Genomic DNA, 54969 nt, shown 5'->3' with positions numbered 1-54969 from the left:
CGCCAGCAGCAGCACGACCGGGAAGAGAACCAGCAGGATGATGCCGAGAGCCACACCCATGGCGTCACCGACCTTTCTCCGCAGCGCCCCGAAAACGACCCCCCGTGGGCGCCTCGCTCGCTGCGTGAGCTGGAGATGCCCTTCGGCGTCACGGGCCAAAGCAGAGTTGAGGAACTCCAGAGCTTGGGCGCAGGATGACCGGCATGACCTCCAGCGCGCGCCCCCTGCTCAACCGCCGTCTCGCCGAGTTCGGGACGACGATCTTCGCCGAGATGTCCGCCCTGGCCCTGAGCACCGGCTCGATCAACCTGGGGCAGGGCTTCCCCGACACGGACGGCCCCGAGGAGGTCAGGGAGGCCGCGGTGCGGGCGCTGCGCGAGGGGCGCGGCAACCAGTACCCGCCGGGCCCGGGCGTGCCGGAGCTGCGCACCGCGATCGCCGCGCACCAGGAGCGCCGCTACGGCCTGGTCCACGACCCCGACACCGAGGTCCTGGTCACCGCCGGCGCCACGGAGGCCATCGCCGCCGCCCTGCTCGCGCTGGTCGAGCCGGGGGACGAGGTCGTCGCGTTCGAGCCGTACTACGACTCCTACGCGGCCTGTATCGCGATGGCGGGCGGCACCCGGGTCCCGGTCACCCTGCGGCCGCACGAGGGCAGCTTCCGCCTGGACCTGGACGAGCTGCGGGCCGCGGTCACCGACCGGACCCGCCTCCTGCTGATCAACACCCCGCACAACCCCACCGGCACCGTCCTCACCCGCGAGGAGCTGACGGCGATCGCCGAGCTGGCGGTGGAGCGGGACCTGCTGGTGGTCACGGACGAGGTCTACGAGCACCTGGTCTTCGACGCGGCCGAGCACATCCCCCTCGCGACCTTCCCGGGGATGCGGGAACGCACGGTCACGATCGGTTCCGCCGGCAAGACCTTCTCCTTCACCGGATGGAAGGTCGGCTGGATCACGGCGACACCCGCCCTGGTCTCGGCGGTCCGCTCGGCCAAGCAGTACCTCACGTACGTGTCCTCCGGCCCCTTCCAGTACGCGGTCGCCGAGGCGCTGGCCCTCCCCGACAGCTACTTCGCCGCCTTCCGCGAGGACATGCTGGCCAAGCGGGACCTGCTGTCGGCGGGCCTCACGGAGGCGGGCTTCAAGGTGTTCCGGCCCGCCGGCACGTACTTCGTCACCACCGACATCCGCCCCCTCGGCGCTGCGTTGTCCAAGGAGGGCGACGGCTTCGCGTTCTGCCGCGCCCTGCCGGAGCGCGCGGGCGTGGTCGCCATCCCGAACGCCGTGTTCTACGACCACCGCGAGGCGGGCGCCCCCTTCGTGCGGTTCGCGTTCTGCAAGCGGACGGCGGTGCTGGAGGAGGCCGTCCAGCGGCTGAAGGCGCTCGCGGGCTGACCTGGGGTGCGGAGACCCCGGGGCGCAAGGACCAGGCGCCGGGGCTCCGGGGTGTCCCCGCGCCCCCACGCCCCCGCGCCGTCGAGCCGTCGAGCCGTCGAGCCGTCGAGCCGGAGAAGTTACCCACAGGCTGTGGACGGACTCGGCGCCCCCGGGGCTCGGCCTCGCCCGGGCACAACGGACAGAGCCCGGCCCCGGCACGCGGCCGTGGTGGCCGGTGCCCTGGCCGGGCTCTCGGTGGCGCGAGGACGCCTACTCGTCGTCCTCGGGCTTCTCCGCGTCGTTGACCTCCTGCTCGAGGCCGAGCTGCTCGACGAGCCACTTGTCGAACTCGATGGCGGCACGCACCCAGCTGACGGTCGAGGAGACGAAGTGCTCCAGGCTGACGCCGGTGCCGATGAGCATCTGCGCCTCGCCGATCAGACGGACGGTGCCGTCGTCATGGGTGTGGCTGTAGACCTTGGGCCACAGGGTGCGCCGGTTCCAGTCGTCGATGGACTCCAGCAGCGTGGGCTTCTCGTCGATCTGGTGGGGCCGGTCGTAGAACGTCCGCACCGAGAAGACCTGCTGGTCGCCCTCGCCGCGGAACATGAAATACGTACGGAACTGCTCCCACGGCGCCGCGAGGTCACCCTCGTCGTCGACGACATACTTCAGCTCCATCTGGTCGAGGAGCTGCTTCACGAGATCCTGATCCGGGACTACGGGGCCCGCCGGTCCTTGCGGCTGCGGCTCGGGCTGGCCCCCGAAGTTCGGAATCGAGGACGGGTCGATGGTCACCGTGAATTTCCCTTCGTACGGATCCTGCCATCCTCCCCCATGCGGGGAGGGGGGTGGCAAGCCCGGACGGGCCCTGTCCTCCCAGGGCTGACATGATCCGGTCAGCCCGATAGAACGGGGGTCGACCATTGGGGGAACACATGACACAGACGGACACCGAGACGGTGACGGAACAGGACGGGCCGGGCAGGACCAGATGGGGGATCTTCCTGGCGATCCTGGCCGTGCCGACGCTGGTGGTGGCGGGCCTGATCGCGCTGCTGGTCGCCTGGCTGTTCACGGACGACTCGGTCGCCCCGGAGGTGAAGAAGACCTCGTGCGCCGAAGCGTTCGCCTTCGGCGGGGCGAAGGTGCCGGAGGGCATGCGCGACAGCTGGTGCGGGCTCCAGGCCGGGTCCGAACCCCGCTACGAGGCCCGCTTCCGGATGCCGCGCGCCGAGATCGACGCCTGGGTGGCGGCCAGCTTCCCGGAGGGGCCGGAACTGCGGACCACGCAGTGCGGTACCGCCCAGGTCGACGTCTGCCTGAACGCGGGCCCGGTCGCGAACGAGCGGGCATCCGTGCAGATCGACATCACCCACGACAGCCGCAACTGGTCCGAGGTGCGGTTCGTGGCGTTCACGCTGTGACGAGGGGGCGGCGCCCCCTCGTCACCACGCCCCTCAGAGCGTCTTGCCGGTCGCCGGTCCCACGATCAGGCCCTCGCCGAAGGCGTCCACCCGGACCGTGTCGCCGTCCTTGACCTCGCCGGACAGGATCTCCTTGGCGAGCCGGTCGCCGATGGCGGTCTGGACGAGGCGGCGCAGCGGGCGGGCGCCGTAGGCCGGGTCCATGCCCTCGACGGCGAGCCAGTCCAGGGCCGCGTCGGTGACCTCCAGGGTGAGCCGGCGCTCGGCGAGGCGCTGCGCGAGCCGGTCGATCTGGAGCCGCGCGATCCGGCCGAGCTCGTCCTTGGTGAGGGCGGAGAAGACGACCAGGTCGTCGAGCCGGTTGAGGAACTCCGGCTTGAAGGAGGCCCGCACCACCTCCAGGACCTGTTCCTTCTTCTCGGTCTCGCTGGTGATCGGGTCGACCAGGAACTGGCTGCCCAGGTTGGACGTCAGCACCAGGATCGTGTTGCGGAAGTCGACCGTGCGGCCCTGACCGTCCGTCAGGCGGCCGTCGTCGAGCACCTGGAGCAGGATGTCGAAGACCTCCGGGTGAGCCTTCTCCACCTCGTCGAGGAGCACCACGCTGTACGGCCGCCTGCGCACCGCCTCGGTCAGCTGGCCACCCTCCTCGTAGCCGACGTAGCCGGGAGGCGCGCCGACCAGCCGGGCGACGGTGTGCTTCTCGCCGTACTCGCTCATGTCGATGCGGACCATCGCCCGCTCGTCGTCGAAGAGGAAGTCGGCGAGGGCCTTGGCGAGTTCGGTCTTGCCGACGCCGGTGGGGCCGAGGAAGAGGAAGGAGCCGGTGGGCCGGTCCGGGTCGGCGATCCCGGCGCGGGTGCGCCGTACGGCGTCGGACACGGCCTGCACGGCCTCCGTCTGCCCGATGAGGCGGCGCCCCAACTCCTCCTCCATGCGCAGGAGTTTCTGGGTCTCGCCCTCCATGAGGCGGCCCGCCGGGATGCCGGTCCAGGCGGCGACGGTGTCGGCGATGTCGTCGGCGCCGACCTCCTCCTTGACCATGGTGTCCTTGGCGGCCTCCTCCTCGGCCTCGGAGGCGGCCTCCAGGTCACGCTCCAGAGTGGGGATCTCGCCGTAGAGCAGCTTGCTTGCGGTGTCGAAGTCGCCGTCGCGCTGGGCGCGTTCGGCCTGGCCGCGCAAGTCGTCCAGCTTCTCCTTGAGTTCACCCACCCGGTTGAGGGACTGCTTCTCCTTCTCCCAGCGGGCGGTCAGGCCCCGCAGCTCCTCCTCCTTGTCGGCGAGGTCGCGGCGCAGCCGCTCCAGGCGCTCGCGGGAGGCCGGGTCGGTCTCCTTGACCAGCGCGAGCTCCTCCATCTTCAACCGGTCGACCCCGCGCTGGAGTTCGTCGATCTCGACGGGCGAGGAGTCGATCTCCATGCGCAGCCGTGAGGCCGCCTCGTCGACGAGGTCGATGGCCTTGTCGGGCAGGAAGCGGGAGGTGATGTACCGGTCGGACAGGGTGGCCGCCGCGACCAGCGCGCTGTCGGCGATCTGGACCTTGTGGTGGGCCTCGTAGCGCCCCTTGAGGCCGCGCAGGATGGCGATGGTGTCCTCGACGGTCGGCTCGGCGACCAGCACCTGCTGGAAGCGGCGCTCCAGGGCGGGGTCCTTCTCGATCCGCTCCCGGTACTCGTCGAGGGTGGTGGCACCCACCATCCGCAGCTCGCCGCGGGCCAGCATCGGCTTCAGCATGTTGCCGGCGTCCATGGAGGAGTCACCGCCGGCGCCCGCGCCCACGACGGTGTGCAGCTCGTCGATGAAGGTGATGATCTGCCCGTCGGAGTCCTTGATCTCCGCGAGGACGGTCTTGAGCCGCTCCTCGAACTCACCGCGGTACTTGGCCCCGGCGACCATGGCCCCGAGGTCGAGCGCGACGAGCCGCTTGTCCTTGAGCGACTCGGGCACGTCCCCCTTGACGATCCGCTGGGCGAGCCCTTCGACGACTGCGGTCTTGCCGACGCCGGGCTCGCCGATGAGGACGGGGTTGTTCTTGGTACGACGCGACAGCACCTGGACGACCCGGCGGATCTCCTGGTCGCGGCCGATGACGGGGTCGAGCTTGCCGTCCCGTGCGGCGGCGGTGAAGTCGGTTCCGAACTTCTCCAGGGCCTTGTACTGCCCCTCGGGGTCGGCGGTGGTCACCCTGCGCCCTCCTCTGGCCTTCTGGAAGGCGTCGACAAGCTTGTTGGGGGTTGCGCCCTGGCGGGTCAGCACCTCGGCGGCCGGCCCGCCCTTGGCGGCGATGCCGATGAGCAGGTGCTCGGTGGAGAGGTACTCGTCACCGAGGTCCTTGGCGCGGGCCTGCGCGTCGGCGATCACGGTGAGCAGGTCGCGGTTGGGCTGCGGGGGCGCGACGGTGGACCCGGCCACGCTGGGCAGCGAGCCGAGCACCTTCTCGGCGCCTGCCCGCACGGCGGCCTGGTCGGCGTCGACGGCCGCGAGCAGATCGACGATGTTCTCGTTGTCCTGCCCCTGGAGCAGAGCGAGGAGCAGGTGGGCTGGGGTGAGGTCCGGGTGTCCCTCGGTCACGGCCCGGTTGCTGGCCGCGTTGATCGCGTCCCGGCTCCGGTTGGTCAGCTCGGCATCCACGTGTCCGCACTCCTCCTGGTGTCGCTCCGGTACCGACTCCTGCACTGACTCAGTCAGCGTACATAAAGTTGAGTCTATTCCACTCAAGGCGGTGCACGGGAGGGATGAGGGGACTAGCTTTCCCGGCATGACCTCCTACGCCCAGGATCCGGGTGCCCCGGACCCGTCGTTCCTCAGCTTCTGGCGCGAACGGCATCTGTGCACACTGACGACCCCGCGCCCGGACGGGACCCCGCACGTGGTGCCCGTCGGCGTGACCTACGACCCCGAGGCCGGGCTCGCCCGGGTGATCACGAGCCGGACCAGCACGAAGGCGCGGAACGTCCTGGCGGCCGGCGAGGACGGGGCGGCGGTGGCGGTGTGCCAGGTGGCGGGGCGGCACTGGGCGACGCTGGAAGGGCGGGCGCACGTGCGCACCGAGCCGGACCGGGTGGCGGAGGCGGTGCGGCGCTACGCCGAGCGCTACGAGCGCACCCCGGCGCCGAACCCGCTGCGGGTGGTCATCGAGATCTCGCTCACGCGAGCGATGGGGCATTTCTGAGCCAGAGTCCGATCGGCCCATACCCCGAAATGTCGCCCAAAACTGCAGCGGCGTCACCGTGTTCAGGTCACGGTGACGCCGCTGCGGGGGGAAGCACCTGCGCGATCTGTTACGACGGGGGAATCGCGTCAGGCACTGCGGGGGGTGGCTGTGATGGTCCGCGGGGTGGGGGTTTCCGCTTCCACCAGCCGATGGTCTCGTTGGTCCAGGTTCACAAAGATCATTCCGTACCGGATGGCACACCGAACCGGCTGCGGCGCCCCCCGAGGCCGCCGCAGACACCGGTACGCCCGTACGTCCTCGTCCTCGTCCCGCGTGACGACCACCGGTTCGCCGAAGACGGTCACCATCAACGAGTCACCGGGGTGGGGGATCGCGGTGACGAGATCGATGAAGTGCCATCCGGAGCGGTAGGCGGTGGCCATTTCCCTGCGGAAGGAGCGGTCGTCGGGTGGAGTAGTCATGTCAAGACCAGATGCTGTCGGCGGGGAAGAGCTGAGCACTCTCGTCGGCAGGCGCGGTCGACGTCACCACCACCGAGTCGGCGTCGCCGGCTTGCGCATCACCCTTCGCAGCTGACAGGCCACTCAGTGTTCCGAAGGCCATAACGGCGGAGAAGGCGGCGACAAGCACCGAGCGAAGCATTCTCTTCCTCATAGTCGGCTTCGTCCTCACTTGAAGGTCCCCTCTTCCCCCGTCGGATAAGACGATGGCTCATTCAGGCACTTCATGGCCACACAATCAGTGCATCATGTTCCTGCATGTTCAGGACCCTGGGGGGTGGAGATTTGACAACAAATCGGACCAACGCGACACATCCCCATGCGATCACTGAACTGTGTGCAGAGGGGGAGCGCCTCTACGCCAACGCACTGCGCACCGGACGCATCACCCGTGCGGACGTGGAACCCGCGCCCTGCCTCATGGAATACGCCCTCCTGCACCCCGATCCCGACGACGCGAACTGGCTGCGTCCGGTTCCGCCCTCCGTCGCACTGGCCCAGCGCCTGAACCCCATCGAACGCGAGATCTCCGAGCGCCGGCGGACCTCGATCGAACTGGCCGAGGTCTTCGAACCGTTCATGGCCCTCAGCGCCCAGGACACGGCACCGACGCACGCGATCACGGTGCTGGAGGGCCTGGACCGGATAAACGCGGCTCTCGACCTGGCCACCGACCAGTGCCGCAACGAGATGCTCACGATCCAGCCCAGCGCCAACCACCCCGAGCAGCGGGTCATCGAGGGACTGGAACGCGACCGGACCCTCACCGAGCGAGGGGTTCGCATCCGCACCCTGTACCAGCACACCGCCCGGTACAGCCCCGCCCGGATCGCCTACATGGAGCGCTTCGCCGACGGCAAGGTGGAGTACCGGACCATCGACGAGCTGGTGGAGCGGCTCATCATCTGCGACGAGTCCGTGGCCTTCCTGCCCGTCCGCGACGACCGGCAGGTCGCCCTGGAACTGCGGCACCCGGGCCTCGTCGGCTATCTGATCAAGGTGTTCGAGTTCATGTGGAACCGCGCCGTGCCGCTGAGCGCCGGCGCCCCGTACGAGACGGCCCCCGACGGCATCACCGAAATCCAGCACTCCATCGCCAAGCTCCTGGTCGAGGGCCACGTCGACGAGGCGATAGCCCGCCGCCTGGGCATGAACGTGCGCACCTGCCGGGCCCACATCGCCAAGCTGGCGACCGCCCTCGGCAGCGGCAGCCGCGCCCAGCTCGGCTTCCTCATCGCGCAGTCGGGCATCCTCAAGCCCGACCAGCCGATAACCGGGGGAGACGGCCACCCGTGACCGGGTCGCACACGCACGGAACGGAGGAGCTGTGCGAGGCGGGCCTCGACCTGTACACCCGTGCGCTGCGGGAGGGACGGATACGGGCCGCGGAAGCGGACCGGGCGCCCTGTCTGATCGACCTCGGGCTGTTGCAGCCGGACCTCGGGGACCTGCGGTGGCTGCGCCCCGTCACCCCGGCCTTCGCCCTGCACCGCCTGCTGCGCGCCGCCGAGGACCGCATCGCCGACGAGCGGCGCCGTGAGGAGCGGCTGACGGCGGTGTTCGCATCGCTGGTGGAGATCGAGGGACCGCACGCGGCGGCCGCGGGGGCTCCGGCGATCAGCGTCCTCAGCGGTCTCGACCGCATCGGGCAGGCCATCGACCGGACGCTGGCGAACGCCTCGGGCGAGGTCCTCACCATCCAGCCGCACACCAGTCACACCCACTCCCCCGCCGAGATCCATGCCGAGGCGCTGGTCCGCGACCAGGCCCTGCTCGACCGGGGCGGCCGCATCCGCGTCCTCTACCAGCACACGCTCCGCCACGCCCCCAGCATCCTGGCCCGCTACGAGCGCCTGAGCGGCGACGTCGAGGCCCGCACCCTGGACGAGGTCACCCAGCGCCTGATCGTCGTCGAGCGCGAGGTCGCGTTCATCCCCGCCAACAAGGACCGCACGCTCGCCCTGGAGATCCGCCACCCCGCCATCGTCGAGTTCCTCGCCACCGCCTTCGACCGCCTGTGGCGCCTGGCCACCCCGATGCACCCCCGAGCCGTCCAGCAACCGACCGTCAACGGCATCACCCCCCGGCAGCGGGCCATCGCCGCCCTGCTCGTCGAGGGGCACACCGACGCCGTCATCGCCGACCGGCTCGGCATGAACATCCGCACCGCCCGCGTCCACATCGCCAAGCTCGCCGCCACCCTCGGCAGCGAGAGCCGCGCCCAACTCGGCTATCTCATCGGGCAGTCGGGCATTCTCGGGCAGGAGGACACGGACGCGTGAGCACGGCGGCAGCCCATCCGGAACACGGCCCGGAAGACCCGTGCCCCGAAGGCATCGAGCTCTACGCACGCGCCCTGCGCGAGGGCGGGATCGACAGCCGGGACGCCTCGCCGCTGCCCTGCCTCCTCGACAGCGGTCTGCTGCGGCCCGACGCCCGGGACGCCGCCCGGCTGGAACCCGTGCCCCCCGCCCTCGTCCTGCACCGCATGCTGCGCACCACCACCGACCGGGTGGCGCACGAACGGCGGCGGGAACAGCGGCTCGCGGAGGCGTTCGCGCCGCTCCTGCGGACGGACGTACGCGGCACGGAGGCCGCGGAGAACCCGGCGATCCGAGTCGTCAGCGGTACCGGTCCCATCAACGAGGCCATCAGCAAGGCCATGACGGGGGTCGTGGACGAACTCCTGTGCGTGCAGCCCAACGTCCACTACAACGACAGCAGGGGCGCCGCCGCCCAGGTCGTGGCGATGGACCGGGACCAGGCCCTGCTCGACCGCGGCGCCCGTATCCGCACCCTGTACCAGCACACCCAGCGCCACATGCCGCTGGTCCTCGCCCGTTACGAGCAACTGCGCGGCGACGCCGAGGCACGCTCCCTGGACGAGGTCACCGACCGGCTCATCGTCGCCGACCGGGACGTGGCGTTCATCCCCCCGCCGGCAGGGACGGCACGGTCGCGCTGGAGATCCGGCACCCGGCCCTGGTCGAGTTCTTCGCCGCCACCTTCTACCGCCTGTGGTGGCAGGCCACGCCCATGTACCCGCAGACCGTCCACCGGCCGAGCCTGAACGGCGTCACCCCGCGCCAACGGGCCATCGCCGGGCTGCTGGTGGAAGGCCACACCGACGCCGTCATCGCGGACCGGCTCGGCATGAACATCCGCACCGCCCGCGTCCACATCGCCAAACTCGCCGCCACCCTCGGCAGCGAGAGCCGCGCCCAGCTGGGCTACCTCATCGGACGGTCCGGGATTCTTGACCGGGGAGCGTGACCGGGGGTACGGCCGCCGGGCCGTCCAGGCCCACCTGCGCTATCCGGACGCCCAGTTGCGTACGGCTGGCCGCCCCGAGCGTCTCCGACAGCCGCGCGATGTGGGCCCGGCAGGTGCGCACGCTGATCCCCAGCCGTTCCGCGATCACCGCGTCCTGGTGGCCCTCGGCCAGCAGCGCGGCGATGGACTGCTCGCGGTGGGAGATGCCCTCGATGCCGGTGTCGGGCAGGGGGGCGGTGAGGGGGATGGCCAGGCGCCACAGCCGCTCGAAGACCGTCACCAGGTACTCCACCAGCGCCGGGTGCCGCAGCTCCAGGGCGAGGGTGCGATCGGCGTTGGCGGGGATGAAGGCCACCGTGCGGTCGAAGAGGATCAGCCGGTCGATCACCTCGTCCAGGGTCCGCGCCTGGACGGTGCCGCCCATCAACTCCAGGTAGTTCAGCAGCCCTTGGCCGTGCCGGGCCACATGGGTGTACAGGTCCCGCATCCGCACGCCCCGGCCGCGCAGCGCCAGCGCCCGGTGCAGACCCTCCGTCAGCTCGTGCTCGGGGCGGATACCGCCGGGCTGGACCGTGAGGACCTCCGTCGTGCACGCCTCGGTGGCCTCGTCCATCGCGGCCTGGATCCGGGAGAGACCGTCGAGGACCCGGATCGCGGTCCCCTCGCCGGCGCCCGGCACGACACTGGGCCCGAGGCCCGCGTACCGCTCCACCGCGGCGACCGCCTCACCGACCCGCCGCTGGCTCGCGCTGACCTCGTCGTGGACCCCGCGCAGCAGCCGGGTCATGACCTCCTGGGGTGCCGTCGGCACCAGCCAGTCCATGTCGTCGGGATCCGGGTGCAGCAGGGCCAGTTCCAGCAGACAGGGCACCGGTCCGGCGTCGGCGCGCGGCACGCGGCCGCGTCGTACGGCCCGGGAGTACACCCGGTCCCCGGCCTCGCACAGCCGGTCAGCACCGTGTGGATGGTCGTCCGTCCCGAGCCCGGCCATTGCCCATCCCACCCCCGGTTCCAGCGTCTACCGCCCTCTTGTCCTGTTCCCCACCGGGGCGTCGAAGCCCCCTCGGCTCCGCAACTATGCGCGGCCCGGACCGGCTCCGCAACACGGCTCTTCGCGCCGGGGGCGGAGAAAACAGCCGGTATGCCCCGTTACCTACGGGCCTCCGCCCGCCGGTCTGCAACAAGCTGATGGCGGTACGGCCACCCTCACGGGTGCATCGCCCAGCGGCGGAACTCCCGGCTCCGCGTGTCGACTTCCGGAAACCCGGCAGTGATCACCCTGTTACGTACCGCACTTAACGTCAGGTCATGGCGGACATATTTGACGCGTACGCGCTGGCCGACGCGTGGGACGAGATGTTCGAGCGGCCGGGCGAGGTCAGGACCGCCTATGAGCCGGTGCTGGCGGCGCTTCAGGCGATCGAACCGGGCGAACTCGGTTTCCGGGCCGACCAGATGGCCCGCGCGTTCACCGACCGGGGCGTGACCTACGCCTTCGCGGGCGAGGAGCGGCCCTGGCCGCTGGACCTCGTGCCCAGGATCCTCGACGCCCCCGCATGGGATCTCGTACAACGCGGGGTCAGCCAGCGGGTCAGGGCCCTGGAGGCGTACCTCGCCGACGCCTACGGACCCGCCCGCGCCTTCGAGGACGGCGTGGTGCCCTGGCGGCTGCTGCTGAACTCCCCGCACTTCCACCGGGCCGCGCACGGTCTCGAACCCGTGGGCGGCGTGCGCATCCATGTCGCCGGCATCGACCTGGTCCGGGACGAACAGGGCGACTTCCGGGTCCTCGAGGACAACGTGCGGGTTCCCAGCGGCGTGTCGTACGTCATCGAGAACCGGCGCGCCATGACCCGCGTCTTCCCCTCCCTCTTCGCCGAGCAGCACGTGCTCCCCGTCGACGGGTACGCGCAGAAGCTGCTCGCCGCCCTGCGCGCCGCCGCGCCCGACGGCGTCCAGGACCCCCGGGTCGTGGTCCTCACCCCCGGGCCCAGCAACGCGGCCTACTTCGAACACGCCCTGCTCGCCCGGCTGATGGGCGTGCAGCTGGTCGAGGGGCACGACCTGGTGTGCCGGGGCAACCGGGTGTGGATGCGCACGACCCGCGGGGAGGTGCCCGTCCATGTCGTATACCGGCGCCTGGACGACGACTTCCTCGACCCGCTGCACTTCCGCCCCGACTCGGTGATCGGCTGTCCGGGCATCCTCGGCGCGGCCATGGCGGGTCACGTCACCCTGGCCAACGCGGTCGGCAACGGCATCGCCGACGACAAGCTGCTCTACACCTACGTGCCGGACCTGATCCGCTACTACCTCTGCGAGGAACCGATTCTGCCCAACGTGGAGTCGTACCGCCCGGACGAGCCCGGGCAGCTGGAGGCCGTCCTCGACCAGATCGACCGGCTCGTCGTGAAGCCGGTCGACGGGGCCGGCGGCCAGGGCATCGTCATCGGTCCCAAGGCCGACCGCAAGACCCTGGAGAGAACCCGCGAGGCCGTCCGCCGGGACCCTCGGGGCTTCATCGCCCAGCGCCCCGTCGCCCTGTCCACCTCTCCCACCCTCGCGGGCGAACGCATGGCGCCCCGCCACATAGACCTGCGCCCCTTCGCCGTCAACGACGGCAGCGACATCTGGGTCCTGCCCGGCGGCCTGACCCGGGTCGCCCTCCAGGAGGGCAACCTGATCGTCAACTCCAGCCAGGGCGGCGGCTCCAAGGACACCTGGGTGCTCGCCGAGGGCCCCGCGGAGCCGCCCAGACCCGCGGACCACGGTGCCCACCTGGACATCGCCCCACGACAGCTCGGTCCCGACGGCACCCCCGCCGTCGTACAGGAAGGGGCGCAGCAGCAGTGAACGACGTGATCCTCTCCCGGATAGCCGAGGCACTGACCTGGACCGGCCGTTACGTCGAGCGGGCGGACACCACCGGACGGATCCTCGACGCCTACCTCCACCGGATGCTGGAGGACCCGTGGCGCGACGAGGACGTGGCCTGCCGGTCGCTCTACGCGATCCTCGGCGTCGACGCGGGCGGCACCCGGGTCGACATGCAGCAGGTCCTCGACCAGCTCGCCTTCGACGCCCGCTCGACCTGCTCCATCGAGGGCGCGCTCGGCGCGGCCCGGCTGAACGCCCGCAGCGCCCGTGAGGTCGTCTCCTCGGAGATGTGGGAGTGCCTGAACTCCACCTGGCACGCCCTGGCCGACCAGCGCCTCGCGGCCCGCCGCACCGGCCCCTACGCGTATCTGGAGCTCGTACGGCGGCGCGCGGCCCTCTTCTTCGGGCTCGCCGACTCCACCATGAGCCGGGACGACAGCTGGCGTTTCGTCGTGCTGGGCCGGAGTCTGGAGCGGGTGGACATGACCGTGCGGCTGCTGTCGGTGCGGGTCCTGGACGCGGCCCACGCGCCCGACTGGCCGACCCTGCTGAGCGCCTCGGGCGCCGACGAGGCGTACGCGCGCCTGTACGGCGGCTTCGGCGACACCCCGCGGGTGGCCGAGTTCCTGCTCCTGGACCGGGACTTCCCGCGTTCGGCCCTGCACGCCCTGACGACGGCCGAGGAGTGCCTGACCGCGCTCGGCCGCCCCCGCCAGGACCCCGCGCGCCGCCCGATCGGCCGGATGCGCACCCGCCTCGAATACCTCGACCTGCACGCCCTGGAGGAACAACTCCCGCTGCTGCTGAGGGACTTGCAGACCGCCTGCATGGCCTCGGCGGAGGCGGTGGCGGAGCGGTTCTTCCCGTACCAGGGGCCCGTCGAGTGGGCCCAGGAAGGAGCGTGAGGTGACTCGCCGGCTCCGCATCGAGCACGTCACACACGTGGCGTACGCCCAGCCCGCGGCCTCGTCCCACAACGAGGTCCGCATGACCCCGCTGACCCTGCCCGGCCAGACCACCCTGGACGCCCGGGTCACCGTCAACCCGGCGACGCCCACCTGGTCGTACTGGGACTACTGGGGCACCCAGGTCACCGGCTTCGACCTGATGGACCCGCACGGCCATCTCACCATCACGGCCTCCAGCCTGGTCGAGACCCACCCGGCAGGGCCGCTCCCCGAACCGCCCGGCTGGGCCGAGCTCGCCGAACGGAGCGCGAACTCACGCCTGCTGGAGTTCCTCGACCCCACGGTCCGTACGACCGTCCCCGCCGAACTGGTCGAGCGGGCGCGGGAGGCCGCGGCCGGCCTCGACGTCCACGCGACCGCGGTCGCCGTGTCCGCCCTCGTCGCCGACCGGGTCTCCTACCTGCCCGGCACCACGGGCGTGAACACCTCCGCCGCCGAGGCCTGGCAGCAGGGCGCCGGTGTCTGCCAGGACATCGCCCACGTCACCCTCGCGCTGCTGCGGGGCCTCGGCCTGCCGACCCGGTACGTCTCCGGCTATCTGCACCCCGAGCGGGAGGCGGAGCTGCACCGGCCGGTCGCGGGGCAGAGCCACGCCTGGGTCGAGTACTGGGCGGGCGAGTGGTGCGGCTACGACCCCACCAACCGGGTCCGGGCCGACGAGTCCCACGTGGTGGTCGGCCGGGGCCGGGACTACGACGACGTGACCCCGCACAAGGGGATCTACCGGGGTGTCCCGGGAGGGCCGCCGGAGGTGACGGTGGACTTCACGCGGGTGGCGTGAGCGGCGGGAGGGGCCGCGCGGCTACTTCAGGCCCGCGGCCTGGCAGTCGCTCGCGTACGCCGAGGTGCAGATGTCCTTGACGGAGTAGATGCCGTCCTTGACGACGGTGCTCTTGATGTTGTCCCGCGTCAGGGCGACGACCTGGACGAGCTGGGCCGGGATGTTCTTGTTCGTGGGGCTGTCCACGCTGTCCTTGGCGAGGGCGTCGAACTGGATTCCCTTGCCCTGGATCTTCGTCACGGCCATCTCGGCGGCGGCCTCGGCCTCGTCCGGGTACGGCTTGTAGACGCTCATGTACTGCTCGCCCGCGACGATCCGCTGCACCGCGGCCAGCTCGGCGTCCTGGCCCGTGATGGGCGGCAGCTTGGTCATGCCCGCGTCCTCCATCGCCTGGATGGCGGCGCCGGCCATGGCGTCGTTGGCGGAGTACACGGCCTTGATGTTGCCCTTGCCGATCGCGCTGACCGCCTCGGCCATGTTCTTCTGCGCGGTCTCCGGCTTCCAGCCGTCGACGTCGTAGGTCTTGGCGATCGTCACCTTGCCGTTGAGCTCCGACATCGCGCCCGCCTTGAACTGGCCGGCGTTCGGGTCGGACGGCGAGCCGTTGATCATCACGATCTTGTCGGAGGTGTCGATGTCCGAGCCGAGCGCCTCCAGGAGGGAGCGGCCCTGCACCTCGCCGACGAGTTCGTTGTCGAAGGAGACGTACCCGTCGATCGGGCCCTCGGCGAGCCGGTCGTAGGCGATGACCGGGATGCCCGCCTCCTTGGCCTTCTCCACCATGCCCGCGATGGCGTGCGAGTCCACGGCGTCCAGCAGGATGACGTCGACCTTCTGGTCGATCATCTGCTGCATCTGCCCGGCCTGCTTGGTGGCGTTGGCCTCGCCGTTGGCGTAGACGGTCTTGCCCTGCTTGTTCGTGAGCTCGGCGACCTTCTTCTGGATGATCGGGTAGTCGAACTCCTCGTAGCGGGTGTTCGTCTTCTCCGGCATCAGCACACCCACGGTGATGTCGTTGCCCTTGGTCGGGCTCGCCTCGCTCCCGCTCGCGGCGCCGAGCGCGCCGCAGGCGGCCAGCGAGAGGGTCATCGTGGACGCGGCCACGGCTATGGCGATACGACGCATGGGGCTGCTCACTTCTGATGCTTTCCGGACGCGGGCGCGGCATTGCGGCCCATGTGACTGAAAAGCCAACGCGGCGCCGCCCACCGGCGTCAAGCGGAATCACTTAACGAGTGCGCAACGCCACTCTCCGCCGATGGTGTGAAGACTTGGCGCGAACACTAGTACAACCAACTTCACACCTCATGAGTCGTGATCACAGCAGCCCCACAACTGCTGTTCCGTGTCCGACCAGAGGATCGAATGAAGTCAGCCAGACGGACGACCGCCACCGCCGTCGTCCTCACCATCGCCGGCACCCTGTTCACGGTGACGGCGGCCCCCGCCTCGGCCGCCGTCACCTGCGCCTCCCCCATGTTCAAGCGCCAGTTCTACGCGAACACGAGCCTGTCCGGCACCCCGAAGAAGACGGACTGCGACACCGCGATCGACCAGACCTGGACCGGCGCCCCCGTCTCCGGCCTCCCCAAGGACAACTTCGGCGTCCGCTGGACCGTGACCCGCGACTTCGGCTCCGGCGGCCCCTTCGCCCTCAACGCCACCGGCCTCGACGGCATGCGGGTCCACCTCGACGGCGTCCGCAAGATCGACCTCTGGAAGAACGTCTCCACGACGGTCACCAAGACCGCCAACGTCACCATCCCCTCCGGCAGACACACCCTGCGCATCGACTACGCCCACTGGACCGGCACCGCCAAGGTCAAGGTCACCTACACACCCCGCACCTCGCCCGACATCGACAAGGTCAAGCCGCTCACGCCGACGGGCACTTCGGTGACCTACGACAAGACCACCGGCAACGCCAAGGTCAGCTGGGCGAGGAACAAGGAGATGGACCTCGCGGGATACCGGGTCTACCGACGGCTCAAGGGCACCTCCTTCCCGACCGCCTCGCTCACGACGACCACCTCGACCTCGTACACCGACAGCACCCTGCCGGTGACCGGCGACACGTACTACTACGAGGTCCGCGCCCGCGACAAGGCGGGCAACGAGTCGGGCGGCACCGCCGACCAGGCCGTGGTCACCGTCGACCGGACCGCGCCGGCCGCGGCCACAGGGCTGACGGCGGTGGGCACCACGATGGGCAACTCCATGACCTGGCAGGCGTCCCCGTCCAAGGACGTCGACCACTACGAGGTCTGGGGCGCCCCGGTGGGACAGTCCGACCCCGACGGGCCGCACCCGGTCTGGGGCACCTCCTGGACGGACGTGACCGCAGACGAGGGAACGGCGTACGCGTACAAGGTGCAGGCCGTCGACACGGCCGGGAACTTCGCGCCGGTATCAGACCCGGCCACGGTCACCCGCCCGGTCCCCTCGGCGGTGCCTGCCCCGACCGGGGTCACCGGCACCCCCGCCGACGCGGCCACCGCCCTCGCGTGGACCGCGGCCCCCGACGCCAGCGGATACCACGTCTACCGGCGTACCCGCGTCAACGGCGCCTGGATCCTGCTCGGCACCGCGTCCGGCACGTCGTACGAGGACACCTCGGCGCCGAAGGGCGCGGCCTCCTACTACGTGGCCGCCGTCGACGCGAGTGGCGCCGACTCGGTGCCCTCCTCGCAGGTGACCGTCGACCGGCTCACCCCGGCCACCGCGACCGGCCCGGCCGCGCCGAAGCTGACCCTGGTCACCAACGGGGTGCCCGGACGCTCCCCGATCGAGGTGACAGCCGCGCCCGGCGCGGGTGACGAGGCACGCGTCCTGAAGGGCTACGCGTGGGAGATCACGGGCGCCTGCGGCGACAGCGGCACGCAGTTCTCCACCACCGGCACTCTCTCCTGGACGGCCCCCTGGAACGGCCCCTGCGTCGCCACGGCGTACGCCGTGGACGCCTACGGCCGCCAGGGCACGCAGGGCGCCTCCGTGGAGTTCTTCAGCGGACGCTGACGGCATGTGAGCAGGGGCCCGGAGAGATCTCCGGGCCCCTACTCGTGCACTGCTCGCGCGCCGCCTAGTCCTTGGCCTTCTTCGGTCGCCACACCACCAGCGCGCTGGTCTGCTGGACCTCCTGGTACGGGACCAGGTCGCGGCGGTACGACGCGTGCACCGCTGCCTCGCGCTGCTGCATGGCCGCCGCGGCGCCCTCGACGGCCGCCTGGAGCTCGGCCACCCGGGACTGCAGCGCCGCGACCTGGTTCTCCAGCTCGATGATGCGCTTGATGCCCGCGAGGTTGATGCCCTCGTCCTGCGACAACTGCTGGACGGTGCGCAGCAGTTCGATGTCCCGGGCCGAGTAGCGCCGGCCCCGGCCCGCGGTGCGGTCCGGGGACACCAGGCCCAGGCGGTCGTACTGGCGCAGCGTCTGCGGGTGCAGGCCGGACAGCTGGGCCGCCACCGAGATGACGTAGACCGGGGTCTCCTCGGTCAGTTCATACGGGTTGCGTCGACGGCCGTCCATCTCGATCAAGCTCCCTTCGCGGCCTGGAACAGCTCCGCCCGTGGATCCTCACCCACGGTCGCCTCGCGATACGCCTCGAGTGCGTCACGAGCCTTCCCCGACAGCTCGGTCGGGACACTCACCTCGACGGTGACCAGCAGATCGCCCCGGGTGCCGTCCTTGCGGACCGCGCCCTTGCCCCGCGCCCGCATGGTGCGGCCGTTGGGTGTGCCCGGGGGCAGTTTCAGCGTCACGACGGGTCCGCCCAGGGTGGGGACCCTGACCTCGCCGCCGAGCGCCGCCTCGGTGAAGGTCACCGGGACCGTCACCGTGAGGTTGTCGCCCTTGCGGCCGAAGACGGGGTGCGGGGCGACGTGCACGGTGACGTACAGGTCGCCCGCAGGGCCGCCGCGTTCACCGGGCGCCCCCTTCCCGCGCAGCCGGATCCGCTGCCCGTCGGAGACGCCCGCCGGGATGCGGACCTGCATGGTGCGGGAGGACTTGGCCCGCCCGGAGCCCTTGCAGATCTCGCAGGGGTTCTCCGCGATCAGGCCGCGGCCCTTGCAGTCCGGGCACGGGTCCGTGAGGGAGAAGCCTCCCCCGGAGCCCCGGGCCACCTGTCCGGTGCCCACGCAGGTCGGGCACACGCGCGGGTTGCCGTTGGCGTCGCCGGTGCCCGAACAGGCCTTGCAGGGGGCCTGCGAGGACATCCTGAGCGGGACCGTCGCGCCTTCGATGGCCTCGGTGAAGCTGAGGCTGACCTCGGTGTCGATGTCCTGGCCGCGCCGCGGCTGGACACGTGTGCTCCCGGAGCTGCCCCGGTTGAACAGGCCGCCGAAGACGTCTCCGAGTCCGCCGCCGAAGCCGCCGGCCTGGCCCCCGCCCTGGGCGCCTCCGAAGAGGTCGCCCAGGTCGAAGTTGAAGGAGCCGCCCGCGCCGCCCGGCCCCGGGCGGAAGCCGCCGTTGCCGAACAGGGCGCGGGCCTCGTCGTACTCCTTGCGCTTCTTGGGGTCACCGAGGACGTCGTTCGCCTCGGAGATCTCCTTGAAGCGCTCCTCGGCCTTGGTGTTGCCCTTGTTGGCGTCCGGGTGGAACTCGCGGGCGAGCTTCCGGTACGCCTTCTTGATCTCGGCCTCGGTGGCGTCCTTGGGGACACCGAGGACCTTGTAGTAGTCCTTCTCGATGAAGTCCTTGGTGCTCATCCCCGACGCCCCTCCTTCCGGTCACCGACCACTTCAGCCCTCTTCAGAGCTGTTGTCCTTCTCCTCGCCGGCCTCGGACTCGTCCTTGACCGTCTGCGCACCCGGCTGCGGCTCGGCCACGGCCACCCGCGCGGGGCGGATGGTGCGCTCGCCGATGCGATACCCGGGCTGCAGAATCGCCACGCAGGTCGTCTCGGTGACGTCCGGCGCGTAACTGTGCATCAGGGCCTCGTGGATCGTCGGGTCGAAGGGCTCGCCCTCCTTGCCGAACTGCTGCAGGCCCATCTTGGCCGCGACGGTCTCCAGGGACTCCGCGACGGACTTGAACCCGCCGAGGAGCTCCCCGTGTTCCCGCGCGCGGCCGATGTCGTCGAGCACGGGCAGGAGCTCGGTCAGGAGGTTCGCGACGGCGATCTCCTTGACCGTGATCCGGTCCCGCTCCACCCGGCGGCGGTAGTTCTGGAACTCGGCCTGGAGCCGCTGGAGGTCCGCGGTGCGCTCGTCGAGCGCCTTGCGCGACTGGTCCAGCTGCGCCGTCAGACCGGCGATCTGCGCTGTAGCGTCCCCGGCCGGGGCCGCCCCCGCCTCCGAAGAGGGAGCGGCGGCCTTCGGCTCGGCGTCGTCGGGGGTGGCGCCGGAGGGGACGTCGGGCTTCTCGTCGAAGCCCGGGGTCTCCTCCGTCACGCGGCACCGTCCTTGCGCTCGTCGTCCACGATCTCGGCGTCCACGACGTCGTCGTCGGCCTTGGGGGCCTCGGCGCCGGCCTCGCCGCCCGCGGCCTGCGCGGCCTGGGCGTCGGCGTACATGGCCTGGCCGACCTTCTGGGAGACCGCGGCGACCTTCTCGGTCGCGGTGCGGATCTCCGCGGTGTCCTCGCCCTTGAGCGCGGCCTTCAGCTCCTCGACGGCGGACTCGACCTCGGTCTTGACCTCACCGGGGACCTTGTCCTCGTTGTCCTTGAGGAACTTCTCCGTCTGGTAGACGAGCTGCTCGCCCTGGTTGCGGGTCTCGGCGGCCTCGCGGCGGCGGTGGTCCTCCTCCGCGTACTGCTCGGCCTCCTGGCGCATCCGGTCGACCTCGTCCTTCGGCAGCGAGGAGCCGCCGGTGACGGTCATCTTCTGCTCCTTGCCCGTGCCGAGGTCCTTCGCGGTCACGTGCATGATGCCGTTGGCGTCGATGTCGAAGGCGACCTCGATCTGCGGGACACCGCGCGGGGCCGGCGGCAGACCGGTCAGCTCGAACATCCCGAGCTTCTTGTTGTACGCCGCGATCTCGCGCTCGCCCTGGTAGACCTGGATCTGCACGGAGGGCTGGTTGTCCTCGGCGGTGGTGAAGATCTCGGACCGCTTGGTCGGGATCGTCGTGTTCCGCTCGATGAGCTTGGTCATGATGCCGCCCTTGGTCTCGATGCCGAGGGACAGCGGGGTCACGTCGAGGAGCAGGACGTCCTTGACCTCACCCTTGAGGACACCGGCCTGGAGGGCGGCGCCGATGGCGACGACCTCGTCCGGGTTGACGCCCTTGTTGGCGTCCTTGCCGCCGGTGAGCTCCTTGACGAGCTCGGCCACGGCGGGCATACGGGTGGAGCCACCGACGAGGACGACGTGGTCGATCTCGTTGATGGAGACGCCGGCGTCCTTCATGACGTTGAAGAACGGGGTCTTGCAGCGCTCCAGGAGGTCCGCGGTCAGCTGCTGGAACTGGGCCCGGGTGAGCTTCTCGTCCAGGTGCAGCGGACCCTCGGCGGAGGCCGTGATGTAGGGCAGGTTGATCGAGGTCTCGGTGGAGCTGGACAGCTCGATCTTGGCCTTCTCGGCGGCCTCGCGGAGGCGCTGGAGGGCCATCTTGTCCTTGGCGAGGTCCACGCCGTGACCGGACTTGAACTGCTGCACCAGGTAGTCGACGACACGCTGGTCCCAGTCGTCACCACCGAGGTGGTTGTCACCGTTGGTGGCCTTCACCTCGACGACGCCGTCGCCGATCTCCAGGAGGGACACGTCGAAGGTGCCGCCACCGAGGTCGAAGACGAGGATCGTCTGGTCGTCCTTGTCGAGGCCGTACGCGAGCGCGGCCGCGGTGGGCTCGTTGACGATGCGCAGGACGTTCAGGCCCGCGATCTCGCCGGCCTCCTTGGTCGCCTGACGCTCGGAGTCGTTGAAGTACGCCGGGACGGTGATGACCGCGTCGGTCACCTTCTCGCCCAGGTAGGACTCGGCGTCCCGCTTCAGCTTCTGAAGGATGAAGGCGGAGATCTGCTGCGGGTTGAAGGGCTTCCCGTCCAGCTCCATCTTCCAGTCGGTGCCCATGTGCCGCTTCACCGAACGGATGGTCCGGTCCACGTTGGTGACCGCCTGGCGCTTGGCCACCTCGCCGACCAGCACTTCGCCGTTCTTCGCGAAGGCGACGACGGACGGCGTGGTCCTGGCACCCTCGGCGTTGGTGATGACGGTGGGCTCGCCGCCTTCGAGAACGCTGACGACGGAGTTAGTCGTGCCCAGGTCGATGCCGACCGCACGTGCCATGGTTGATTCCTCCAGCTGACTTGAGTGGAACAGGCTCAAGTGTGCACGACAGCTCCGGCTCGGTCAACAGACCTGAGTCGTACGGACTCAACTCTTATCCGTTCCTTACACGCAACTGCCCTCTGACCTGCGTCGACACCGGACGCGGGGAGCTGCTGAGCCTGACACGAAGGAGTGCCAGGACGACCAGCAAGGCACCCCCGGCGACCCAGAGAGCACCGGTCGGGGCGATCCACCCGAGGTGCACCAGGACCCCGACGAGTACCCCGCCGAAGGCCGCGACACCGAGGACGACACACGCCCCCTGCGGAGTGAGCCCGAGCCGCCGCAGCCGGTGGGCGAGATGGTCGGGGGCGGCGCGCAGCAACGGCCGCCCGGACAGCCCCCGGGCCAGGACGACGAGCACGACGTCGGCGCTCACCACCGCGGTCAGCGCGAACAACACCCCCGCGCCGGAGCCGAGTTCCTGTCCCGCGCGGGTCGTCACGGCCGCGGCCGCCAGCACGAACCCGGTGAACAGCGCCCCGCACGCGCCGAGTCCCGCGCGCGCGGGATGCCAGTTGTGCATCAGGAACCCGGTCAGCGCGGCCGCCAGCACACTCAGCAGGACGGCGAGCCCGTCCATCACCTCGGCCGCCGCACAGGCCCCGGCCCCGAAAGCGGTGACGACCCCGACGGTCCCGGCGAGCCCGTCGGTGTGGTCCAGCGCCTTGAACCCGAGGGCGACGAAGACGATCCAGCCGACCGCGAGGAGCCCGGCGGGCACGCCCGTCTCCTCGTACGGCACGACGCACGCCGCCGCCACGGCCGTACCGCCCACCAGGAACCGCGCCTTGACCCGCCGTACGTCGGCGACGAGCCCGAGCAGGGCCACACAGGCGCCCGCGACCAGCAGGCGTCCGACGTCGGGGCCGAGCGGGGTGACGCCCCGCCAGTCCCCGACGAAGGCGACACCACAGGTGGCCACCACCACCGCCACCCCGCCGGACAGCGGCACCGGCCGTCGCCATCGCCGGTCGACGATGCCGAGGCGCAGGGCGGCCACTCGCAGCACGGCACTGAGCACGGCGGCGAGGAGCAGGGCGGAGGTGGCGGCGAGGATCCCGTAGAGCACAAGCCTAAATTAGCGCCGTATGTACCAATTCATCACGAATAACACGATCGGGTTTTAAGGTAACCCTCAGCGATTCAGATCACCCCGTGCCCGGCTACAGTGCGGCGGAGGATGGGGGTAGTCTCAGACGGACTGCATAAGTTACCGCTTAGTAATGACGAGATCCCTTCTCACGGATCTCGCGTAGACCCCTCGCAGGCCCGAGGAGCCCCGAAATGCAACTCGCCGCGATCATCGTGTCGCTGGTACTGATCGTGGTCGGCGTGGCCCTGTTCGCCCGCGCCCTCCTCCAGATCTACACCTTCATGCGGCTCGGTCAGGACGTGCCCGCGGGCACCCGAACCGACGAACCCGGCCGGCGCACCGTCACCGTGGCCAAGGAGTTCCTCGGCCACACCCGGATGAACCGCTGGGGCGTCGTCGGTGTCGCGCACTGGTTCGTGGCGGTGGGCTTCTTCACCCTGCTGCTGACGATCGTCAACGCCATCGGCCAGCTGTTCCAGGCCGACTGGATCCTGCCGGTCATCGGCGACTGGGCGCCGTACAACGTCTTCGTCGAGTTCATCGGCACGATGACCGTCCTCGGCATCCTGGCCCTGATCGTCATCCGTCAGCTGAGCCACCCGCGCAACCCGGGCCGCAAGTCCCGCTTCGCCGGCTCCAACTTCGGCCAGGCGTACTTCGTCGAGACCGTCATCCTCGTCGTGGGCGTCTGCATCTTCATGCTGCACGCGCTGGAGGGCGCCCAGCACCACGTGGACGGCTACGAGGCCTCGTTCTTCATCTCGTACCCGGTGGTCCACTGGCTGGAGGGCATGGACGTCTCGACGCTCCAGAACCTCACGTACTTCTTCGCCGGCCTGAAGATCGCCACCTCGTTCATCTGGATGATCGTGGTCGCCCTGAAGACCGACATGGGTGTGGCCTGGCACCGCTTCCTCGCGTTCCCGAACATCTGGTTCAAGCGGAACGCGGGCGGCGAGACCTCGCTCGGTGCCCTGCTCCCGATGACCTCCGGCGGCAAGCCGATCGACTTCACCGACCCAGGTGACGACGACGTCTTCGGTGTCTCCCAGGTCGAGCAGTTCTCCTGGAAGGGCCTGCTCGACTTCTCCACCTGCACCGAGTGCGGCCGCTGCCAGTCGCAGTGCCCCGCCTGGAACACCGGCAAGCCGCTGTCCCCCAAGCTCCTGATCATGTCGCTGCGCGACCACGCGCACGCCAAGGCGCCCTACCTGCTCGCGGGCGGCGGCAAGAGCATGGAGGGCGAGGAGAAGGCGTCGGAGGAGCAGCTGAAGGACGTCCCGGCCGCGGCTCTCGCCGAGGCCGAGCGCCCGCTGATCGGCACGCTGGAGGAGAACGGCGTCATCGACCCGGACGTCCTGTGGTCCTGCACCACCTGCGGCGCTTGTGTCGAGCAGTGCCCGGTGGACATCGAGCACGTCGACCACATCGTCGACATGCGCCGCTACCAGGTGATGATCGAGAGCGCGTTCCCGTCCGAGGCGGGCACGATGCTCAAGAACCTGGAGAAGAAGGGCAACCCCTGGGGCCTGGCGAAGAAGCAGCGCCTGGAGTGGCTCAAGGAGGTCGAGTTCGAGGTCCCGGTCGTCGGCCAGGACATCGAGGACCTCACCGAGGTCGAGTACCTGTACTGGGTCGGCTGCGCGGGCGCCCTGGAGGACCGGGCCAAGAAGACCACCAAGGCCTTCGCCGAGCTGCTGCACATCGCGGGCGTCAAGTTCGCGATCATGGGCGGCGACGAGAAGTGCACCGGTGACTCCGCCCGGCGCCTCGGCAACGAGCCCCTGTTCCAGGAGCTCGGCATGGAGAACGTCATGGCGCTGAACATGGCGTTCGGCGAGGAGCTGGACGACGACGGCAAGGTGGTCCCGGAGTCCGCCAAGCCGAAGTCCGCGAAGAAGATCGTCGCGACCTGCCCGCACTGCCTCAACACGATCGGCAACGAGTACCCGCAGCTCGGCGGCGACTACGAGGTCATCCACCACACCCAGCTGCTCCAGCACCTCGTCGACGAGGGCAAGCTGATCCCGGTCACGCCGGTCGAGGGCATCATCACCTACCACGACCCGTGCTACCTGGGCCGCCACAACAAGATCTACACGCCGCCGCGCGAGATCATCGCGGGCGTCCCGGGCCTGCGCAACGAGGAGATGCACCGCCACAAGGAGCGCGGCTTCTGCTGCGGTGCCGGTGGCGCGCGGATGTGGATGGAGGAGCGGATCGGCAAGCGCATCAACAACGAGCGCGTGGACGAGGCTCTCTCCCTCAACCCGGACATCGTCTCCACCGCCTGCCCGTTCTGCCTGGTCATGCTGACCGACTCGGTCAACGGCAAGAAGAACGACGGCAAGGCGAAGGAGTCGATCCAGGTCGTCGACGTCGCCCAGCTGCTGCTGCAGTCCGTGAAGACGCCGGTCGACCCGGCCGGCGAGGAAGCGGCGGAGAGCGAGCCGGAGCCGGAGCCGGTGAAGTAGCACTCGGCTGTGCCGTTCGGAGCCCCCAGGTCCTGCCGGGCCTGGGGGCTCCGGCGCGTCGGCGCTCAGAAGTGGGTGGCGATCCCGAAGACGCGCCGCAGCAGGGCCATGTCGTGCCGGTCGCGCTCCGCCGGCTCGTACCCCTGGTGGAAGAAGACCTGCTGCTCGGCCGAGAGACACGGGACGGTCCTCCCGCCGACGGTCCCGGTCACGAAGGCGGAGGCCGGGTACACGAAGGGCCGCTCCGGCACCCCGGACGCCTGAACGGCGGAACCGTCCCCGGCGAAGACCAGCGGGTGCAGATCGACCTCCCGGCCGCCGGGAGCGGTGACCACGAACCGCACCGGCCGCAGATCGAGGCTCTCCACGAAACCGGCACCCGCCAGGGCCGCCAGCACGGCGGGCTCCTGCTCCTGCCGGTGCATCAGATCCAGGTCGCGATGGACCCGGCTCTGCTCGCCGACGAGGGCGTCGATCCCCCACCCGCCCCCGACCCAGACCTCCGTCCCGGCCCGCCGCAGCAGGTCCAGGATCCGCACCACCTCGTCCGCGTCCACCACTCGACTCCAGAGCTGTACGGGGCTGTCGCCGCCTGTCGAACACGTGCATCATTACCGGGTCGTTGTCGATGATGCTGACGAGGTGAGCGGTGCGTGTGCGGATCGCGCGAAGAGACGTGACGGGGCCGACCGGGGGTGCCGTACGGGAGTTCGGCCCGCTGCTCACCGCCCTCGCCGCAGCCCTCCTCCTCGCCGCCTGCGGCCCCGCCCAGCACACCGGCTCCGCGGACCGCAGCCCGGACCGGATCGCCGACGCCCCGGCCCGGTTGCCCGTCCCCCAGGGCGACGGCAGCGGCACCCCGGACGACTTCAACGGCGACGGCCACCGCGACCTGGTCCTGGGCGAGCTGGTCAAGGAGCAGGCGCACGCCGACGACCCCGGCATCGGCATCGTCTACGGCAGCGCGCGCGGACTCGTCCCGGGCACCCGGCAGTTGATCGCCCCGGGCCGGCAGGGCGCGGCCACCGACGGCCAACTTCCCGCCCTGTTCGACGCGGAGGCCACCTGCGACCTGGACAAGGACGGCTTCACGGACCTCGTCGTCTCCACCGACCCGCCCTACGACGGCCAGGGCAGGCCCCCGGTCCCGCTCCAGATCCTCTTCGGCTCCCCGGACGGCCTGACCGGCAGGGCCGTTCACCTCACCGTCCCGCCCGCCGCGCGCGTCGGCAACGACTGGCCCGACCAGCCGGTCTGCGGCGACTTCGACGGCGACGGCGCGAAGGACCTCGTCCTGCACGCCACCGGCGGTCATCTCACCTATCTGCGCGGCCCGTTCACCCGCAAGGGCGCCCCGCGGGAGGCCGGCGCCCCGATCGCGGCGCCCGGCGAGGTCCCCACGGGCCCGACCACCGACGTCGACCGCGACGGCTACGACGACCTCGTCGTCCGTACGGCACCGGGCGCCGGCCCCTCCGCCGTGGTCCTCGGCGGTCCGTCGGGCCCGACCCGCACCGGAGCCGTCCTGCCGTCCGGCATCGATGTGGCCCTCGGCTCCTTCGGCCGCGGAAAGGCCCTGGACGCGGCGGTCGGCGCCATGGGCGGAACGTCTCTGCGCTACGACCTCCCGACCGCAGGGAAGGGCGCCCTGGCCTCCCCCGGATCGGTCCTGGACGCCGCCGACTTCGACGGCGACGGCCTGAGCGAACTGGTCTCCAGCGGCTCACGCCTGCGCGTCCTCCAGGGCCGTACGACAGGCCCGTCCACCGAGGCGACGGTCACCGTCGAACCCCCCGCGACCGGCACCACCCGGGTCGTCGCGATCGGCGACTTCGACGACGACGGCCGGGCGGACCTGGCGGTACGGACGTACCGGAGCGAGACGAAGGACACCGTCGCGGTCTTCTCCGGCACGAAGAAGGGGCTGGTCGCCGCCGAGCCGTCCGTCACCTTCTCCACCTCGACTTTCCTGACCGATTCATGACATCCGTACAACCCTGACGCACCGGCGAGGGTCTTCCGGGTCACCGAACGATCGGCACCCGAGCAGGAGGACCCGCATGCTCCAGCCCCACCCCAGACGGATGCGACTCACTCTCGCCACGGCCACCGCCGCCGCACTGACCGGCGGTCTGCTCACCTTCGCCGCCGCACCGGCGACGGCCGCGGAAACCCCCCGCCACCAGGCGGACTTCAACGGCGACGGCTACGGCGACGCCGCGTTAGCAGCCCCGTACGCGAAACTCGGCGACAAGGGATTCGCCGGTTACGTGGCCGTGGTGTACGGCGGCCCCACCGGCCTCGACCCCGCCCACCACACCACGGTCAGCCAGGACAGCGCGGGCGTGCCCGACACGGTGGAGACCGACGACACCTTCGGTTCCGCCCTCGCCGTGGCCGACTTCAACGACGACGGTTACACCGACCTCGCGGTGGGAGCATCCGGAGAGGACGGCGGCAAGGGCTCGGTGACGGTCCTGTGGGGCTCGGCGGGCGGCCTCGCGAACGGCACCACGGTCGCGGATCCGGCGCCCACCGCACACGGCGCATGGGGCAGGACACTGACCGCCGGGGACTTCGACGGCGACGGCCACGCCGACCTCGCCGTCGGCAGCGACTCCCCCCACGCGTACGTCATCAGCGGCGGCGACTCCGGTCCCGCTCAGCGGATCGACGTGCCCGAGCAGGCCTTCGCGCTCGACGCGATGGACGCGGGCGACACGAACGGTGACGGCAAGGCCGACCTGGTCCTCACCTATCGCACGGACCGGACGACGGACCCGTCGGGCAGCTGGTCGAAGGGGCTCGCGTACCTGGGCTCGTCCTCCGGCCTGGACACGTCGCTGCCGCGCCCGCTGAACGGCGGCACCTCCATCGCCCTGGGCGACATCGACGGCGACGGCTACGACGAGATCGCCCTCGGCAACGTCTTCAGCGAGGAGGACGACCACAGCGGCAGCCTGGGCGGCCGGGTCGTCGTCATCCGCGGCTCGGAGGGCGGCCCGGTCAACGGCGACGCCCCCATGGCCGAACTCACCCAGTCCTCCACGGGAGTTCCGGGCGCCGACGAAGCCGGCGACGGCTTCGGGGGCGCGGTGTCCATCGCCGACGTCGACGGCGACGGACACAGCGAGCTGGCGATCGGTGTCCCCCTCGAGGACCTCGGCACGACCGAGGACGCCGGCGCGACGATCGTCATGAACGGCGCGGCGTCCGGCGTCTCCCGCGAGGGTGCCCGCACGTTCACCCAGAACACGTCCGGCATACCCGGCGCCGCGGAGGCGACGGACTACTTCGGCTCGGACGTGCTCCTGTCGGACGTCACCGGCGACGGCCACGCCGACCTCGCGGCCGCGGCCGCGTTCGAGGACGAGGGCATCGGCGCGGTGACCGCCCTGACGGGGCTGACCACGAAGGGAGCACGGACCTTCGGGCCGGGAAGCGTGGGCCGACCGCGGGTGTACGGCGGCTTCGGCACGGGGCTCATCGGTTGAGGTGACGTGACCGGGGGGAGCCGTACGCCTCCGCACACCCCTGCACGTCCCGTACGGCACTACCCCGAGCGGCCCCCCGGCTCTGCTCCGACCGCCCCTTAGGGGATGTCACAGCTCGGCAGCAAAGCCGTCCCCGGAACGCCCGGCCGCGCCCGTCACTCTCCAGGACCAGGTACGTTCGAAGACGTGGCTGGATTCAGGATCGGACGCGGCCGGGACAACGGCGCTCCTCACGCGCGACCGCAACAACCTCCGTACGGGCAGCAGGCGCCCCAGGGACAGCCGTACGGCTATCCCCCCGCGCCGCAGCCCCACCCGGGCCAGTGGACCCAGGGCGGTGGCGGGGCCTACGACGAGCCGGAGTACTTCGGCGACGGCGGCGCCCCGCACCCGCAGGGCGGCCACGACCCGTACGCGGCGAACAACCCGGGCCACACCCAGGCGTTCTCGGTCGGTGAGGACCCCTACAACCCGGGCGGCACCTATCGCGCGGGCTCGGCCCCGGCCGGACCCGTGGGCCCCCGTCTGCACTGGAAGGAACTCCTGAAGGGCATCCTGCTCTCCCCCAAGCAGACCTTCCTCCAGATGCGGGACTACACGATGTGGGGCCCGGCCCTCGTCGTGACGTTCCTCTACGGCCTGCTCGCGGTGTTCGGCTTCGAGGGCGCCCGCGAGGACGCGATCAACGCCACCCTGTCGAACGCGATCCCGATCGTCCTGATCACCGCCGTCGCCATGGTCCTGTCGGCCTTCGTCCTCGGCGTCGTCACCCACGCCCTGGCCCGCCAGCTCGGCGGCGACGGCGCCTGGCAGCCCACGGTCGGCCTCTCCATGCTGATCATGTCCCTGACCGACGCCCCGCGTCTGATCGTGGCCATGTTCTTCGGCGGCGACGCCTCCTTCGTCCAGCTCCTGGGCTGGGCGACCTGGGTGGCGGCCGGCGCCCTGCTCACCCTCATGGTGTCCAGGTCGCACGACCTCCCCTGGCCGAAGGCGCTCGGCGCGTCGGCGATCCAGCTGATCGCGCTGCTGTCGATCGTGAAGCTGGGCACGTTCTAGCCCTCGCGGCGCTACGACGACGAAGGGCTCCCGGCGCGCGCCGGGAGCCCTTTTCTCCGTCCCGCGCCCCCTCAGCTCCTCCGGTACGGTCCGGCCCATGACGAGTGGCAGCGGTGTGCCGGAGAAGGTGGCGTGGATCCTGGTCCGGGACGGCCGGGTGCTGGTGACGCGCAGTCACGGCAGGGACCGCTTCTACCTGCCGGGCGGTCACCGCGAGCCGGGCGAGTCCGACAGCGAGACCCTGGTGCGGGAGATCGACGAGGAACTGCGGGCGGCGATCCGCCCCGCTTCCATGGCGCACTTCGGCACGTTCGAGATCGGCGAGGGCCATCCGGAGCACGGCCCCTTCCGGATGATCTGCTACACCGCCGACCACCACGGCGAGCTGACCCCCTCGCGCGAGATCGCCGAGAAGGCGTGGTTCCGCCACGCCGACCGGGCCCGCGTCTCGGCCGTCGACGGACTGGCCTTCGACGCGCTGCACGAGGCCGGGTGGCTCACCTGACGGCAGGACCGCGGCACCGCGGCACCGCGATCAGCGGTTCAGAGCGCTTCCCTGGACGGGGTGATCGGCTCCCCCGCCTTGCGCACCACCGGCAGGACACTCCACGGAAAGTTGATCCACCGGTCCGTGCGCTTCCACACGTACTCGCACTTCACCAGGGACTGCGACTTCTCGTAGATGACCGCGGAGCGGACCTCGGCGACGGCGTCGAGGCAGAAGTCCCGCACCAGTTTGAGCGTCTTGCCGGTGTCGGCGACGTCGTCGGTGATGAGGACCTTCTTGTCGGAGAAGTCGATGGCGTTGGGCACCGGGGCCAGCATGACCGGCATCTCCAGGGTGGTCCCGACACCGGTGTAGAACTCCACGTTCACCAGGTGGATGTTCTTGCAGTCGAGGGCGTAGGCGAGGCCGCCGGCGACGAAGACCCCGCCGCGGGCGATCGAGAGCACGATGTCGGGCTCGTAGCCGTCGTCGGCGATGGTCTGCGCGAGTTCGCGCACGGCGGTGCCGAACGCCTCGTAGGTGAGGTTCTCCCGCCCCTCCGCGCCGCTCATACCCGGGTCCGGTGGAAGTTGAGGAAGGACCGGGAGGCGGTGGGCCCGCGCTGGCCCTGGTAGCGGGAGCCGTAGCGCTCGCTGCCGTAGGGGAACTCGGCCGGCGAGGAGAGCCGGAACATGCACAGCTGGCCGATCTTCATACCGGGCCACAGCTTGATGGGGAGCGTGGCGAGGTTGGACAGCTCGAGGGTCACGTGCCCGGAGAAGCCCGGGTCGATGAACCCGGCGGTGGAGTGGGTGACGAGCCCGAGCCGCCCCAGCGAGCTCTTGCCCTCCAGGCGCGAGGCGAGATCGTCCGGCAGCGTGATGACCTCGTAGGTGGAGGCGAGCACGAACTCCCCGGGGTGCAGGATGAACGGCTCGTCGCCCTCCGGCTCCACCAGCCGCGTGAGGTCGCTCTGCTCGATGGAGGGGTCGATGTGGGGGTACCGGTGGTTCTCGAACACCCGGAAGAACCGGTCGAGTCGTACGTCGATGCTGGACGGCTGCACCATGGATGCGTCGTAGGGATCGATGCGTACCCGCCCGGCGTCGATCTCGGCCCGGATGTCCTTGTCTGAGAGAAGCACGCCCCGAGGATACGCAAGACGCGCGGGCCGACCACCATCGGACGGACCCGCGCGCCTGGTACCGCTCTGCTGCCGCTTACTCCCCTACTCCGCTAGTGCTTCTCCAAGGCCACCTGGACGACGCTGCGAAGCCGGGCACAGCGAGGACAGCGGACAAGCCGTCCGGGGCCGAGGCGCTCGGCCTGCTGCATCGGGAACGAAGCGGTGCTGAACACGTGCCCATCGGCACAACGGACGACGGTGCGCTCCATCAAGTCCTAGAGTCCCTTCCCCAAGAGCCGCGTCCGGCTGCTACTTGCCTGACGACAAAAGCCACATTACGGGATGGACAGGACGGCCCTCCAGGCGGCACTCCGGTCCCGCCCGGACCCTCTCCCACCCCTCCACCGTACGCCCCAACTCCCGCGCCCCGCAGCCCCGTCCCACCCCCCAGACGCACTCAGGCCCCACGGCTTCAGCGCCGGGGGCCTGGCATGAGGTAAGGTAACGTTGCGTTCGACACCGGTTCCGTCCGGCGTCTCACGCGGGTGTAGTTTAATGGTAGAACATCAGCTTCCCAAGCTGAGAGCGCGAGTTCGATTCTCGTCACCCGCTCCATGTAGCAGGCCCAGGTCAGAGACCTGGGCCGTTTTGCTGTCCGATCAGCGCGGCCTTCTCGGACAGCTGTCCGGCGCGGACCATCGTGTCCTTCAAAGTGGTGCCGGACCGAGTCGAGAGCGTGTGCCCGGAGGAAGGCGGGAAGGATCACAGTCCGGGTGCCTGCCTGGGACTTGGTGTCGCCCTGCCGTCATCGCCCGCTGCACCGTCGACCCGGCGTACGTCGCGTCGCCGGCGCGGAAGACGTGATGCTGCGAGTCGGTGATGCCGTTGGCGGGTTCGGCGTGGAGCAGCGGCCACGAGACCGTGACGGGGAGTCCGGTGAGCGGCTCGGCGGACTGAGGAGCGTGAGCCGGGTAGCGACGGTCACCCGCACGCGGTCGACGGCGTGGTCGAGGGAGTCGTCGAGGCAGTGGTCGTGTCCGTGACTCGGCATGGACGGGACCGGCGCCACGACAGTCGACGCCGGGGCACCTCACCGCGGCAGATGCGATTCCGTAGCATGAGGAACGTGACAGCCCGTACACAGCCGCGTCGAGCGCGACCGCCCGTCAAGGGGCGGCGCGTTTTGCTGCTGCTCGGGCTGCTGGCCGGGTTGCTCGCCATGCACGCCCTCGCTCCTGCCGGAGCGGTCGCGGCAGGCGGCCATGCTTCCCCTCACTCCTCTCACTCCTCCGCCGCCTCGGCAGGCGCGAGCATGGGGCGGGACATCGAGTTCCTCTGTCACGGCGACGACAGCGGTACCGGTGGGCACACGCAGCACGCCGATTCGGTGTGTGCCTCCGCCGCTCTCGGCACGGGGCCGGTTCTGCACGCGCCGCTGCCCGATCCGGTCGGCCCGGCCTCTCCCGCCGATCGTCCGAACGGCGCCTTCACCGCCGCGTCCGAAGGCGGCCGCGCCCCGCCCACCCTGGCCGAACTGCAACTCCTGCGGATCTAGGACAAGACCGAGCCGTGCCTGCCCCCGTCGTCGAGGGCGGATACGGCACTCAGTCATGTCCCGCGCCGATCGGCGCCCCCTCCCCCCGCACATCGCAGGAGAAGACCCATGAACAGCACCCGTTCCCTCATCCGCCGTGTCGCGCTGGGCACCACGGCCGTGGCCGCCGCCCTCGTTCTCGCCGCGTGCGGCAGCGACGACGGCTCCTCCGGCACCGGCTCCGGTACGCAGACGTCGGCCTCGGCGAGCGCCGAGGACACCGCCGGCGCCCACAACGACCAGGACGTCGACTTCGCCCAGGGCATGATCCCGCATCACCAGCAGGCCCTGCAGATGGCGAAGATGGCCAAGAGCCAGGCGTCCTCCGCCGAGGTCAAGGACCTCGCCGCCCGAATCGAGAAGGCCCAGGACCCGGAGATCGAGACGATGTCCGGGTGGCTGGAGGCGTGGGGCGAGGACGTGCCCTCCGCGATGCCCGGCATGGACCACGGCGACGACAGCTCCTCCGACATGCCCGGAATGATGGGCACCGAGGACATGGACAAGCTCATGGACGCGTCCGGCAAGGACTTCGACACCATGTTCCTGACCATGATGGTCGAGCACCACGAGGGCGCCGTGAAGATGGCGACCACGGAGAAGGACAACGGTCAGTACGGTCCGGCCAAGGAGCTGGCCGGCGACATCATCACCGCGCAGACCGCCGAGATCGCGGAGATGAACAAGCTCCTCGGCAAGAGCTGACCCGTCCGGTTCCACCGGCGACGGGGTGTGTCCTCACATCCCGTCGCCCGCTCGCCCGCTCGCCCGTTCTCCTCCCGTCCTCCTCGCGCCCTCCGAAAGACCTCGGTATGAAGATCCGTTCCCGCGCGGCCACCGTCGCACCGGTGGCCCTTCTCGCCGCCGTACTGGCCGCATGCTCCTCCGCAGCCGACTCGCAGTCCGGCACGGGCTCGGCGGACAGCTCCGGCGGCCGAGCCGTCAGCCACGTCCACGGCCTGGGTGCCGACCCGGCCGACGGACGCCTGTACGTCGCCACTCACGAAGGCGTCATCGCCGTGGCCGACGACGGCACCGCACGAAGGGTGGGTGACAGAGCCGACTACATGGGCTTCACCGTCATCCGCCCGAAGACCTTCCTCGGCAGCGGCCACCCGGCCGAGGGCAGCGGCGGCCACGGCAACCGCGGACTGATCCGGTCCACCGATTCCGGCAGGACCTGGAAGCCCCTCTCCCTCGACGGGTCCCCGTCTCCTCGATGATGTCGTTGCGGAACACCTTGGCGTAGAGGGAAACCCGTGGGCGATCCGGTCTGGGCCGACGTCATCGAGCCGACTGCAGGCCACGGTGCTTACGTGCGCCCTGGCCGTGAGGTGGATGCCGTGGCGGAGGACCTCGGCCTCGTGATGCGGAGGTACGCGTCGTCCTGGAGCGGCTCAGTGACCGTCGTCCTGGAGCGGCTCAGTGACCGTCGTCCTGGACTCGGTCGCCGGGCCGGCGCCTGCGCTGCCCGGGTCCGGTCGCGGGCGGGGCGCGGAGGTGCTCTTCTGGAAGGGGCCGCAGGAGAACACGCCGATGCGTCACAGCCGGAGTTCCGTTTCCGCACTCGGCCGGTCGGTCGCCCCGACCGGGACGGGTGGGACCTTGCTGTCCACGAGGGATCTCGCGGCCGCCTGGTTCCTCGTGGTCGTGATCGCCGTCCCCGCCTGGGTGCTGACGATCGGCCAGGCCCGGGACATGGGGGTCGAACCCGGCACGATGGGGATGGCGCTGCCGCTGTTCCTGCTGCTCTGGGTGACGATGATGGCGGCCATGATGCTGCCGTCCATGGCACCGGTGGCGATCACCTGGGTCCGGGGTATCGGCCGGCAGTCGTCCGGCTGGGCCCGGACCGCCCGCACCGCCGAGTTCGTCGCCGGATACCTGCTGGTGTGGACGGCGTTCGGGCTGCTCGCCTACGCGGCGCTGGCCTTCACAGGCGGTCTCGTGGACGACCGCCCGACGGCCGGGCGCTGGATCGGCTCGGTCGCCTTCCTGCTCGCCGGCCTCTACCAGCTGGGCCCGCTGAAGACGGTCTGCCTACGGCACTGCCGGGATCCCCTGGGCCACCTGGTGCACTACTCCGGCTTCCGGGGGCCGGCCCGCGACCTGCGGGTGGGCCTCCACCACGGCGCGTACTGCGTCGGCTGCTGCGCCGGACTGATGGTCGTCCTCGTCCCCCTGGGCGTGATGAACGTGGCGGCGATGGCCGGGCTGGCCGTGGTGATCTTCGTGGAGAAGCTGTGGTCCCGGGGCCCGGTGCTCGCGCGTGCCGTGGGCGTCGCGTTCCTCGTCCTGGCCGTGCTCGCGCCCTTCCAGGACTGGCTGCTGCCCGGGCTGCGGGACTCCCTGCCGTCGATGGACGACATGTGACCCCGGCGCACGGCCAGGTGCTGATCCTTTGCCCGTGACCGGGTTCTCCCCCGGGGACGGGAGGTGCAAGCTGGAAGGGAGACCGTCCCCGATCCCGGGACCGGGCTCGGCACGTGCGGTCTCGCCACTCCGAGTGGGCCCCTGGGGGCTCGGCAGGAGGGAAGCGAGATGACGGAACAGACGACCACTGCGACGCGCTGGCATCTGACCGGCGACTGGTTCGATGTGTGCAAGTGCGCCATCCCCTGCCCGTGCACGTTCGCCCAGCCCCCGACCTACGGCGACTGCGAGGGCGTCCTGGCCTGGCACATCCGGGAGGGCAGCTACGGCGACGTCCGCCTCGACGGCCTCAACGTCCTGATGGTCGCCTCCTTCACCGGCAACGTCTGGGCCGGCGAGCACAGCGACCCGTACGCCGCCGTCTTCCTCGACGAACGCGCCGACGAACAGCAGCGGGGTGCGCTCGGTGCCATTTTCGGCGGTGAGGCGGGCGGCTGGCCGGCGCAGTTCGGGGCGATGTTCCACCCCGAGATGCGCGGGATGGACGTCGTGCCGATCCATGTGGAGATCGACGAGGACCTCGGCGGCTGGCGGGCCGAGGTCCCCGGCCGGGTCACCGCGGTCGCCGAGGCGCTCACCGGACCCACGACTCCCGACGGCGGGCGGGTGCAGGTGCACAACGCCCCGGGTGCCGAGGTCGGGCCGGGCCAGGTCGCCACGTGGGGCCGGGCCACCGTCGACCGCGCGGACGCGTTCGGCTTCACCTGGGACCGCTCCGGCAAGTCGAGCAAGCACTTCTCCTTCGACTGGAGCGGCCCCGACTGATCGACCCCCTTTCGTGCGGACCGTACGAGTCCGGTGCTGCCTGACCGTCATGCCGCCCTGTGCAGCAGGTCGGCCAGGACGTCCGGGCGTTCCAGGGCGATGAAGTGGCCGGCCTCGGGGACCTGGGTGAAGTCGGCGGCCGGGAGCAGTTTCCTGTTGGCTTCCCGGTCGGAGGGGCGGGACCAGTCCTTCTCGCCGTAGACGAGGTGGACGGGGGCCTTGACCTCGGGGTAGCGGGAGCGGGCCGCGATGAGGCTGGGCAGGGCCTGGTAGACGGCGCGGGCGACGGTGGGGTAGCCGGGGCGTGCGCCCACCCGGAGGAGTTCGTCGACGTAGTCCTCGCGCAGCGCGCTCTTGTCGCCGAGTCCGCCTTGCAGGATCGTGCGGAGGGCGGACCTGGGCTCCACCCGGGCGATCGCCGGGCCCACTCCGGGCAGGAGGACTCCGCCGACCACGAGGCGGGCGAGGAGGCTGGAGCGGGCGATTCCGCCGCGGAAGTCGTAGGTGTTGACCGCCACCACGCGCCGGACGCGTTCCGGGAGGTCGGCGGCGGTGGTCAGGGCGAGTACCGCGCCCATGGACTCCCCGACCAGGGTGACGTCGTGGAGGTCGAGTTCGGTCAGGAGCCGTTCGACACCCGCGCGCAGGGCCTGTTCGTCGTACGAGGCACCGGGCACGATCTCGGAGTGGCCCATGCCCGGCAGGTCCAGGGCGTGGACGGTGTAGTGGTCCGCGATCAGCGGGACGAGCCGGTGGAAGTGCTCGGCCTGGGTGCGCACGGTGTGCAGCAGGACCAAGGGGGCGCCGGTGCCCGCCTTGAGGTAGCGCAGGGTCCCCTCGCGGGCGTCGGCTCTCGTGCGCGGGGCGATGGTGTGGCTGGTGGTTGCCGGGATGTGGATCGTGGGACGTGGTTCGTCGCTGGGCATCTCGCCGGACTCCTGGGTGGGGATCAGTTCGTCAGCTGGGGGTACAGCCCGGCCAGGTCGCCGGCGAGGCCTGCCTTGACCTGGCGGGAGATGTCGTCGGCGAGTACTTCGTGGGCGCCGGTCTCGATGCCGTCGAGGGCGAGGGCGGCCACGTGGCGGGGGTCGGACTTGGGTGCGTCGACGCCTGTGGTCAGGTCGGTGTCGACGTAACCGACGTGCAGTCCGGTCACGGTGATGCCGCGCGGCTGGAGTTCCAGGCGCAGGGAGTTGGTCTGTGACCACAGGGCGGCCTTGGAGGCGCTGTAGGAGCCGGCGAGGGCGATCCAGGAGAGCACGGAGTGCACGTTGAGGAGGTGACCGCCGCCGTTGGCCTCGATGAGGGGCGCGAAGGCGCGGGTGACCAGGAGCGGACCGTAGAAGTTGGTCTCGAACTCGCGGCGGACGTCGTCGACGGGTGAGTCGAGGAAGGACGCGCCGACCGAGGCACCGGCGTTGTTGATCAGCACGGTCACATCGGGTGCCTGTGCGGCGGCCGCCGCCACGGAGGCGGGGTCGGTGACCTCCAGCGCGACCGGGACCGCGTCGGGGTGTGTCACGGTGCGCGGGTCACGGGCGGTGGCGTAGACCTTGCCGGCGCCGCGTGCGTACAGCTCCTCCACCAGCGCCTTGCCGATGCCCCGGCTGCCTCCGGTGACGAAGACGTGTGCGCCCTTCAAAGCAGTCATGACTCTCTCCACAGGGATTGAAAACCGATCGGTTTCCACCACGGTAAACCGATCGGTTTCCGTACGCAAGGCCGGTCGGCTGGCTAAGAGGAAAAGTGAGGGTCGGTGCTGCGGGAGCGGTTCGGCGACGTGGTCCGCCACCGGACCCGCGAAGAGCTGATGCGCGCGCTCGCCGCCAACGACGACGCGGCCCTCGGCGTCCTGCGCCCCCGTCTCACCGCCCTGCGCCCGGACGCGCGCGTGGTGGAGGACGAGCTCGCGGGCGGGGCTGTTGAGGTGCCCGGCGCGTAGCGACGGCCCACGCGAAAACCGATCAGTTTTCAACGGGGTGGAATCGAGTTAACCTCCTCGTATGACCACCGAGGCGAAGTCCAACTCCCGAGAGCGGCTGCTGGAGGCCGTGGCCACGCTCACGTACCGGGACGGCGTCAACATCGGCGTCGACGCGCTGTGCAAGGCGGCGGGGGTGTCGAAGCGCTCGATGTACCAGTTGTTCGAGAGCAAGGACGAACTGCTGGCCGCGAGCCTGGAGGAGCAGGCCGCGTCCTACGCGGCGACACTCCTGCCCGCGGCGGACGACCGCTCCCCCCGCGAGCGGATCCTGCACGTCTTCCAGCAGGTGGAGGCGCAGGCGGACGCGCCCGACTTCCAGGGCTGCCGCTATCTCGCCGTGCAGATCGAGCTCAAGGACCCGGACCACCCCGCGAGCCGAGTCGCCCATCAGGTCAAGGCGAGCCTGACCGCCTTCTTCCGCGCCGAGGCCGAGCAGGGCGGCGCGAGCGACCCCGACCTGCTGGCCCGTCAGCTCAGCCTGGTCTTCGACGGGATCAGCGCCCGCGCGGGCATCAGGGCCGACACAGCCGCGGGGCTCGTCACCCCCACGGTGAGCACCCTGCTCGACGCCTCGGGCGTGCGCTGACCTGTCGCCGGCCCGGCCGGAAACCCGCTCACCACACCCCGGCGGCGCCTCCGTCGTATCCGCGCGGCCGCTCACCGGAAGGACACCGCTCCCGACCGCACGGCTCAGGACGTCAGCTGGGCGATGCTTCTGCTCACGAGGAACAGGCCCGCCACCAGGGCCACGGTCACCAGTGCCTGCTCCTGGTGGGTCTCGATCCAGGTGCGCAGCCTGCCCAGACGCACTCTGGCCGAGTCGGGGGCGAACGTCGTGTAGACCTCCATCGTCAGCAGACTGCTCGTGGCGAGGAGACAGTAGGCGAACAGGGCCAGGTAGGAGGACGTGTGGGACAGGTCGGCGTCGACCACCGTCGCCGCGCCGGCCGCCACCAGCCCCCACGGCTGGAGCAGCGGGGCCAGCCCCGCCGCGGTCCACAGGGAGATACGGTCGAGTCGCCCCATCAGTCCGCCGGGGGACTTGGGCCGGCGGCCGGCCGGGGAGCCGGTCCGCTCGCGACCCCCGGGCCCGGACCGGTGCCGGTGCCAGCCGTATCCGAGGAGCCCCACGCCGATGGCGAGCTTGGCGGCGGACGCGGCGGTGGAGGGCGGGGAGCGGGGAGCCGGCGGTTCGCCTCCGGTGGTGAGCAGGACGACGGCCAGGACGGCCACGAAGCAGGCGAGCCAGGCGAGGATGAAGACCAGGCCCTTCCAGACTCCGCCACGCGTCGACAGCACCAGGACGAACGCCGTCACCGACAGGGGGAACACGGCGATCGCGAGGCCGATGAGCACCAGGTCAAGCACCATCGCGGCCCCCGCGCGACGCCGTGCCGCCGGCCGTGTGGCGACTCTCGCTCATGGCCCCAGTCTCAGCGCCGGATCCGCACCTCACAAACGGACGGCGACGGGGCCCGCCCGCACCGGAGGCCGCGCGACCCCATCCCGCCACCGTCCCCTCCGCACCTTTTCGTGCCGGTTTGTTGACCCATCCGGCTCTGCGGCACCCGCCTGCCAGGGCCACGCGGTCGCGGTGGCGGCACCCTGGCAGCATGCAGTCAGGGACAGGGACCGGAGACCAGCACCCGGGCCGTCCGTCACGCCGGGCAGCGCTGCGGGGGCGGGTCGCCTCGACACGGTCCCGGCTGATGGGGCTGCGGGCCCGGGCCGAGGACCGGTTTCCGGTGATCACCCATCTGCTGTCGCATCTGATCACGGTGAACGTGTTCGACTCGGCGACCCGGCTCGCCGCCCAGACCTTCCTCACGGCGGTGCCGCTGCTGTTCGTGGTGGCCTCCGTCGCCCCGCAGTGGCTGCGCGACCAGTTCGTCGCGTCCCTGCACGACGCGTTCGGACTGACCGGAAGCGCGGACGCCGAACTGAACAAGGTCCTCCAGGGCACCGATGATCCGTCCGACGAGCTGCGGCAGACCACGGGCGTCGTCGGCGGGCTGATGGTGCTCGTCTCGGCCACCGCGTGCAGCCGCGCCATGCAGCGGCTGTGCCAGCGGGCATGGAGCCTGCCCAAGGCGAGCGCGCGGGTGGCCGCCTGGCGCTGGGTGGCCTGGCTCGCGACCTGGCTGGCCATGTTCGCCGTGCAGGGGACCCTGCGCAACGGCTTCGGCCTCGGCCTGTGGCTCGGCGTACCGCTGCTGCTGATCGCGGAGGTCGGCATCTGGTGGTGGACGCAGCATCTGCTGCTGGTCGCCCGCGTGCCCTGGCGGCCCCTGCTGCCGGGAGCCCTGCTGACCGGAACGGCCCTGGCCGTCCTCACGTCCACCGCGTCGCTGTACGTCCCCAGGGCCCTCAACCACAGCCTGGCGAAGTACGGTTCACTGGGCGCCGTCTTCACCGTGCTGTCCTGGCTCATCACGCTCTGTGTGGTCGCGACCCTCTGCATCACCGCCGGCGCGGTCATCGCCCGTGAACCCGCGGTCGCCCGGGCTCTGGGCGCCCCCGTGCCGCCGGACCCGCCCCAGGCACCGCCACCGGGATGACCCCGCCCTTACGCGAGTACGGGAGCACGGGAGGTGGGGAGGGGACGGGGTCGGCTCAGTGGGTCGCCCGACCGGGTGTCCGCTCGGCCGGTCCCTCGCCGAACGCCGGGACGTTCGGGCCCTGCGGCAGCCACTGGACGAGCACGAAGGACACCACCGCCGCCAGCACCACCAGCGCGACGGTGTCCACGTTGCCCAGCAGGAGCACGACCAGGACGACGCTGCTCACCGGCAGCCTCAGGGCCGCGGTCACCGAGGCCGCCATCCCGACCGCCATCGCCGGGACCAGCCCCAGGCCGGGCAGCGGCGCCAGCAGCGCTCCCGCCGCACCGCCGAGGAACAGGGCGGGGAAGACGGGGCCACCGCGCAGACTGCCCAGGCACAGCGCGTACGCCAGGCCCTTGAACGCCAGCACCGCGATCAGGGCGCCCACCGGCCAGGCGTGCGGGTTTCGCGCCAGCTCGGAGAGGGCGGACTCGCCCGACAGGGCCGCCTCGGCGGGCGAGCGGCCCGTGGCGACGGCGTAGAGGGTGATGCAGACCGCCGCGGCCAGGGCGCAGAGGGTGGTGTTGCGTACCGTCCGGGTGGCCACGAAGCGCGCCGCGAAGCGTCCGCCCACGAAGGCCCAGTGGACGAAGAACGCGAGGGCGGGCGCCAGCACCGGCGCCCACAGCACGTCCGCCCAGCCGAGCGGTGGCGGTGCGGGCAGGCCGATGTCCAGGCTCCCCGTCTCGAAGCCGGTCCAGCGGACGAAACCGGTGAAGATCAGGTCCCCCACCCCGCTGGCCAGCAGAGCCGGCAGCATCACCGCGAACAGCTGCGGGCCGCCCACCCCGGCCACCTCGATCAGCAGCACCGCGCCCACGATGGGATTCCCGAAGAGCGCGGAGACGGCGGCCGCCGCCCCTGCCGCACCGAGCAGTGCCGTGCTCGCCTCGGTCTGCGGAGCCCGGGCCAGGCTCGCGAAGAGCAGAGCCAGTCCGCCGCCCATCGCGATGAGCGGTGCCTCGGGCCCCAGCACGGCGCCGAGCGGCAGACCGACCAGGGCGGCGATCACCACGCCCGGCAGGGCCTTTCTCGTGATGCCGCCCGAGTGCAGGCCGCCCGCGGGCACGTGTCCGCCCCGGCCCGGGAAGCGCGCGGCCACCACGCCGACCACGAGACCGGCCGGCGCGAGCAGGGGCAGCGCCCACCACCAGGGAGCCTGTTTCCAGCCGAGGTCCCTCGGCCAGTCCGTCCAGATCAGCTGCTCCAGCTGGTGGACCGCCACCAGGAACCAGAAGGCGATCAGCGCCACCGGAACACCGATCAGGCCGCAGAAGACCAGGGCCCTGCGGTACTCCGGCCGGCCCAGCATGGTGCGCAGCAGGTCGGCTTCCGGAGGCTGCCTCCGCGCCGCGGCCTCCGGCTCGCTCTCCGACGTCGTTCCGGTGATGAGTCCTCCCGGGTTCGCACGGCCAGCTGTCCCATATCGGGACGAAAATACCCGTAGAGGACGGTAGGCGCCCGCCCCGGCACGGAAACCCTGGGGAAGGGCGGCCGGTCAGGATCTGGAGAGAGGACTCGTCATGGGTGAGAAGACGATCAGGACAGACGGCGCCGGGGCCCCCGGCGCGACGGACAGCCCCGTGTTCGACGCACTGGTCGAGATGACGCTCAACGCGTTCGAACGATCCCGGCTGGACCCCGAGACGTACCTGCTGACCCGGATCGCGGCGCTGGTGGCCACGGGGGCCTCCCCGGCCTCCTACCTGCTCAACCTCGGCGCCGCGGACGAGATCGGCGTACCGCTGGAGAAGATCCAGGGCACGCTCGTGGCCATCGCCCCCGTGGTCGGCAGCGCCCGCGTGGTGACCGCCGCCCGGGGTATCGGCGAGGTCCTCGGGGTGTCGCTGCTGCCCGGCGGGGGCGACGAGGAAGGAGTTCGCTGAACCCGGAGGTGCTCTCTCACCCGGCCTGCGCCCGCAGCCGTCCGGCGGCGACGGCGTCGACCAGTGCCTGGTGGTCGCGTTCGTTCTGGTCGGCGTAGCGCTCCGCGAACGTCACCAGCGCCCGGTCGAAGGAGTCGCCGCCGCCCAGGTACGCGGCGATGGCGATGCGGTCGCCCGACCTCGCGTGGGCGCGGGCCAGCGTCACCCCGCACAGGGCGCCGAAGGTGCGCATGCCCCGGGGCACCATGTCCTCGGCCACGGCGACCCACTTCCAGTCCCGCAACTGCCGTACGTAGAAGTCCCGGCGCCGGCCGTCGAGCCCCTCGACCCGCTCCCAGCCCAGGAAGATGTCGCTGGTGGCCTGCATCAGCCGCTGCCCGGACACGACCCGCTCGCCCTGGGTCGGGTACGCGGTGGCCCCGACGTGCGGCGCCAGCACCGACTCGTCGGCCTCCTTGGCCTGGAGGAACAGGGGGTCCTCGTCGTCCCGCCCGAGCAGGAGCACGATCCAGCAGCGGGTGCCGACGCTGCCGACCCCGACGACCTTGCGCGCCATGTCGGCCACCCGGTACTGCTCCAGCAGGAACCGCCGGTCCGACTGCAGGGTCTTGCCGTAGCGCTCGATCAGCCGGCTGATCTGCTGCTCGATCTGGCCGCGCCGGTCGTCCGGGAGCAGTTCCTCGAGGCGGGTGACGAGAGGCGGGTCGGGCGCGATGCGGCGCTTGCCGTCGATGACGACGGTGAGTTTGCCGAAGACCTGGAGGGTGTCGTGGGAGCGCGCCTTGGCCAGGGCCCGTGTCCAGCGGTCGCGGCCACGCGCGGAGAGGTCCGCACCGAACCGCTCCTCGACCCACTTCTCGTCGAACTGGGCGTACCAGACGGCCAGGTTGCCGAATCCGGCGAAGGCGCGCATGTTCTCCCGGTAGGAGCGCACGGTGGCCCGTACGATCGCGGCCCGCTCCTTGGTGCTGAAGCCGTTCGCGCGGCCGGCGATGACGAGGCTGGCGGCCAGGCGTTTGACGTCCCACTCCCAGGGGCCGGGGAGCGTCTCGTCGAAGTCGTTGATGTCGAACATGAGGCGGCGCTCGGGTGAGGCCAGCAGCCGGAAGTTCAACATGTGGGCGTCGCCGCACAGCTGGGTCCTGAATCCCGTCCTCGGCGTCTCCGCGAGATCCGACGCCATGATGGCGGCCGCTCCCCGGTAGAAGCGGAAGGGGGACTCGGACATCCTCCCGTAGCGGACCGGTACGAGCTCGGGCAGCCGTGCCGCCGACTGCTTCTCGATGATCTCCAGGGGGTCCGGCCGTTTCGGTCCGGGCGTGAACTCGGCGTGGCTGGAGCGCGGGACGGCGGCCCGCGCGGCCTTGCCCAGCGCGGCCCGCTCCCGCGGGGTGCGGTGCCGCAGCTCGCGGCCGTCCAGATGGTTCTCGGTCATGGCAGCGACTCCCGGGGGGTGGCCGCCTCCGCGCACACGGGGAGACGGGCCGTCAGCCGGGGAATGCCCGCTCCGAGTTGCCTGCGGGTCGCGGCCGGTGCCGCGGCCCGTGCGGGCGGACGGTGATCTCGGAGCGCGCTCCGTCCTCGCCGTGGCCGCGGTTCTGCGCCTGCGGGACGGCCGGCTCACGGGCTTCCGCATTCAACGTAGCCCCGCGGGAGACACCCGGCGAGCCGAGTCAGTGCGCGGCTGCGGCCCCGGCGTCCGCGCCGGAGGACGGGGCGGGCGCGTCGTGGTCGAGGAACTCGCGGATCGCGAAGGCCACCAGGGTGATCACGGCCGTCCACACCACGACCGCGGTGGTGGGGTAGGTCCAGGTGAACAGGACGATCGCCGCGACCACCAGGATGAGCACCCCGATCCAGCGCTTGAAGCGGTGGACGAACCGCCCGACCGGCCCGAGCCGAAGGCCCGCCGAGGTCGTCACGTCGCGCAGCGCGCCGATGCTCCTGCGACAGCCCGTGCGCGTCACGACGGCGATCCGGGACGGGCCGGCGAGGAAGGCTCCGGCGGCGGTGAACAGGGCGACCGCGGCGAGGGCACGGATCCCGGCCCGCAGGAACCTGACCAGGGCGTCGTACACGGATCCGGCGGCGGCCTCGGAGACGCCGGACGGCAGATGGTTGAGGTAGACGTCGCGGAATACGGTGAGACCGATGCCCAGGACCAGCATCGCGGCGAACACCGCCAGGGCGGCCCCGATCAGCGCGTGCCGGCGGTTGAAGGCCACGTAGACACCCGCGGCCGCGACCAGCAGCGCGATGAGGGGCAGCCAGCCGCCGAGGATCTCCAGCACCCGCACATACGATCTGATCTTGCCGACGTCCTCCGACGCGAACACCACGAAGTTCGTGTGGACGTCCGGGATCTTCGCGGCCGGCGCGAAGCCCGCGGCGACGAGCTGGTCCTTGACCTGGGCGACAATCGGGCCGAGGTCCACGACGACCTGGTTGTTCTCCACCTTGACCGTGCCGTCGGCCTGGCCGGTCAGGGCCTTGTCCAGCGCCGAGTGCGCCCTGCGGTTGCCGTTCACCCAGACCTTCTCGAAGGCGCTGCTGGTGACGACCCTCTCCACCGTGCCGCTGACCAGCTGCTTCAGTCCGCTCTCGATGGGGCCGTCCAGGTTGCCGATCAGCTTGGCCGCCTGGGGTGGCACGCCCTTCGCCGAGGCCGCGTCCGTGAGCTGCTGGACCAGCGCGTCCACGTCGACCTGGGCCAGTACGGCGGCGGTGATCCGGTTGGTGGCCGCCTTCTGCACATCCGGGTCGCTCGCCAGCGGGCCGACGGTGTCGACGTAGCGGTCCGTGTCCTGCACGATGCTGTTCGCCCACACCGCGACGACCGACAGCATCGCCAGCAGTGCGGCGAGGAGGATCAGCAGGACCGAGCCGAGCGAGCGCAATGGGTGGTGCCGCGCGGCGCGGGGCGGCCCCGCGCTCTCCAGGGCGTGGACCCGCTGCCGCAGTTCGGCCAGTTCACCGCGCTCGTCGACCGAGAGCTGTTCGTCACCGCCAGAGCTCATGGTGACCAGCACAGTTGCCCGTCGCGGAGCGCGCGACCCGGGAGAACCGGGCGGGTGAACGGCGCACCGAGGTGCGAGGGCCTCACTCCGGTGATGCAATGGGTTCGGGAGCTCCGGGGGGCGAGTCGTCAGGGGAGCCGCGGGGCGTACAGCCACCAGGGGGACGACAGCCACGAGCACCCAGAGGTGACGCCGTGAGCGACGAATTCGAAGACGTGGGTCCGATCGACTACCTGGTCGTCGAGTTCCCCGGCAACCGGATGACGGGCGAGGGCTTCCCCATCCTCGTCGATCTCGTGGACCGCGGACTCATCCGGATCCTGGACCTGATGTTCGTCAGGAAGGACGAGGACGGTTCGGTGACCGGCATGGAGATCGCCGACTTCACCGGTGACGGCGAACTCGACCTCGCCGTCTTCGAGGGAGCCTCGTCGGGGCTCCTCGGCCAGGACGACATCGATGAGGCCGCCAAGGCGCTGGAGCCCGGCTGCTCGGCCGGCATCCTGCTCTACGAGAACCGGTGGGCCGCGCCCTTCGCCGCCGCCCTGCGCCGGGGCGGGGCCCGGATGGTCGCCTCCGGGCGGATCCCGGTGCCCGCGGTCGTCGCCGCCCTCGACGCGGCCGAGGCCGCTCACTGAACGCAGAGAGGGAACAGTCATGCCAGGTCTCCTCCGCGGGGTCGCGCGCACCGCAGTCGTAGCCGGAACGGCGACCGCCGTATCGAACCGTGTGACCCGCAGGCAGCAGGGGCGGTGGGCGGCCCAGCAGGAATACCAGGCGCCCCCGCCCCCGTCGGCCTCCTACGCCGAACCGCCCACGGCTCCGCCCGCACCCGACATGACCAGCAAGATCGAGCAGCTCAAGCAGCTCGGCGAGCTGAAGGCCCAGGGGGTGCTCACCGAGGCCGAGTTCGAGGAGCAGAAGCGCAGGCTCCTGGCGGCGTGAGCCGGCCGCTACTTCGGCTCGCGGTCGAACAGCGACCTGGACCAGAGGTAACCGAGCACCGCGAGCCCGAGGCACCAGGCGACGGCGATCCAGCCGTTGTTGCCGATCTCGGTGCCGAGGAGCAGTCCGCGCAGGGTCTCGATGGCCGGGGTGAAGGGCTGGTACTCGGCGACCGGCTGGAACCAGCCCGGCATGGCGTCCACCGGCACGAAGGCGCTGGAGAGCAGGGGCAGGATCATCAGCGGCATGGCGTTGTTGCTGGCCGCCTCCGGGTTCGGGCTGGACAGGCCCATGCCGACCGCGATCCAGGTGAGGGCCAGCGCGACGAGGGACAGCAGCCCGAGCGCCAGGACCCATTCCAGAGCGCCGGCGCCGGTGGAGCGGAACCCGATCGCCACGGCGACGGCCCCGACGAGGACCACGCTCGCCACGCACTGGAGCACGCTGCCGACGACGTGCCCGACGAGCACCGAACCGCGGTGGATCGCCATCGTCCGGAAGCGGGCGATGATGCCCTCAGTCATGTCCATGGAGACGGACACCGCCGTGCCGATCGTGGTGCCGCCGATGGTCAGCATCAGGATGCCCGGGACGAGGTAGGCGAGGTACTCGGAGCGGCCGCCACCGCCGTCCCCGAGACCCGCGCTCATGGTGTCGCCGAAGATGTAGACGAAGAGCAGCAACAGCATGACCGGCGTGAGCAGCAGGTTCAGGGTGAGCGAGGGATAGCGCCGGGCGTGCAGGAGGTTGCGGCGCAGCATCGTGGACGAGTCGCGCACGGCGAGGGAGAGGGTGCTCATCGGACGGTCTCCTTGGTCTGGTCGGTGCCGCCGGTCAGGGCGAAGAACACGTCGTCGAGGTCGGGTGTGTGCACGGTCAGCTCGTCGGCCTCGACGCCGGCGGCGTCCAGCCAGTCGAGGATCGAGCGCAGCTCGCGCTGGCTGCCGTCGCTGGGGATCTGGAGGGTGAACGTCTCGTCGTCCCGTGCGGCCTCACGCAGGGCGGAGGCGGCACCGCGGTAGGCGGCCGGGTCGGTGAAGCGCAGCCGGACGTGTCCGCCGGGGACGAGCCGCTTGAGCTCCTCGGCGCTGCCCTCGGCGGCGATCCGTCCGTCGTGCAGGACGGCGATGCGATCCGCGAGCTGGTCGGCCTCCTCCAGGTACTGGGTGGTGAGGAAGACCGTGACACCGTCGGCGACCAGCTCCCTGATGATCTGCCACATGGTGTGCCGGGAGCGGGGGTCGAGGCCGGTGGTGGGCTCGTCGAGGAAGATGATCCGCGGGTCGCCGACCAGCGTCATGGCGATGTCGAGGCGGCGCTTCATGCCGCCGGAGTAGGTGGAGGCGGGCTTCTTCGCCGCCCCGGTCAGGTCGAAGCGCTCCAGCAGCTCCGCGGTGACCCTGCGGCCCTCCGCCTTGGAGAGGTGGTGCAGGTCCGCCATGAGCAGCATGTTCTCCTCCCCGGTGATCAGCCCGTCCACCGCCGAGAACTGCCCGGTGACACCGATCGAGGCACGCACACCCTGCGGATCGGCGGCCAGGTCGTGCCCGCCCACCTGGGCCTGCCCGCCGTCTGCGGACACGAGCGTGGAGAGGATCTTCACGGCGGTGGTCTTGCCGGCCCCGTTCGGCCCGAGCAGCGCGAAGACCGAGCCGGTGGGGATGCGCAGGTCGATGCCGTCGAGGACGACCTTGTCGCCGTACGACTTGCGCAGGCCGTCGGTGGAGACGGCCACCGGGGAACCGCTCACGTGCTGTGTAGACGTGGACATGACAGAAGAAGGCATGAGCAATCCCGTTCGCGGGTGAAGTGGGTGGGAACCGGACTGAGGGAGAGCGCGCTGCTCAGGCCCTGGCACGGAAGACGTCGATGTTGCCCCAGTTGGTGCGGGCGCGGACCTTGACCGCGTCCTCGGACTCCTCCGGGGCCTCGGACGCGGTGAGCGTGTTGCGGACCAGGCCGCGGTGGGAGCTGACGTCGAGCCAGGCGGCGGTGCCCTCGCGGACGCCGATCTCGATGGAGCCGTTCGAGGTCTCCAACTGGACGTCCCCGCGGACGACTTCGGCCACCCGGAGGACGCCGTTGGTGGAGGTTCCGGTGACCGACGCCTCGGCACACGCGATGTCGATGGCACCGTTGGCGCCGCTCACGCGCAGCTCGCCGGAGACGGCACCGACGTGCGTGTTGCCGTTCGAGTTCTTCAGGACGGCGGGGCCCTCGACGGTGCCCACGCGCAGATTGCCGGAGCTGGTGGTGATCTCGGCCCTGCCCTCGATCCGGTCGACGACGATCGAGCCGTGGGAGGCGGTGAGCTCGACCGGCCCGGTGGTGTCTAGGCGGACGTCACCCACCGAGGTCTTCACCCGGACCGCGCCGAGCCTGCCCTCGGCGAGCACCTGCGCCCAGGCGCCGGTCACCTCGACCCGCGACCCCGCGGGCAGTTCGACGGTCACGTCGGCGACGCCGGAGGGCCCGAGCATGCGCCGCTCCTTCGTCCTCACGGTCAGGACGCCGCTCGCGTAGGTGACCTCGGTCTGCTCGGCGGCCCGTACGTCCTTGTCCCGCTCCGGGTCGCGCGGCCGTACCTCGACGACGGTGTCGAGGCGGTCCCCGGCGGCGAGCCGGAGGGAACCTGCGGCCACATGGGCGTTGACCGCGATCGGTTCGGGGGTGTCGAAAGAAGGCATGGCTGTCCCGTCCTCTTGAGTCCTTGGGGCGTCCCCGCTGGTGGGACGTGGTGTGCGCTGGATTTCTCCGGGATGCGGGCGGCGGGCGCGGCTAGCGCACCCAGCCCGTGAAGCTCTGTCCGACGTTCTGGGCCCTGCCCTGCGGACGCGGCCGGGGTCCGCCGTCGACCGCGGCGGACACCGCGCGCACCAGCCACGCGTTGACCGACAGCCCGTCGCGGGCCGCCGCCTCCTCGGCGCGCGTCTTGAGGTGGGCCGGCAGCCGCAGGTTGATGCGCGCGGTGCCGCCCTCGTCGCCGTCGGCCGGGGCCCTGGGCGGTTCGAGGGGTGCGGTCGGTGCCGCGGGGGCGCCGCCCTCGACGGGGGGCAGCGTCACCACGAAGTCGGGGTCGAGTCCGCGCAGCCGCACGTCGACCGAGCCGGGGGCGAGTTCACGGGTGATCTCGTCCATCGCGGCGGAGAGCACGTTGAGCATGACCAGCCGGGTCGCCGACTCCAGGGGAGCGGTCAGCCGCTCGGCCAGCTCACGGGCTTCGTCGCCTCCGGCTTCGGCAGCCACCGCTAGTTCGCGGCGGAGGTTGTCGACATACGGGGTGAGGTCCATGTCGCCATCATGGCACCACTTTGGCACCAACCGCAAGCCATAGGAGTGCCAGACAAGACGGAGGGGACACAGACACCCTCTCACCTGCGGAAACGAAATTGGCACCGCGCGGCACCATCGGGTGCCATGCGGCGCCAACCGGTGCCATGCGGTGCCAGACGATCGCTTCAACGAACCGTCAGGGGCCTGTGGACTACCTGCGCGGGCGGTGGATGCCCGCCCGCTTCGCCTTCTCCCTGCGCTCCGGTCCGGCGTTGGTCCGGTCCTCCTCCTGGGCCCTCCAGTCCCGGGGCTGGAGGAAGAGGAGTTCACCGCCGCCCGGCACGATCATCGCGCCGCCGAAGGGTTCGTCGCCGGCGAACCAGACGCCGTCGGTGATGCCGACAGGCCAGCGGCCACGCCACGCCGCGTCCTTCGCCCGGAGGGTGAAGGGGGTTCCCTTCTGATCTCCGAGGCGCAGGTAGAGCGTGTGGGTCGACTCCATGCCGATCTTCTCGACAGGGGTGCGGAATTCGAGCGGATAGGTCCGCAACACCCGTCGGCACTTCGACACGTCGATCACGCGACCGCCGAGGAGGATCAGTGTCCATACGGCGCCGAGCATGCCGACGATGCCCAGCGGCAGCAGATAGTCGAGCTGGAATACGTACAGCTGGACCCACAGCACAACGAACACCGGGAAGAACTTGAGGAACTTCTTCAGTGCCACGCGGTAGTGGTATCGCACCGCACCGCGGTAGTCCGATCCGTCGGTCGGGTACGGCGCGGGCGGAGTGTTCGACTCCAGACCGTCTTTCCATCGCTCTGGCACTGTCATCCGAACGGGCTCCTTCCGTACGGGCCGGGCACGTCGCCCACCGGGTCGGGTTCCGGGGCCGCCGGGTCGTCGAACGTCACCGTGCGCGCGATGCCGAGCAGCACCCCGCGGTAGTCGTCAGCGAGCTCCACCGACGCGGTGACCAACTGCACGGTGATGATCGACGAGGTGCGAGGCACCGGAATCGCCACGGTGCCCTGCCAGACGGTCCCCTGCCCGGGTCCCTCCTGTCCCTCGGGGGGAGCGGTGGGCGCGACCGTGGTCCGCTCCGTCTCCAGCAGGTATCCGGTGCCCACGGGCAACTCCACGGGCACAATGCCGTTGTCCGCGCCGGTGCCCATCATCTGGAGGAGCACCGCATCGGGGTTGGCTCCCGAGGTGGGGACGGTGGAGACCGTCAGGACGGACAGCGTCGCTCCGCCGTGCTCGTCCGGGTGCATGCCGAGCGCACACCCCATGACGTCCTGGCTCCGCAGCATCGTCAGGACGAAGGCGTACAGCCGGAACACCTGGTCGGCGCGGTCCCGAACGTCGTCGGGAAGGGTCCTGATCTGCCGGGCCACCTCCTGAATTCCCTCGGGTGACGGCTGGAGGTCCAGCTGGAGGTATCCATGGGGCAGCCCGTACCAGAAGTCCGGCTTCGGCTCGGCCGCCACCGTGTCAAGGAACTCCTTCACAGGCGGACTCCGCTCATCAATTCGCTGAAGCCGAGGAGCAGGTCACTCGCTCCGCCCTTCAGACCGGTGGAGGCAGCCAGACCCTTGGTGACCTCGGACGCGTCGTGTCCGGGACCGTTCTTCGGAAACACATCCAGGCTTTCCAAGGACGACGCCATGTTCGCCGCCACGTTGACGCCATTGATGCCGTACTGGAGCGCTCCGGTGGCAGGGGAGGTCGCCACATCGAGAGCCTTGTAGCTGAAGGCGGGCACGATCTCCTTGCCGAACGTGCCCAGCTTCGAGCCCAGCGACAGGGCCTCGCCCCCCTCCCGGGCGACCGCCGCCGCGAGAGCAGCCTCGCTGCCTGCCTTGGCGAGGGCGCCGACGCCGGGGACCATGCCAAGGCCGTCACCGACCAGCGAGGCCATGGCGAACGCGCCTTCCTTGAAACCGTACTTGCCCGTCAGCGCATCCCTGAAGTCCTCGCTCGCGAGGTTCTTCGCCATCGACACCCCGCTCGCCACGACCGCGATCCCCGCGAAGACCGGCGCCAGCGGCGTCGGGAGCAGGGCCAGCAGGCCCGCGATCGCGCCGATGGTTCCGGCGTGCTCCACGAGGAACTCGCCGACCGCCTTGAGGCCCTCGCCGATGGCGCTGAGGGCCTTGTCGAACCACCCCGGCTCCTTGGGGGCGAGCTTGTCGTCGGCCTCGTCGAGGCTGCGTGCGACGGTCTCGGCCGCGTCGGTGTGGGTGCCCTCCAACTCCTTCGCCTTCGCGATGACGTCGTTGTAGGCGGCGTTGGCGTTGTTGAGGTGAGTGGTGGCCTCGTTCAGTTCGCGTTCGGCCGCACGGAGACGCTCCGTGGCGGCATCCGCCTCGGCCTGGCTGGGATATTCCTTGCCGGCGAGTTTGAGGTCCGGGTTCTCCTTGGCCTGGTCGTATCGGGTACGGGCCTTGTCGGCGTCGGCCTTGTTCTCGCGCGCGGCATCGTCGTACTTCTTGGCCAGGTCGCGGTGCGAGGTCAGTTCGCCCTGCCATTTGCCGAGCGCCGCGGCGGCTTTGTCGAGCGAATTCCCGGCGTTCATCATGGCGGTCTTGAGGTCGCCGTCCAGGGTGTCCCGGAAGGCGCTCGCCGCGTCGCCCTGCCAGCTGGAGCTCGCCCCGAGCAGGTACTCGATCTGACGGTGGCAGTTGTTGAGCGTGTCGGCCGCGGCCTTCACCTTGCCGTAGAGGGAGGTGACCTGCTCGGGTACCCCGGGTACCGGGTTCCAGCCGAGGCTCGGGTACGGGTTGTCGGCCACCGGTCACTTCCCCCCGGTGTTCGCGGCGTTGGTCTCTTCCATCTTCTTGAGGGCCTGCGCGAGGTTGTCCTCGAACTGCTTGTAGCTCAGCGCGGTCTTTTCCACGCCTTCGTCAACCGCTTCGATCATGTCCTTCAGCCGGCCGGTCCCGTACTTCCATCTGTTCTGGAAGGTCTCGCACGCCTCGTCCAGCCTCGGGGTTCCGATCTGGTCGGCGCTCACGGCGGAGAGCGCTTTGCGCGCCTCCTCAAGGTCGGTGACCGACTGCTTCAACACCCGGCCAAAAGAGTTCAATTGGCTCAGGTCCACCTTGAATTCATCCGCCATGAGGCGTCCCCCTTCGTCGATTGCGGAACAGAACAGATGTTCCCGCCATGCCGTCGGCGCGCCAACAGACTAAAGGATGGGAAAAGACGTAACGCCACCGTTCCCCCTGCGAACCAGCAACTCCCCAACACCGCCACCGGATCACGACATGGGACGGGTCAAGGCCCGCGCCATCCGGGCCTCGGCTGGTCCGCGGCCGTCGGCCCCTTCCTGTGGTGACGGGGCACGACGTCCTGCGGGAACGTCAGCTGCCCGCTCATCCACCGCAGGGCGGGGGGCATCTCCTGCACCCAGGTGGGGAAGTTGTGGCTGCCGTGCTCCGGCAGGATCGACACGACCCGCATGGGTGCCTTGACGGCCCGGATGAAGGCCTGCGTGCGGGGATAGCCACGCTCGCCGTGCCTGCTCTCGGCCACCAGGACGGAGACCTCGGGGGCGGGCAGGTGCGCCAGCCGCCACATCAGGTCGTGGCCGTTGATCCGCTCGGTGCGGCCGGGCCCGCTGCCGAAGAGGTTGCCGGTCGTCGGGTCGTCCTTGACCTTGTAGTCGGGCGACAGGGCCGCGGCCGTCGGGTAGACGTGCGGGTCGCGCATCGCCAGCTGAAGGGCGCAGCTGCCGCCGGAGGAGTAGCCCATGACCCCCCAGGCACTGGCGTCATGGCCGACCCGGTAGGCGGACTTCAGGGCGTCGGGAAGGTCCTTGGCCAGGAAGGTCTCGGTCTGCGGGCCGCCCGGTACGTCGACGCACTCGGTGTCGCGCGGCGGGGCGATCGTCGGCCGGATCATCACCATGACGGTCGGCTGCATCCGGCCGCTCTTCTGCAGCGCCCCGGCCGTCTGCGGCACCCGCAGATGCTGCGCGAGGTTGAAGATGCTGCCCGGGTAGCCGCTGAGCGCGACGATCACGGGGAAGCGCTGGCGCCGGTACGCCTTCTGGAAGTACTGCGGCGGCAGATAGACGAACGCCGGGTCGACCACACCCGTGCGGCGGCCGACGACCTTCACGGACTCGACCCGGCCGGTCACCGCCGCGGGGCCGGTGGGCAGTCCGCTGACCCGGCCGAGCTGCTCGTCGGAGGCGGGCTGCACCAGCGCCCCCTGCGCGGCGACGCCGTCGACCGAGCCGGCGCCGCCGTGGTTCCCCGCCGGTGTCACCCCGACGGGGGCCGTCTCCACGCGGCCGAGGAGTTCGCTCCACGAGCCGAAGAACTGGTACGAGGAGTTCAGCCAGCAGGCGAACGCGGCGAGGATCACCACCTGGGTGGCCCCGAGCGCCGCCAGGCGTCCGAGCACCTGCGGCAGGCCCTGCCGGGCGAACCGCGGCCACCGCCAGACCAGCAGGGCCACACACACGGCGGCGAGTGCCGCCATCACGTACACGGTCGTCTCGCTGGTCAGACCCATACCGGTTGATCCCCGACTTCCCCTGCCTGTGCGTCTTCCTTCGCACAGGAGGAGGGCCCTGGAATCCTCCGCGTTCCCCAATTACCGCAAAAGGGGGCATTCCTTACCGCGAAAGGCGGTGCGGGCCTACTGATCGATGTAGCTGAGATCGCCCACGGTCCAGGCGCTGACGTCCTTGATCGCGACCCGGTACATGCCCCCCGTCTCCGGGATGCCGAGGCTGCCCTGCAGGATGCGGGCAAGGTGGAAGTGCAGATGGGTGGGCGCCTCCTCCCGCGCGGGGCGCTCCCCCCGGGGGGTGCCGGCGAACACGTCGGAGAACGGGCCGAGGCGGTCGGAGTCCTTCAGGACCTCCGCCACGCGCTCCCTCCACACGGCCTCGGGAGCCAGCCGGCCGGTGATGACGGCCCCGCCGACGACCACGGTCAGCGACATCTGATTGCTTCGCTCGGACTCCACCGCGGCGGAGAGGGCGACGAGCAGCTCGTCAGGGTTCGACATGAGAGCAGATCTTATTCACTCCCGGTTCCTCCTCCGCCAGGGGAGCGAAATCT

General features: G+C 70.7%; 55 protein-coding genes, 1 tRNA gene and 3 pseudogenes (1 of these 59 running past the window's edge). 27 read left to right on the top strand and 32 right to left on the bottom strand.

Annotation, left to right across the window (positions count from 1 at the left end):
• Window positions 1-60: the beginning of a hypothetical protein gene (locus M2163_RS27010; RefSeq protein ID WP_280895260.1), read on the bottom strand. 246 nt of this gene lie to the left of the window's left edge; only the first 60 of its 306 coding nucleotides appear in the window; it begins with the start codon at window positions 58-60; the stop codon falls past the left edge of the window.
• Between the two features lie 134 nt (window positions 61-194).
• Between M2163_RS27010 and M2163_RS27005 the strand changes: the two genes are divergently transcribed.
• Window positions 195-1400 carry a pyridoxal phosphate-dependent aminotransferase gene (locus tag M2163_RS27005; protein WP_280895259.1) on the top strand — a complete coding sequence of 402 codons (1206 nt, stop codon included), beginning with the start codon at window positions 195-197 and terminating at the stop codon, window positions 1398-1400.
• A 252-nt stretch (window positions 1401-1652) separates the two neighbouring features.
• Here M2163_RS27005 and M2163_RS27000 read toward each other — a convergent pair whose 3' ends face one another.
• Complete coding sequence (locus M2163_RS27000) at window positions 1653-2180, bottom strand: YbjN domain-containing protein (RefSeq protein WP_053853005.1); 528 nt, start codon at window positions 2178-2180, stop codon at window positions 1653-1655.
• A gap of 140 nt (window positions 2181-2320) precedes the next feature.
• On the opposite strand from M2163_RS27000, the gene M2163_RS26995 reads away from it, so the two are divergent.
• Window positions 2321-2809: a hypothetical protein gene (locus M2163_RS26995; RefSeq protein ID WP_280850281.1), complete on the top strand. Its 489-nt coding sequence runs from the start codon at window positions 2321-2323 to the stop codon at window positions 2807-2809.
• A 33-nt stretch (window positions 2810-2842) separates the two neighbouring features.
• Here the strand turns inward: M2163_RS26995 and clpB are convergent, their stop codons facing one another.
• Complete coding sequence (gene clpB, locus M2163_RS26990; RefSeq protein WP_280895258.1) at window positions 2843-5440, bottom strand: ATP-dependent chaperone ClpB; 2598 nt, start codon at window positions 5438-5440, stop codon at window positions 2843-2845.
• Between the two features lie 127 nt (window positions 5441-5567).
• On the opposite strand from clpB, the gene M2163_RS26985 reads away from it, so the two are divergent.
• Window positions 5568-5981 carry a TIGR03618 family F420-dependent PPOX class oxidoreductase gene (locus M2163_RS26985; RefSeq protein ID WP_280850282.1) on the top strand — a complete coding sequence of 138 codons (414 nt, stop codon included), beginning with the start codon at window positions 5568-5570 and terminating at the stop codon, window positions 5979-5981.
• 128 nt (window positions 5982-6109) lie between these two features.
• Here the strand turns inward: M2163_RS26985 and M2163_RS26980 are convergent, their stop codons facing one another.
• Together M2163_RS26980 and M2163_RS26975 are read right to left on the bottom strand one after the other, a co-directional pair.
• Complete coding sequence (locus M2163_RS26980; RefSeq protein WP_280850283.1) at window positions 6110-6445, bottom strand: hypothetical protein; 336 nt, start codon at window positions 6443-6445, stop codon at window positions 6110-6112.
• Window position 6446: 1 nt separating this feature from the next.
• Complete coding sequence (locus tag M2163_RS26975) at window positions 6447-6626, bottom strand: hypothetical protein (protein ID WP_125192491.1); 180 nt, start codon at window positions 6624-6626, stop codon at window positions 6447-6449.
• A 116-nt stretch (window positions 6627-6742) separates the two neighbouring features.
• On the opposite strand from M2163_RS26975, the gene M2163_RS26970 reads away from it, so the two are divergent.
• The 3 genes and pseudogenes from M2163_RS26970 (at window position 6743) to M2163_RS26960 (ending at window position 9757) form a co-directional block, all read left to right on the top strand.
• Window positions 6743-7780 (top strand): helix-turn-helix transcriptional regulator, encoded by a 1038-nt coding sequence (locus tag M2163_RS26970; RefSeq protein WP_280850284.1) that lies wholly within the window; start codon window positions 6743-6745, stop codon window positions 7778-7780.
• Window positions 7777-8766, top strand: a complete 990-nt coding sequence (locus M2163_RS26965; protein WP_280895257.1) for a helix-turn-helix transcriptional regulator — start codon at window positions 7777-7779, stop codon at window positions 8764-8766. Before M2163_RS26970 ends, M2163_RS26965 begins: the two co-directional genes overlap by 4 nt.
• Window positions 8763-9757 (top strand): annotated as a pseudogene (locus tag M2163_RS26960) (helix-turn-helix transcriptional regulator). Before M2163_RS26965 ends, M2163_RS26960 begins: the two are co-directional and overlap by 4 nt.
• On the opposite strand, the gene M2163_RS26955 reads toward M2163_RS26960, so the two are convergent.
• Window positions 9720-10748: a LuxR C-terminal-related transcriptional regulator gene (locus M2163_RS26955; protein ID WP_280850288.1), complete on the bottom strand. Its 1029-nt coding sequence runs from the start codon at window positions 10746-10748 to the stop codon at window positions 9720-9722. The pseudogene M2163_RS26960 and the gene M2163_RS26955 sit on opposite strands and share 38 nt — an antisense overlap.
• Before the next feature lie 317 nt (window positions 10749-11065).
• Here M2163_RS26955 and M2163_RS26950 point away from each other — a divergent pair, with 317 nt between their 5' ends.
• From M2163_RS26950 to M2163_RS26940, 3 genes are read left to right on the top strand one after another with little or no spacing between them, the layout of a single operon-like run.
• On the top strand, window positions 11066-12610 hold the full coding sequence (locus tag M2163_RS26950) for a circularly permuted type 2 ATP-grasp protein (RefSeq protein WP_280895256.1): 1545 nt from the start codon (window positions 11066-11068) through the stop codon (window positions 12608-12610).
• A complete protein-coding gene (locus M2163_RS26945) occupies window positions 12607-13539 on the top strand; it encodes an alpha-E domain-containing protein (RefSeq protein WP_280850290.1) in 933 nt (310 codons plus the stop codon). Before M2163_RS26950 ends, M2163_RS26945 begins: the two co-directional genes overlap by 4 nt.
• A 1-nt stretch (window position 13540) precedes the next feature.
• Window positions 13541-14383, top strand: coding sequence for a transglutaminase family protein (locus tag M2163_RS26940; RefSeq protein ID WP_280850291.1), 843 nt, complete (start codon window positions 13541-13543; stop codon window positions 14381-14383).
• Between the two features lie 21 nt (window positions 14384-14404).
• Here M2163_RS26940 and M2163_RS26935 read toward each other — a convergent pair whose 3' ends face one another.
• Entirely contained in the window at window positions 14405-15508 is a 1104-nt protein-coding gene (locus M2163_RS26935) for a substrate-binding domain-containing protein (protein ID WP_280850292.1), read from the bottom strand.
• Between the two features lie 240 nt (window positions 15509-15748).
• Between M2163_RS26935 and M2163_RS26930 the strand changes: the two genes are divergently transcribed.
• Window positions 15749-17398 carry a PA14 domain-containing protein gene (locus M2163_RS26930; protein WP_280895255.1) on the top strand — a complete coding sequence of 550 codons (1650 nt, stop codon included), beginning with the start codon at window positions 15749-15751 and terminating at the stop codon, window positions 17396-17398.
• 64 nt (window positions 17399-17462) lie between these two features.
• Here the strand turns inward: M2163_RS26930 and M2163_RS26925 are convergent, their stop codons facing one another.
• The 5 genes from M2163_RS26925 to M2163_RS26905 all read right to left on the bottom strand — a co-directional run bounded on the left by M2163_RS26925 (window position 17463) and on the right by M2163_RS26905 (window position 22726).
• The gene (locus M2163_RS26925; protein ID WP_037706704.1) at window positions 17463-17909 is read right to left on the bottom strand and encodes a helix-turn-helix domain-containing protein; all 447 of its coding nucleotides are present in this window, start codon (window positions 17907-17909) and stop codon (window positions 17463-17465) included.
• A gap of 5 nt (window positions 17910-17914) precedes the next feature.
• Entirely contained in the window at window positions 17915-19090 is a 1176-nt protein-coding gene (gene dnaJ, locus M2163_RS26920; RefSeq protein WP_280850294.1) for a molecular chaperone DnaJ, read from the bottom strand.
• A 33-nt stretch (window positions 19091-19123) separates the two neighbouring features.
• The gene (grpE, locus tag M2163_RS26915; RefSeq protein WP_280850295.1) at window positions 19124-19774 is read right to left on the bottom strand and encodes a nucleotide exchange factor GrpE; all 651 of its coding nucleotides are present in this window, start codon (window positions 19772-19774) and stop codon (window positions 19124-19126) included.
• Window positions 19771-21612 (bottom strand): molecular chaperone DnaK, encoded by a 1842-nt coding sequence (gene dnaK, locus M2163_RS26910; RefSeq protein WP_280850296.1) that lies wholly within the window; start codon window positions 21610-21612, stop codon window positions 19771-19773. Before dnaK ends, grpE begins: the two co-directional genes overlap by 4 nt.
• Before the next feature lie 94 nt (window positions 21613-21706).
• Window positions 21707-22726, bottom strand: coding sequence for an MraY family glycosyltransferase (locus M2163_RS26905; protein ID WP_280850297.1), 1020 nt, complete (start codon window positions 22724-22726; stop codon window positions 21707-21709).
• A gap of 215 nt (window positions 22727-22941) precedes the next feature.
• Here M2163_RS26905 and M2163_RS26900 point away from each other — a divergent pair, with 215 nt between their 5' ends.
• Window positions 22942-25224, top strand: coding sequence for a (Fe-S)-binding protein (locus tag M2163_RS26900; RefSeq protein ID WP_280850298.1), 2283 nt, complete (start codon window positions 22942-22944; stop codon window positions 25222-25224).
• 65 nt (window positions 25225-25289) lie between these two features.
• Here the strand turns inward: M2163_RS26900 and M2163_RS26895 are convergent, their stop codons facing one another.
• The gene (locus M2163_RS26895) at window positions 25290-25781 is read right to left on the bottom strand and encodes an amino acid transporter (RefSeq protein ID WP_280895254.1); all 492 of its coding nucleotides are present in this window, start codon (window positions 25779-25781) and stop codon (window positions 25290-25292) included.
• 161 nt (window positions 25782-25942) lie between these two features.
• Between M2163_RS26895 and M2163_RS26890 the strand changes: the two genes are divergently transcribed.
• The 4 genes from M2163_RS26890 to M2163_RS26875 all read left to right on the top strand — a co-directional run bounded on the left by M2163_RS26890 (window position 25943) and on the right by M2163_RS26875 (window position 30282).
• Window positions 25943-27208 (top strand): VCBS repeat-containing protein, encoded by a 1266-nt coding sequence (locus M2163_RS26890; RefSeq protein WP_280897320.1) that lies wholly within the window; start codon window positions 25943-25945, stop codon window positions 27206-27208.
• A gap of 100 nt (window positions 27209-27308) precedes the next feature.
• Complete coding sequence (locus M2163_RS26885; protein WP_280895253.1) at window positions 27309-28718, top strand: FG-GAP-like repeat-containing protein; 1410 nt, start codon at window positions 27309-27311, stop codon at window positions 28716-28718.
• A 105-nt stretch (window positions 28719-28823) separates the two neighbouring features.
• Window positions 28824-29777, top strand: a complete 954-nt coding sequence (locus M2163_RS26880) for a YIP1 family protein (RefSeq protein WP_280850301.1) — start codon at window positions 28824-28826, stop codon at window positions 29775-29777.
• Window positions 29778-29874: 97 nt separating this feature from the next.
• Window positions 29875-30282 (top strand): NUDIX domain-containing protein, encoded by a 408-nt coding sequence (locus tag M2163_RS26875; RefSeq protein ID WP_280895252.1) that lies wholly within the window; start codon window positions 29875-29877, stop codon window positions 30280-30282.
• 38 nt (window positions 30283-30320) lie between these two features.
• Here M2163_RS26875 and M2163_RS26870 read toward each other — a convergent pair whose 3' ends face one another.
• Window positions 30321-30836, bottom strand: coding sequence for a phosphoribosyltransferase (locus tag M2163_RS26870; protein ID WP_280850303.1), 516 nt, complete (start codon window positions 30834-30836; stop codon window positions 30321-30323).
• Window positions 30833-31408: a dCTP deaminase gene (dcd, locus tag M2163_RS26865; protein ID WP_280895251.1), complete on the bottom strand. Its 576-nt coding sequence runs from the start codon at window positions 31406-31408 to the stop codon at window positions 30833-30835. The genes M2163_RS26870 and dcd overlap by 4 nt, the downstream gene beginning before the upstream one ends.
• Window positions 31409-31931: 523 nt before the next feature.
• Between dcd and M2163_RS26860 the strand changes: the two genes are divergently transcribed.
• Window positions 31932-32005 (top strand) — tRNA-Gly (locus tag M2163_RS26860).
• A gap of 212 nt (window positions 32006-32217) precedes the next feature.
• Here M2163_RS26860 and M2163_RS26855 read toward each other — a convergent pair.
• Window positions 32218-32301: pseudogene (locus M2163_RS26855) on the bottom strand (NUDIX hydrolase); the annotation flags it as partial.
• A gap of 215 nt (window positions 32302-32516) precedes the next feature.
• Between M2163_RS26855 and M2163_RS26850 the strand changes: the two are divergent.
• The 5 genes from M2163_RS26850 (at window position 32517) to M2163_RS26830 (ending at window position 36182) form a co-directional block, all read left to right on the top strand.
• Entirely contained in the window at window positions 32517-32945 is a 429-nt protein-coding gene (locus M2163_RS26850; protein ID WP_280895250.1) for a DUF6153 family protein, read from the top strand.
• A 108-nt stretch (window positions 32946-33053) separates the two neighbouring features.
• Window positions 33054-33689, top strand: a complete 636-nt coding sequence (locus M2163_RS26845) for a DUF305 domain-containing protein (RefSeq protein ID WP_280895249.1) — start codon at window positions 33054-33056, stop codon at window positions 33687-33689.
• A gap of 107 nt (window positions 33690-33796) precedes the next feature.
• Window positions 33797-34207 carry a hypothetical protein gene (locus M2163_RS26840; protein WP_280850307.1) on the top strand — a complete coding sequence of 137 codons (411 nt, stop codon included), beginning with the start codon at window positions 33797-33799 and terminating at the stop codon, window positions 34205-34207.
• Window positions 34208-34520: 313 nt separating this feature from the next.
• Window positions 34521-35357 (top strand): DUF2182 domain-containing protein, encoded by an 837-nt coding sequence (locus M2163_RS26835; RefSeq protein ID WP_280850308.1) that lies wholly within the window; start codon window positions 34521-34523, stop codon window positions 35355-35357.
• Between the two features lie 168 nt (window positions 35358-35525).
• Complete coding sequence (locus tag M2163_RS26830) at window positions 35526-36182, top strand: DUF1326 domain-containing protein (RefSeq protein ID WP_280895248.1); 657 nt, start codon at window positions 35526-35528, stop codon at window positions 36180-36182.
• A gap of 47 nt (window positions 36183-36229) precedes the next feature.
• Here M2163_RS26830 and M2163_RS26825 read toward each other — a convergent pair whose 3' ends face one another.
• Window positions 36230-37108 carry an alpha/beta hydrolase gene (locus tag M2163_RS26825; RefSeq protein ID WP_280895247.1) on the bottom strand — a complete coding sequence of 293 codons (879 nt, stop codon included), beginning with the start codon at window positions 37106-37108 and terminating at the stop codon, window positions 36230-36232.
• Window positions 37109-37131: 23 nt separating this feature from the next.
• Window positions 37132-37833 (bottom strand): SDR family oxidoreductase, encoded by a 702-nt coding sequence (locus M2163_RS26820; protein WP_280895246.1) that lies wholly within the window; start codon window positions 37831-37833, stop codon window positions 37132-37134.
• A 99-nt stretch (window positions 37834-37932) separates the two neighbouring features.
• On the opposite strand from M2163_RS26820, the pseudogene M2163_RS26815 reads away from it, so the two are divergent.
• Window positions 37933-38106, top strand: a pseudogene (locus tag M2163_RS26815) (3'(2'),5'-bisphosphate nucleotidase CysQ); the annotation flags it as partial.
• Window positions 38107-38185: 79 nt separating this feature from the next.
• Window positions 38186-38752 carry a TetR/AcrR family transcriptional regulator gene (locus M2163_RS26810; protein ID WP_280850312.1) on the top strand — a complete coding sequence of 189 codons (567 nt, stop codon included), beginning with the start codon at window positions 38186-38188 and terminating at the stop codon, window positions 38750-38752.
• 104 nt (window positions 38753-38856) lie between these two features.
• Here the strand turns inward: M2163_RS26810 and M2163_RS26805 are convergent, their stop codons facing one another.
• Window positions 38857-39537 (bottom strand): GAP family protein, encoded by a 681-nt coding sequence (locus tag M2163_RS26805; RefSeq protein ID WP_280895245.1) that lies wholly within the window; start codon window positions 39535-39537, stop codon window positions 38857-38859.
• A 242-nt stretch (window positions 39538-39779) separates the two neighbouring features.
• Between M2163_RS26805 and M2163_RS26800 the strand changes: the two genes are divergently transcribed.
• On the top strand, window positions 39780-40724 hold the full coding sequence (locus M2163_RS26800; protein ID WP_280895244.1) for a YhjD/YihY/BrkB family envelope integrity protein: 945 nt from the start codon (window positions 39780-39782) through the stop codon (window positions 40722-40724).
• Window positions 40725-40779: 55 nt separating this feature from the next.
• Here the strand turns inward: M2163_RS26800 and M2163_RS26795 are convergent, their stop codons facing one another.
• Complete coding sequence (locus tag M2163_RS26795; RefSeq protein ID WP_280895243.1) at window positions 40780-42081, bottom strand: chloride channel protein; 1302 nt, start codon at window positions 42079-42081, stop codon at window positions 40780-40782.
• Window positions 42082-42292: 211 nt separating this feature from the next.
• Here M2163_RS26795 and M2163_RS26790 point away from each other — a divergent pair, with 211 nt between their 5' ends.
• Window positions 42293-42655, top strand: coding sequence for a carboxymuconolactone decarboxylase family protein (locus M2163_RS26790; protein WP_280850316.1), 363 nt, complete (start codon window positions 42293-42295; stop codon window positions 42653-42655).
• A 16-nt stretch (window positions 42656-42671) separates the two neighbouring features.
• Here the strand turns inward: M2163_RS26790 and M2163_RS26785 are convergent, their stop codons facing one another.
• Window positions 42672-44090, bottom strand: coding sequence for a DUF2252 domain-containing protein (locus M2163_RS26785; RefSeq protein WP_280895242.1), 1419 nt, complete (start codon window positions 44088-44090; stop codon window positions 42672-42674).
• Between the two features lie 238 nt (window positions 44091-44328).
• Window positions 44329-45672 (bottom strand): hypothetical protein, encoded by a 1344-nt coding sequence (locus tag M2163_RS26780; RefSeq protein ID WP_280895241.1) that lies wholly within the window; start codon window positions 45670-45672, stop codon window positions 44329-44331.
• A 194-nt stretch (window positions 45673-45866) separates the two neighbouring features.
• Here M2163_RS26780 and M2163_RS26775 point away from each other — a divergent pair, with 194 nt between their 5' ends.
• Window positions 45867-46310 carry a DUF6325 family protein gene (locus M2163_RS26775; protein ID WP_280850319.1) on the top strand — a complete coding sequence of 148 codons (444 nt, stop codon included), beginning with the start codon at window positions 45867-45869 and terminating at the stop codon, window positions 46308-46310.
• Between the two features lie 19 nt (window positions 46311-46329).
• Window positions 46330-46617: an SHOCT domain-containing protein gene (locus M2163_RS26770; protein ID WP_280850320.1), complete on the top strand. Its 288-nt coding sequence runs from the start codon at window positions 46330-46332 to the stop codon at window positions 46615-46617.
• Window positions 46618-46625: 8 nt separating this feature from the next.
• On the opposite strand, the gene M2163_RS26765 is transcribed toward M2163_RS26770, so the two are convergent.
• The 10 genes from M2163_RS26765 to M2163_RS26720 all read right to left on the bottom strand — a co-directional run bounded on the left by M2163_RS26765 (window position 46626) and on the right by M2163_RS26720 (window position 54916).
• Complete coding sequence (locus M2163_RS26765; protein ID WP_280895240.1) at window positions 46626-47417, bottom strand: ABC transporter permease; 792 nt, start codon at window positions 47415-47417, stop codon at window positions 46626-46628.
• Window positions 47414-48403, bottom strand: coding sequence for an ATP-binding cassette domain-containing protein (locus tag M2163_RS26760; RefSeq protein WP_280895239.1), 990 nt, complete (start codon window positions 48401-48403; stop codon window positions 47414-47416). Before M2163_RS26760 ends, M2163_RS26765 begins: the two co-directional genes overlap by 4 nt.
• A 58-nt stretch (window positions 48404-48461) precedes the next feature.
• Window positions 48462-49304, bottom strand: a complete 843-nt coding sequence (locus tag M2163_RS26755) for a DUF4097 family beta strand repeat-containing protein (protein ID WP_280850323.1) — start codon at window positions 49302-49304, stop codon at window positions 48462-48464.
• A 91-nt stretch (window positions 49305-49395) separates the two neighbouring features.
• Window positions 49396-49908: a toxin-antitoxin system HicB family antitoxin gene (locus M2163_RS26750; protein ID WP_280895237.1), complete on the bottom strand. Its 513-nt coding sequence runs from the start codon at window positions 49906-49908 to the stop codon at window positions 49396-49398.
• A gap of 193 nt (window positions 49909-50101) precedes the next feature.
• Window positions 50102-50725: a hypothetical protein gene (locus M2163_RS26745; protein ID WP_280850325.1), complete on the bottom strand. Its 624-nt coding sequence runs from the start codon at window positions 50723-50725 to the stop codon at window positions 50102-50104.
• The gene (locus tag M2163_RS26740; RefSeq protein WP_280895236.1) at window positions 50722-51402 is read right to left on the bottom strand and encodes a hypothetical protein; all 681 of its coding nucleotides are present in this window, start codon (window positions 51400-51402) and stop codon (window positions 50722-50724) included. Before M2163_RS26740 ends, M2163_RS26745 begins: the two co-directional genes overlap by 4 nt.
• Window positions 51399-52685, bottom strand: coding sequence for a putative T7SS-secreted protein (locus M2163_RS26735; protein ID WP_280850327.1), 1287 nt, complete (start codon window positions 52683-52685; stop codon window positions 51399-51401). Before M2163_RS26735 ends, M2163_RS26740 begins: the two co-directional genes overlap by 4 nt.
• A 3-nt stretch (window positions 52686-52688) precedes the next feature.
• Complete coding sequence (locus M2163_RS26730) at window positions 52689-53012, bottom strand: hypothetical protein (RefSeq protein WP_280850328.1); 324 nt, start codon at window positions 53010-53012, stop codon at window positions 52689-52691.
• Window positions 53013-53170: 158 nt separating this feature from the next.
• Window positions 53171-54415 carry an alpha/beta hydrolase-fold protein gene (locus M2163_RS26725; RefSeq protein WP_280895235.1) on the bottom strand — a complete coding sequence of 415 codons (1245 nt, stop codon included), beginning with the start codon at window positions 54413-54415 and terminating at the stop codon, window positions 53171-53173.
• Between the two features lie 126 nt (window positions 54416-54541).
• The gene (locus M2163_RS26720) at window positions 54542-54916 is read right to left on the bottom strand and encodes a hypothetical protein (RefSeq protein WP_280850330.1); all 375 of its coding nucleotides are present in this window, start codon (window positions 54914-54916) and stop codon (window positions 54542-54544) included.
• Window positions 54917-54969: the final 53 nt, after the last annotated feature.

It is taken from the genome of Streptomyces sp. SAI-135 (assembly GCF_029893805.1).
Lineage (GTDB): Bacteria > Actinomycetota > Actinomycetes > Streptomycetales > Streptomycetaceae > Streptomyces.
This window is presented reverse-complemented; position numbering and strand designations above follow the sequence as displayed.

What these genes read in the sequence shown, in the direction of transcription:
- M2163_RS26745 (WP_280850325.1), bottom strand. Translation starts at nt 50,725, where the DNA reads ATGACAGTGCCAGAGCGATGGAAAGACGGTCTGGAGTCGAACACTCCG.
- M2163_RS26980 (WP_280850283.1), bottom strand. Translation starts at nt 6,445, where the DNA reads ATGACTACTCCACCCGACGACCGCTCCTTCCGCAGGGAAATGGCCACC.
- M2163_RS26995 (WP_280850281.1), top strand. Translation starts at nt 2,321, where the DNA reads ATGACACAGACGGACACCGAGACGGTGACGGAACAGGACGGGCCGGGC.
- M2163_RS26725 (WP_280895235.1), bottom strand. Translation starts at nt 54,415, where the DNA reads ATGGGTCTGACCAGCGAGACGACCGTGTACGTGATGGCGGCACTCGCC.
- M2163_RS26830 (WP_280895248.1), top strand. Translation starts at nt 35,526, where the DNA reads ATGACGGAACAGACGACCACTGCGACGCGCTGGCATCTGACCGGCGAC.
- dnaK (WP_280850296.1), bottom strand. Translation starts at nt 21,612, where the DNA reads ATGGCACGTGCGGTCGGCATCGACCTGGGCACGACTAACTCCGTCGTC.
- M2163_RS26800 (WP_280895244.1), top strand. Translation starts at nt 39,780, where the DNA reads ATGCAGTCAGGGACAGGGACCGGAGACCAGCACCCGGGCCGTCCGTCA.
- M2163_RS26835 (WP_280850308.1), top strand. Translation starts at nt 34,521, where the DNA reads ATGCGTCACAGCCGGAGTTCCGTTTCCGCACTCGGCCGGTCGGTCGCC.
- M2163_RS26760 (WP_280895239.1), bottom strand. Translation starts at nt 48,403, where the DNA reads ATGCCTTCTTCTGTCATGTCCACGTCTACACAGCACGTGAGCGGTTCC.
- M2163_RS26875 (WP_280895252.1), top strand. Translation starts at nt 29,875, where the DNA reads ATGACGAGTGGCAGCGGTGTGCCGGAGAAGGTGGCGTGGATCCTGGTC.
- M2163_RS26730 (WP_280850328.1), bottom strand. Translation starts at nt 53,012, where the DNA reads ATGGCGGATGAATTCAAGGTGGACCTGAGCCAATTGAACTCTTTTGGC.
- M2163_RS26785 (WP_280895242.1), bottom strand. Translation starts at nt 44,090, where the DNA reads ATGACCGAGAACCATCTGGACGGCCGCGAGCTGCGGCACCGCACCCCG.
- M2163_RS26805 (WP_280895245.1), bottom strand. Translation starts at nt 39,537, where the DNA reads ATGGTGCTTGACCTGGTGCTCATCGGCCTCGCGATCGCCGTGTTCCCC.
- M2163_RS26950 (WP_280895256.1), top strand. Translation starts at nt 11,066, where the DNA reads ATGGCGGACATATTTGACGCGTACGCGCTGGCCGACGCGTGGGACGAG.
- M2163_RS26755 (WP_280850323.1), bottom strand. Translation starts at nt 49,304, where the DNA reads ATGCCTTCTTTCGACACCCCCGAACCGATCGCGGTCAACGCCCATGTG.
- M2163_RS26795 (WP_280895243.1), bottom strand. Translation starts at nt 42,081, where the DNA reads ATGCTGGGCCGGCCGGAGTACCGCAGGGCCCTGGTCTTCTGCGGCCTG.
- M2163_RS27005 (WP_280895259.1), top strand. Translation starts at nt 195, where the DNA reads ATGACCGGCATGACCTCCAGCGCGCGCCCCCTGCTCAACCGCCGTCTC.
- M2163_RS26750 (WP_280895237.1), bottom strand. Translation starts at nt 49,908, where the DNA reads ATGGACCTCACCCCGTATGTCGACAACCTCCGCCGCGAACTAGCGGTG.
- dnaJ (WP_280850294.1), bottom strand. Translation starts at nt 19,090, where the DNA reads ATGAGCACCAAGGACTTCATCGAGAAGGACTACTACAAGGTCCTCGGT.
- M2163_RS26900 (WP_280850298.1), top strand. Translation starts at nt 22,942, where the DNA reads ATGCAACTCGCCGCGATCATCGTGTCGCTGGTACTGATCGTGGTCGGC.
- M2163_RS26935 (WP_280850292.1), bottom strand. Translation starts at nt 15,508, where the DNA reads ATGCGTCGTATCGCCATAGCCGTGGCCGCGTCCACGATGACCCTCTCG.
- M2163_RS26840 (WP_280850307.1), top strand. Translation starts at nt 33,797, where the DNA reads ATGAAGATCCGTTCCCGCGCGGCCACCGTCGCACCGGTGGCCCTTCTC.
- M2163_RS26790 (WP_280850316.1), top strand. Translation starts at nt 42,293, where the DNA reads ATGGGTGAGAAGACGATCAGGACAGACGGCGCCGGGGCCCCCGGCGCG.
- M2163_RS26930 (WP_280895255.1), top strand. Translation starts at nt 15,749, where the DNA reads ATGAAGTCAGCCAGACGGACGACCGCCACCGCCGTCGTCCTCACCATC.
- M2163_RS26925 (WP_037706704.1), bottom strand. Translation starts at nt 17,909, where the DNA reads ATGGACGGCCGTCGACGCAACCCGTATGAACTGACCGAGGAGACCCCG.
- M2163_RS26820 (WP_280895246.1), bottom strand. Translation starts at nt 37,833, where the DNA reads ATGACTGCTTTGAAGGGCGCACACGTCTTCGTCACCGGAGGCAGCCGG.
- M2163_RS26765 (WP_280895240.1), bottom strand. Translation starts at nt 47,417, where the DNA reads ATGAGCACCCTCTCCCTCGCCGTGCGCGACTCGTCCACGATGCTGCGC.
- M2163_RS26955 (WP_280850288.1), bottom strand. Translation starts at nt 10,748, where the DNA reads ATGGCCGGGCTCGGGACGGACGACCATCCACACGGTGCTGACCGGCTG.
- M2163_RS26975 (WP_125192491.1), bottom strand. Translation starts at nt 6,626, where the DNA reads ATGCTTCGCTCGGTGCTTGTCGCCGCCTTCTCCGCCGTTATGGCCTTC.
- M2163_RS26810 (WP_280850312.1), top strand. Translation starts at nt 38,186, where the DNA reads ATGACCACCGAGGCGAAGTCCAACTCCCGAGAGCGGCTGCTGGAGGCC.
- M2163_RS26985 (WP_280850282.1), top strand. Translation starts at nt 5,568, where the DNA reads ATGACCTCCTACGCCCAGGATCCGGGTGCCCCGGACCCGTCGTTCCTC.
- M2163_RS26780 (WP_280895241.1), bottom strand. Translation starts at nt 45,672, where the DNA reads ATGAGCTCTGGCGGTGACGAACAGCTCTCGGTCGACGAGCGCGGTGAA.
- M2163_RS26825 (WP_280895247.1), bottom strand. Translation starts at nt 37,108, where the DNA reads ATGCCCAGCGACGAACCACGTCCCACGATCCACATCCCGGCAACCACC.
- M2163_RS26870 (WP_280850303.1), bottom strand. Translation starts at nt 30,836, where the DNA reads ATGAGCGGCGCGGAGGGGCGGGAGAACCTCACCTACGAGGCGTTCGGC.
- M2163_RS26885 (WP_280895253.1), top strand. Translation starts at nt 27,309, where the DNA reads ATGCGACTCACTCTCGCCACGGCCACCGCCGCCGCACTGACCGGCGGT.
- M2163_RS26845 (WP_280895249.1), top strand. Translation starts at nt 33,054, where the DNA reads ATGAACAGCACCCGTTCCCTCATCCGCCGTGTCGCGCTGGGCACCACG.
- M2163_RS26770 (WP_280850320.1), top strand. Translation starts at nt 46,330, where the DNA reads ATGCCAGGTCTCCTCCGCGGGGTCGCGCGCACCGCAGTCGTAGCCGGA.
- M2163_RS26880 (WP_280850301.1), top strand. Translation starts at nt 28,824, where the DNA reads ATGTCACAGCTCGGCAGCAAAGCCGTCCCCGGAACGCCCGGCCGCGCC.
- M2163_RS26720 (WP_280850330.1), bottom strand. Translation starts at nt 54,916, where the DNA reads ATGTCGAACCCTGACGAGCTGCTCGTCGCCCTCTCCGCCGCGGTGGAG.
- M2163_RS26970 (WP_280850284.1), top strand. Translation starts at nt 6,743, where the DNA reads ATGTTCAGGACCCTGGGGGGTGGAGATTTGACAACAAATCGGACCAAC.